Genomic DNA, 57,671 nt, shown 5'->3' with positions numbered 1-57,671 from the left:
CCAATGGCTTAGTATTACCTTACCTTGGTATGGCAATTTTTATCGGGGTGTTAGCAATAGCGGTTAAAAAGTCGCCATTGCCAGAACTGAGCAATAGCGAAGAGGTGGCAGAGGCTGCTGACAAAGGCCAAATCAAGGCGACGCTTTCCCACCCAAACCTTGCCCTTGGTGTGATTGCGCTATTCGTATATGTTGCGGTCGAGGTGATTGCCGGTGATACCATTGGCACCTTTGCGCTCTCACTTGGCGTAGAGCACTACGGGGTGATGACCTCCTATACCATGGTGTGTATGGTGCTGGGTTACACCCTAGGCATTTTGCTTATCCCGCGATTTATCTCCCAGCCTACCGCACTGATGATTTCGGCGATTCTCGGTTTGCTATTAACCTTGGGTATTCTGTTTGGAGATAACAATTCCTACGTCATTGCAAATACGCTATTAGTACCATTTGGCGGTGTTGCGCTGCCAGATACATTATTGCTGATTGCTTTCCTTGGTTTAGCCAATGCCATCGTGTGGCCAGCGGTTTGGCCTTTAGCGTTGTCAGGTTTAGGTAAGTTCACGAGTACGGGCTCTGCGCTCCTTATCATGGGGATCGCGGGCGGCGCCTTTGGACCACTGTTCTGGGGCCTGATGAGTTCAGCCACTGATATGGGTCAGCAGGGCGGCTATATGGTGATGTTACCTTGTTATTTATTTATCCTGTTCTATGCCGTTAAGGGGCATAAAATGCGCCACTGGTAATAGATGAACAGAAAATAAAAAGCCCTCGAATGAGGGCTTTTTAGTGAATGTTGAGACTGAGCCTAAACTAGCAATTAGAACGCGTAGCTAACGGTTGCAAGGATTGTATCGTCGTTGCGCCCTGCGCCCTTAGATACCTTTTGCGCGCCATCTAAATCAGAGCCTAACCAAGCCAGCGACAGGCCAAAACCAGCTAACTCAGTTGAAACGCCAATTGAATAGTCTGAATAGCTATCGAAGCCTTCGCCATCGTCTAATGCATCGCCAGCGTTGTAGCCGTAGTGAAAATCGACGCTCCAGTTCTCAACGAATTCATAGGAATAGTTAAGTTCGGTGTAGTGATAATCTAAATCAGTGCCACTGTAATCGTCTGTGAACCAGTAAGCTAAACGGAAACCGCTGTATTCAACGCCGGCAGTGACTTCGAAATAGCCAAGATCGCTGTCGCCAGAGTAGTTGTAACGGTTTAAGGTCACGTCGTAGCTGATATCTTCATTGATTTCACCGCCGTAGGCGACATAGAAATCGTATTCAATGTCTGGGCCGTTGTAGCCTGGCTCATCAAAGTCAACGTTACTGGCCCAAGCGCCCACAGAGAAACCTGACTCGAAGCTCCAATCAACCCCTGCTTGCACAGCGGGATCGCCCGCGGTTTGCGAAATGCCGCGGAAGCGATAATCATTGGTAACAGCAATTTCACCAGAGACTTCAGCCGCAGCAATGTCAGTGAATAATGTCGCGCTTAGCGCCAGCGCGACCAGTGGTACTAGCCGTTTTTTATTCAGATTGTTATACACGGTATTTCTCCCATTTTTGGTTGACACGGATGTATCACTGATTATTTTTTGTTTAAATAACAGTGTATTATATCCGTTGTTTTGCCAAACATCAGCCTAGGAAATTCCGTTGCTGCGACATCTTTGGCGAATAAGGCTAACCAAGTTAGCCAGATAATCGAGGTAAGGTGCAAAAGCGCCTTACTTTTGCTCGAAAATGACGTACACCTTGCGGCAGGGCTCGCAGACTTCCCACGTCCCCTGAAAGCCCGCGGGAATGATAAAACGATCGCCCTTGCTAAAGGACTGAGATTGCCCTTGCGTATCTGTGATAATACTGCTGCCTTCGAGGATTTCGCAATACTCGTATTCGGTATAGTTCACATTCCAAGTACCTGATTCACTTTGCCAAATTCCACTGTGAAACTGATTGCACGGGCTTGAATAGTGATTTTCCAGTGTTTGGGTTGGATTCCCAGTAACCAACTTTTCTGCCGGCAGTTGATAGGTTTCAACTGGAGAATGGGTCGCAGCGAATCTTACAATGGCGTTAACACTAACTGTCATTATTTAACCCTCGGCCGTTATTTCATGGTGGGCATAACAAATTCGGCTTGGGTGCTTTTGCCCACGGGCCAACGCGCGGTAATCGCCTTGCGCTTAGTGTAAAAACGCACGCCATCTGGGCCGTGCATATGCAGCGGACCAAATAATGAGCGCTTCCATCCGCCAAAGCTGTGGAAGGCCATTGGCACAGGAATCGGCACGTTAACGCCGACCATACCGACCTGCACATGGTGACAAAAATGTCTCGCCGCCTCACCGCTTTGGGTAAATATGGCGGTGCCGTTACCAAATTCGTGTTGATTGATAAGCTCAAGTGCCGTTGGATAATCCTTTACGCGCACAATGGCGAGCACAGGGCCAAAAATCTCTTCACGGTAAATGCTCATATCAGCAGTGACATGGTCGAAAAGGCAGGCGCCAAGGAAGTAGCCCTGCTGGTGGTCTTCAACGCTTAAGTTGCGGCCATCGACTAACAGAGTTGCACCTTCATTAAGGCCTGCTTCGACAAACTGAGTCACTTTGGCAAGATGCTGCTGTGAAATCAGCGGCCCCATTTCCATTTCAGGAGTGAGGCCGTTACCGACTTTTAGGCTTTTAATTTGTGGAAGGAGTTTCTCGACTAATTTATCGCCCACATCGCCGACCGCTAATACAACGGAGATGGCCATACAACGCTCACCGGCACTGCCGTAGGCCGCGCCCATTAAGGCGCTCACGGCTTGGTCGAGATCCGCATCTGGCATCAACAGCATATGGTTTTTGGCGCCGCCGAGGGCTTGAACGCGTTTACCGTGCTTCGATGCTGTGGAATAGATGTATTCGGCAATGGGCGTTGAACCCACAAAGCTTACCGCCTGAATATCGGGATGGCTTAGCAGGGTATCGACGGCTTCTTTATCGCCATTTACTACGTTAAAGACCCCATCGGGTAAGCCTGCTTCTTTAAGCAGTTCGGCGATACGCATGACCGAACTTGGGTCTTTTTCCGAGGGTTTCATAATAAAGGTGTTACCGCAGGCAATGGCGATTGGGAACATCCACATGGGAACCATCACGGGGAAGTTAAAGGGGGCAATCCCTGCGACAACACCTAAAGCTTGATTGACTGACCAGGCATCCACTCCGCCACCGACCTGCTGGGTATGTTCACCCTTGAGTAGATGCGGGATACCACAGGCAAATTCGACGACTTCAAGGCCGCGGATAAGCTCGCCTCTGGCATCGTCGAGTACTTTGCCATGCTCGCGGGTAATAAGCTCTGCCAGTTCATCCATATGCGCTTCAACCAGCGCTTTAAATTTAAACAGGACTCGGGCGCGATTTAAGGGGGTTACCTGTGACCAAGAATCGAAGGCCGTTTTTGCCGCTGCGATGGCCTGTGAGACTTCATCGCAACTTGCGAGGGAGACTTCGCCCCGACGCTCGCCCGTGGCGGGCTCAAAAATATCCTGGGTTCTGCTGCTAGCTGGCGTATGTTGGCCGTTAACAAAATGGGTGATCTTTAACATAGGTAACCTTTAATCCCTTATGCGGGTGAGTAAATACAAGCCGTATCATCCAACGGCGGTGATAGCATCGCTTAAGCTGTTAATCATCTGGTCTATATGGTGTTTTTCTACAATCAGTGGCGGAGACATGGCAATGATGTCACCCGTTGCCCGCACAAGTGTGCCGTGGCGAAAACAATGCTCGAACACGCTGTAGCCACGTTTACCCGCGCCTTGGCTTGATGGTGCCAGCTGGATGCCAGCGACCAATCCCGTGTTGCGGATATCAATCACGTTTGGCAAGCCCTTCAAGCTGTGAACCGCCTCTTCGAAATAACGTTCCAGCGACATGCTGCGCTCAAATAGCTGTTCATTTTCATAAATGGATAAGGTGGCGAGCGCTGCTGCAGCGGCTACTGGGTGCCCTGAATAGGTATAACCGTGGAAGAACTCGATTAATTCGGTCGGCCCCTGCATGCAGGTATCGTGGATATAGTCCTGCACAAACACCGCGCCCATGGGGATAGCGCCATTATTGATGGCCTTGGCTGTGGTGATAATGTCCGGCGTGACGCCCCAGCGCTGGCTGGCAAAGGCGGCGCCAACACGGCCAAAGCCTGTGATGACTTCATCAAAAATCAACAGGATGCCGTATTTTTGGGTAATTTCACGTAGGCGTTTTAAATAGCCCTGTGGCGGCAGAATCACACCAGCTGAACCAGACATAGGTTCTACAATCACCGCCGCGATATTTTCGGCGCCATGCAGGGTCACTAATTGTTCTAATACCTCGGCCTTCTCTGCGCCAAATTCAGGTAGACCGCGGGTGAAGGCGGCATTTTGAATATCTAAGGTGTGGGGAAGATGATCGACACCTTGGAGTAATTGTCCACTAAAGGCCTTGCGGTTATTACTCAGGCCACCCACTGAAATCCCACCAAAGCCGACACCGTGGTAACCGAGTTCTCGGCCAATAAAACGAGTACGCGATGCCTGACCATTGGCTCTGTGGTAACACAGCGCCATTTTGAGAGCGGTATCGACGGATTCTGAGCCTGAGTTGGTAAAGAAGACCTTATTCATCCCCTCTGGGCTTAATTCGGTTAAGCGCGAGGCGAGTTCGAACGCTAAGGGATGACCCATTTGGAACGACGGGGCGTAATCCATTTCACGAATTTGTTTGCTCACCGCTTCACTGATTTCTCTGCGACCATGGCCAGCGTTACAGCACCATAAACCTGCGGTGGAATCTAGGACCTGATTGCCATCAACATCGGTGTAATACATGCCTTCAGCTTTGGCGAGTAGTCGCGGACTGGCCTTAAACTGGCGATTAGCAGTGAAGGGCATCCAGTAATGTTCGAGCGTCGTTGGCTCTTTAGAAGAATAGGTTGAATCTGCCATGATGTTTACCTTGTCCTTTGCCTTGTTCAATGAGGTCAGGTCTTCGTTATGGGTGGCGAATATTTTCTATGCTATGTTAGAAATAATGAACATGGAAGAGGTGTGTGCAGTTATTTGTGGCAAAAATGCTATTTTTGTAAAAAATATTGAATATTAGTGTTCAAACAGCGTAATCTGATTGCCAATTTCAGCCTTGTGCTGGTTGTGCGTTTGAATGGTAAATCAGTTGATGCGCAAGTTAGCCTACTGCAAGGTCAGTTCCCCAATATTGTTGAAATCTTTACCCAACAAATACAAACAATTAAGAGGTCATCATGAGTACACCTAAAACGCGTAGCGACTGGGAAGCGATGCAAGCGAGCCTGTCTATCAATGGTAAGGCCTTTATTAATGGCAGCTATAAAGATGCCGAATCTGGCGCAACCTTTGACTGCGTGAGTCCGATTGATGGCCGTGTGTTAGCGCAAATTGCTAGCTGTGATGTAGCCGATGCCAACATTGCGGTGGCCAATGCCCGTGAGGTATTTGAGTCGGGTGTGTGGTCAAAGGCTGCGCCAGTTAAACGCAAACAAGTCATGATCCGTTTTGCCGAATTACTCGAAGAAAACGCCAACGAATTAGCGCTGTTAGAAACCCTCGACATGGGTAAACCGATTCGTTTTTCAAAGGCGGTGGATATTGCTGGCGCTGCCCGCGCAATTCGCTGGTCGGGTGAAGCCATCGATAAACTCTACGATGAATTAGCGCCAACCGCCCACAACGAAATTGGCATGATTACCCGCGAAGCCGTTGGTGTGGTCGCGGCAATTGTACCGTGGAATTTCCCACTGCTAATGGCCTGTTGGAAACTCGGCCCTGCGTTAGCAACGGGTAACAGCGTTGTACTCAAACCCTCCGAAAAATCGCCATTAACTGCCATTCGTATTGCCGAGCTGGCAATTGAAGCGGGCATTCCTAAGGGCGTGCTTAACGTATTACCAGGTTTTGGTCACACAGTCGGTAAAGCGTTGGCGCTGCATATGGATGTGGATACCTTGGTATTTACAGGTTCAACCAAAATCGCTAAGCAATTAATGATTTATGCTGGTGAGTCTAACATGAAGCGGGTGTGGCTAGAGGCTGGCGGTAAGAGCCCTAACATCGTCTTTAATGATGCGCCGGATCTTAAAGCGGCCGCAGTTGCTGCGGCAGAAGCCATTGCCTTTAACCAAGGCGAAGTGTGTACTGCTGGTTCGCGCCTGCTGGTGGAATCGGGCGTTAAAGATGAGCTGATTGCCTTAATCGCCGAGGAGCTTGCCTCTTGGCAGCCGGGTCATCCACTCGATCCTCAAACCGTCAGTGGCGCCGTGGTTGATAAGCAGCAGCTCGATACGATTTTAAGCTATATCAAAGCAGGCCATGATGAGGGCGCAAATCTTGTCCATGGTGGCAGTCAAGTACTTGCCGAGTCTGGCGGTGTATATGTTCAACCGACTGTTTTTAGTAATGTGCATAACAAGATGAAAATCGCCAGCGAAGAGATCTTTGGCCCAGTGCTGTCCGTGATTGAATTTGATGGCATGGATGAGGCGATAAAGATTGCTAACGACACAATTTATGGTCTTGCTGCAGGAGTGTGGACGTCTGATATCAGTAAGGCACATAAAACCGCTAAGGCGCTCAGAACGGGGATGGTGTGGATTAACCATTACGATGGCGGCGATATGACCGCGCCATTTGGTGGCTATAAGCAGTCGGGAAATGGTCGCGATAAGTCCCTGCATTCGTTTGATAAATATACCGAAGTTAAAGCGACTTGGATTGCGTTGTAACTGGCGCTTTTTAAGTATGCCGTTGTGCTCATTAGGCCGCTTTTATCCAAGATAAAAGCGGTCTTTTAATGGAAGATTCAACTTATCTATTCAAACAATTCTAACTTGATTGTTCTGCCTTAGTGATTAAGTGGCTAGTTTTATTAAAAAAATAAGCGCTAATCTATACCTTGGTTTAATGAAGCCTGAACCAAATACATAAATGCTTTGGCATACAGTTTCTGACGATGCAAGATTCAAGTAACATTCAGAAAAACATTCGACTTTCCTTTCGCTGTTAAGAATTTTACATGCTGAAATAGAGGTCATTTTCGAGCGCATAATGAAATCCGTTATTATTCATCTCGCCTTTGCCACAATGATTGGTATTTTATCGGGCTGTTCTTCTACACCTGGCGATAAATGGCAGGGATATACCGATAAAGGTCAAGCGTCCTATTACGCCAATAAGCATCAAAATCGTAAGACGGCGAGTGGTGAGCGTTATCAGCACCAATTAAAGACAGCAGCCCATCGGGAAATCCCCTTTGGCTCAGAAGTAAAAGTTACTAACCTTGAAAATGGAAAGGCTGTGGTGGTGAGGATTAACGACAGAGGGCCTTTTATACGTGGCCGTATTATTGACCTCTCTAAATCGGCGTTTAAAAGCATTGGCAAGACATCTGAAGGGTTACTCGATGTGAAAATTGAAGTCATTAAGGTGCCATTAAGAGACTAGTGGCAGTGGTTTTAGCGTCCTGTAACAGGTTCGGTTTCTGTTGTAATACTCTCATCGCGATAGGCTGATAACGTGAGGGAGTCGAAAGGGAAGGACTTGCTAAATCCATCAGCCGTTCCCATATCGATATTAAGAACAGATACTCAAGAAAGGGATTGATAAATATGGAATATCCACTGGTTAGTACCCAATGGCTCGAAGATCATTTAAACGATAGCAATTTAGTGTTACTCGATGCCAGCATGAAGACTGTGATTGGCAAGGAGCCTATTGTTTACGATGAAAGCGTGTGTATTCCTCGCTCCAGACGCTTCGACTTAGAGCAGGATTTTTGCGATCTAAGTTCCAGCCAAATTCATGCTATGCCGACGTTAGCCCAGTTTATTGCTGGGATTGCACAGCTTGGGATTACGCCTGAAAGCCTTGTCGTTATCTATGATAATCAAGGGATTTATAGCGCGCCTCGAGCTTGGTGGCTGTTTAAGGTCATGGGGTTTCACCGGGTATATGTGCTCGATGGCGGTCTGCCACTGTGGATGGAAGAGGACAGAGTGATTTCATCCCGCTATCAGGAAGAGGGTATCGACTTTGGCCTAAGTGATATTGATGCACTGGCCGAGGTGCTGAGCTATCAAGATGAGCTGGTTTGCGATGCAAAGACGGTGCTCAGTAAAATTGACGATAAAGAAACAGCCATTATCGATGCCCGTGGCAGAAGCCGCTTTTTAGGCCAGGTTGCAGAGCCCCGATCTGGCATTCGTAGCGGTCATATTCCAAACTCAGTCAATCTCCCTTTTGGTGAGGTATTAAAGGGCTATAGCATCAAATCGCCTATAGAGCTTCAGAAGATTTTTCAAGGCCTTGCTGGTGATAAAACGCAGCGAGTTTTTAGCTGCGGCTCAGGCATAACCGCCTGTATTTTGATCTTGGCTTCGGTTGCTGCGGGCCATAGCAATGCAGTGCTTTACGATGGTTCCTGGGCGGATTGGGGCAGTCGAGCAGATCTGCCGATTGAGTGTTGATTTCGCAGTTTTATTGGCTTTATAGAAATGCCCATCATAGCTAGAGTAAGTTCATCTTTATTGTATTGGTGATGGGCATTTTTGTTTTATGGTTTGCGGTTAAAACAAGTCTTTAAATCTATGGTACAGCATGCCTGCTGCCAGCATAGGTGAGCGGAAGGTGGGGCCGCCGGGGAAGGTCATATGCTTGATTTTGGCGAATACATCGAAGTGTCCTGCCTGTTTGCATATCGCTTCAGCAAGTAATTTGGCCGCCATATGGGTCGCGTTCACACCATGCCCCGCGTAGGCTTGGGCAAAAAAGATATTATCCGCATCGGGCAGGCGACCAATCTGCGGCATACGGTTAGCACCTATGCCTATCATTCCCCCCCATTGGTAATCAATTTTAATTCCCTTTAGTTGCGGGAACACCTTTTCAAGATTTGGTCTTAGCGCCGCTTCGATATCCTTTGGATCTTTACCCGAGTAGGTGCATAAACCGCCAAACAGCAATCGTCTATCGGCCGATAAGTGGAAGTAATCTAAGGCGATTCGCATATCCGCAAAGGCCATATTCTTTGGAATAATCTCGGCGCACTGCTCAGGTGTTAATGGCTCGGTTGCGAGCAGATAACTGCCTGCTGGGAGTACTTTGCCGCCAAGATAGGGATTGAGTTTATGGCCTATGTAGGCATTACCTGTAAGCACTAAATATTGGCAGCTCACTTCACCCTTTGCTGTGATGACCTTTGGTTTCGCGCCTTTAATGATTTTATCCGCACCGCTGTATTCAAAGATTTGAACCCCAAGTTCGCGGGCAACTCTAGCTTCACCAAGCACTAAATTGAGGGGATGCAAATGACCGCTCCCCATGTCCATCAGCGCGCCTTGGTAACAGTCCGATGCAATAACTTCACCTATCTTAGATTTTGCTAGCAGTTTGACGTCGTGTTTATACCCTAGTTTCTTTAGGTGTTCATATTCAACGCTGAGTTCATCCAAATGGCGTGCTTTTACTGCGAGATCGCAATAGCCCATTTGCAGATCGCAATCGATGCTATGGGTTTGGATGCGATTGCGGACAATGTCTACCGCTTCAAAGCCCATTTGCTCTATCGCGGCCACGCCTTCAGAGCCTATTTCATTGATAAACTGAGCTGGATCATGGCCAATACCGCGAATAAGTTCGCCACCATTACGTCCCGATGCCCCCCATCCAATACGTTTGCTTTCGAGCAGCACCACGCTTAAACCACGTTCTCTCAGTTCAATCGCAGTATTAATGCCACTAAAGCCACCGCCCACAATACAAACATCGACACTGACTTCCCCCTCCAATTGGGGATGGCTGTAAATTTCCTTGGCGGTATCGACGTAATAGGACTGGGGATACTGCTCACTGTGCACTGGGGCTTTAGCTGCCATGCGCTCTCCAATAATCTGTTTTTATTGTAAATTAGGTTTGTCTTAGTATACTCAACACATTTTTAACAGATTGCATTAAAGTGTTCGTTTTATTTAACACACTTTTTATGTAGAATACAACGCAGGCCTTAAAAACCACGCTTTTGCGGCAAAAATGCGTTCTGGATGGTGTTTATCCTGAACAATTTATTCATCATCTATCGGGATACCCGATCCTTTGGGGAGATGTGAAATTTGGATATTGGAGCCAGTCTCAAAACTGTTCGAAAAATGAAAGGCTTGTCTCAGCGTGAGTTAGCCAAACGTGCGGGCGTAACAAATAGCACTATTTCTATGATCGAGAAGAACAGTGTTAGTCCATCAGTCAGTTCTTTAAAGAAAGTATTGTCGGGCATCCCAATGTCTCTCGTGGAGTTTTTCTCCATTGAAGCTGAAGCTGAAGTTGAGAGTGAGCAAAAAGTGGTTTATCGCTCGGGTGAGTTACTCGATATTGGTACTGGACCATTGGAATTTAAGCTCATTGGCCGTGATTACCCGAATCGAGCCATGTCTGTGATGGATGAAGTGTATCCACCAGGTTCTGATACCGGCGAAGAGATGTTAAAGCACGAAGGCGAAGAAGCCGCCATGGTCATCGAAGGTAAAGTCGAGCTGACCGTGGGGGAAGAAGTGTATATTTTACAGGCGGGAGACAGTTATTACTTTAATAGCGAACTGCCCCATCGATTCCGCAACCCCTTCGATGAACCTTGCAGGCTTGTCAGCGCAACCACCCCTGCGGACTTCTGATTTCCTTTCTGTGTTTGCCAGCTATTTCGTACTGGGGTAGCTGGTGCTTTCTACCTATTATTAGCAAAGTGTAAATAATATTGGTCAAATATGCCGTGTTTGAATACTGGCGTTGGATCCAATTAGTTGTGTTTTCTCCCTTCATTTTGCATTTTAAAGCCGCCATTTTAAACAAAGGATGGCCTAAAAGCCCCAAATACATTGACCTTTTCGATAAAAAGCAACCATTTTATAAAATAAATTTTAACAAGCGTTTAACCTCTTGCTTAGGTTCTTAATAAGGTGTAGTGTGTGAAAAAATGAACATTAAAACTTAAAGTGTTCGTTATGCTAGTAAAATTATACTGAAGGTGAGATATGTCATTCGAGTTGCCCCTTATTGGTGTGATTGCATGTAATCAGCAATTAGGAGCCCATCCTTTTAACATTGTGGGTGAAAAATACCTTATGGGTGTTGTAAATGGTGCAAAGGGTTGGCCTTTAGTGATCCCATCTTTGGGTGCTAACCAACCGATTGAGGCCATTTTGGCAAGACTCGATGGCATAGTGTTTACCGGTTCACCTTCGAACGTCGAGCCCCATCATTATGCTGGCGCCCCGAGTGAAGTTGGTACGCACCACGATCCTAAACGTGATGCGACCACTTTACCCCTTATTCATGCAGCCATTGCTGCGGGCGTGCCAGTGCTTGGGATCTGTCGTGGTTTTCAGGAGATGAATGTGGCTTTTGGTGGCAGTCTGCACCAGAAGTTACATGAGGTGGGTAGTTTTATTGAACACAGAGAAGATAAAGAGGCCTCGTTAGAGGTGCAGTATGGGCCATCCCACAGTATCACTGTGGAGCCTGGGGGGGTCATTTACGAGGCATGGGGCCGTAACTCTGCAGAGGTGAACTCTGTTCATACCCAAGGCGTGGAGCGTCTTGGGATTGGGTTGCGGCCAGAAGCTTATGCTCCAGATGGTCTAGTGGAAGCTTTCTCCGTTAGCGGTGCGAAAGAATTTGCCCTTGGTGTGCAGTGGCATCCTGAGTGGAAGGTATCTGAAAACCCATTTTACCTTTCCATTTTCAATGCCTTCGGCGATGCCTGCAGACGTAGGGCTACAAAGCGAGTGAAATAACTATGAACAAGCTAATCGATTTTTTAAAAGAACGAAAAATAACCGAAGTCGAATGTGTTATCAGCGATATGACTGGGATTGCCCGTGGCAAGATCGCACCCGTTGATAAATTTTTAGATGAAAAGGGCATGCGTTTACCTGAAAGCGTGCTGCTGCAAACCGTAACAGGCGATTTCGTGGGGGATGATATTTATTACAGCCTGTTAAACGATGCTGATATTGATTTCGTCTGTGTGCCAGATGAAAACGCTGTATTCATGCTGCCTTGGACGGTCGAAGCGACGGCACAGGTTATCCATGATTGTTATGACCGAATGGGCAATCCTATCGAATTATCGCCCCGTAACGTCCTTAAAAAAGTGCTTTCTTTATATGAAGATAAGGGCTGGGAACCTGTTATTGCCCCTGAAATGGAGTTCTACCTTACCAGCCGTAGCGATGACCATGACTTACCGTTGAAGCCGCCTATCGGCCGTTCGGGTCGCCCAGAGGCGGGTCGCCAATCCTTCTCTATCGATGCGGCGAACGAATACGATCCCCTGTTCGAAGACATGTATGATTGGTGTGAGGCTCAAGGCTTGGATATTGATACCTTGATCCATGAAGACGGCCCTGCGCAAATGGAGATTAACTTCAGTCACGGCAATCCTTTATCTCTTGCTGATCAGGTATTTGTGTTTAAACGTACCCTGCGCGAAGCGGCTTTAAAACATAATGTGTGCGCAACCTTTATGGCTAAGCCTGTGACCGACGAACCCGGCAGCGCGATGCATATTCACCAAAGCGTGATCAATAAAGAAACCGGTAAGAATATCTTCACCAATGAAGATGGTACTCAAAGTGCGCTATTTTTGAGTTATATCGCGGGCTTACAGAAGTTTATCCCTGAGTTGTTGCCGCTGATGGCGCCTAATGCTAACTCCTTCCGCCGTTTCTTGCCGGGTACGTCTGCACCGGTAAACTTGGAGTGGGGCGTTGAGAACCGTACCTGTGGTCTGCGTATTCCTGAGTCTTCTCCGCAAAACCGTCGCATCGAAAACCGTATTCCAGGTGCTGACGCGAACTGTTACCTCGCGATTGCTGCGAGTCTGCTATGTGGTTACATCGGTATGGTCGAAGGGCTCAAACCTTCGACGCCAGTGCAAGGCAAGGCCAATGAAAGCCGCAGTAACAACCCACACTGCCTGCCGCTAACCCTAGAAGAGGCGTTAGTAGCAATGCAGGAGAGTGATGCCTGTAAGGAATATTTAGGTGAAGCATTTACTACAGGTTTTGTCGCGGTAAAACAGGCTGAGCTTGAAAATTTCCGTCGAGTGGTCAGCTCTTGGGAACGTGAATTCCTGTTATTGAGCGTGTAGTGCACCCTTTTTGCTCAAGGATGTCTGTAATTGAGTGGATAACATTCGGTTAACGACCTTTCTTGAGCAAATGGAATAATGTTTTGCACCAAAATGACGTGTTCGTTCTAATTTGGTGCAAAGCAATTTCAGATTTGGGTACTTTCTTTTACTAAAATTATCAACATTTTGCTTCTTAACTCCCCCCTAAAGGGGCAAAAATGTAGATGATTCTTGCCAAGGCCTGAGAGTGCATAAATCTGAAATAAATGCGGTTTTTATAACTAACTGTTAGTTAAGTTAAAAATTTATTTTTCTGAGATGGTTTCAGCGGTTTTTTCTAAGGACTTGAGGCATTTGTCTTAATGTTGCAAGATGTAGAGCCTTTTTCATATCTAGTCTGTTTTTTTGCGTGTTAATGCAAGGCGCAAATAGGCAAAAGTGGCATGAAATCTGATATCTATCAAATTGCAGCGACCTAGATATGAAGGCATTGAGGTGCTGTAAAGACTGCCGATGCGGTTTTAGTGGTGTAGCATTGGTCGAAAATAACAACAAGAACCGAGCGGATGGTCGGTGACACAATTTCAGAATTGTTAATAACAATTCTGCTACCCGAAAAGGAGAAAGCATGAAGCTATTTACTAAGATGACGACTTTGGCTTTAGTGACAGCGGGCGCTCTCGCAAGCTTAGCTGCTCAAGCTGAGGAAGTCGTGCGTGTTTATAACTGGTCGGATTATATCGCTGAAGATACGCTAGAAAACTTCAAAAAAGAAACCGGTATTCGTGTTGTTTACGATGTGTTTGACAGTAACGAAGTGTTAGAAGCTAAGTTATTGTCTGGTCGCAGCGGTTATGATGTTGTTGTTCCTTCAAACCATTTCCTTGCTAAACAAATTAAAGCGGGTGCGTTTAAGCCATTAGATCGCGCTAAGTTAACAAATTATAAAAACCTGAATGTGGATCTAATGAAGCAATTAGAAACCGCGGATCCAGGTAACCAATACGCTGTGCCATACCTGTGGGGTACCAACGGTATTGGTTATAACATCGATAAAGTGAAAGCTGTGTTAGGTGAAGATGCGCCGGTTAATTCTATGGAGCTGATCTTCAATCCAAAATACGCTGAAAAAATCTCTAAATGCGGTTTTTCACTGTTAGACTCAGCCGACGACATGGTGCCACAGGCGATGATCTACTTAGGATTAGATCCTAACAGCACTAAAGCAGAAGATTATGAAAAAGCAGGTGAATTACTGGAAAAAATTCGTCCATACGTGACTTATTTCCACTCATCTCGTTATATCTCTGACTTAGCGAATGGTGATATTTGTGTTGGCTTCGGATTCTCTGGAGACATTTTACAGGCACGTAGCCGCGCCGAAGAAGCGGGTAACGGTAACAAGATTGGTTACGCCATTCCTAAAGAAGGTGCAAACCTGTGGTTCGATATGTTAGCTATTCCAGCCGATGCCGCTAACGTTGATAACGCACACAAGTTTATCAATTATTTACTTCGCCCAGATGTGATTGCGAACATTTCTAACTATGTTTCCTACGCAAACCCTAACGATCCTGCACAGCCAATGGTTGATGAAGCAGTTCGTACGGATGAAGGCATTTATCCACCTAAGGAAGTGCTGGATAACCTCTACATTGGTGAAGTACGTCCACTCAAAATTCAACGCGTATTAACCCGCGTATGGACCAAAGTGAAGTCTGGCCAATAATGTGCTTAGGGGCAGGTTAAGCCTGCCCCTTTCCATCCCAGGGATGGTTGGAAAGACACTGATTTATATGGCATTCAGTCAACATATTTAACCTCTATTCATTAATTTATTGTGTAAATCCCAAGTATTGCGCGTACTGACGCATAAATGCTGGGTGGAGAAGTACTATGGCAAGCACCTCGGGCGTCACCAATAAACCCACAACAAAGACGCAAGAACAAGTCCTGCTCAAGATTGATCGGGTCAGTAAGTTGTTTGACGATGTACGTGCGGTAGACGACGTATCATTGACAATTAATAAAGGTGAGATTTTTGCATTACTTGGGGGCTCAGGTTCGGGTAAGTCGACGCTACTGCGCATGTTAGCGGGATTTGAGAAACCGACCTCTGGTCGAATCTTTCTCGATGGGGTCGATATTACTGATCTACCACCCTACGAGCGTCCGATTAATATGATGTTCCAATCCTATGCGCTGTTTCCCCATATGACTGTGGCGCAGAACATTGCCTTCGGACTTAAGCAGGACAAATTACCCAAAGCCGAGATTGAGCAGCGGGTACAAGAGATGCTCAAGTTGGTGCATATGGAACAATATGCCCGCCGTAAGCCACACCAATTATCCGGTGGTCAACGTCAACGTGTGGCACTGGCTCGTTCTCTGGCAAAACGTCCTAAATTACTGTTGCTCGATGAGCCAATGGGGGCACTCGACAAAAAACTGCGTACCCAGATGCAGTTAGAAGTGGTTGAAATTCTTGAACGTGTTGGGGTGACCTGTGTGATGGTTACCCACGATCAGGAAGAGGCAATGACCATGGCGGGCCGCATTTCGATTATGAGTGACGGTTGGATTGCCCAAACCGGTTCACCCATGGATATCTACGAAAGCCCCAATAGCCGTATGATCGCCGAATTTATCGGTTCGGTGAATCTGTTTGCTGGTGAGATTGACGTCGATGAGGCTGATCATTTGGTTATCAAGCCAAACGATTTAACTCAGCCATTCTATGTGGGTTACGGTGTAACCACTAACGTGGAAGAAAAACACGTGTGGTTAGCGGTTCGCCCCGAAAAGACCATTATCAGCCGCGAACAGCCTGAGGGCGAATATAACTGGGCTAGGGGTATTGTGCACGACATCGCTTATTTAGGTGGCATTTCTGTCTATTACATCCGCCTCGAAAACGGTCAAATCGTGCAATGCAGTATGACTAACCGCGAGCGCCGTGCCGATCATGCGACTTGGGACGATGAAGTGTTCATCAGCTGGGAGGACACCAGTGGCGTGGTGTTAAGATCATGATGAAGTTGCCTATATTCAAATGGCTTAAAGGGCGGTTCTTGACCATAGGTGTTCCCTATGCGTGGCTACTGCTGTTCTTTGCCTTACCCTTTGCAATTGTACTGAAAATCAGTTTTTCTACGGCGGCGATTGCGATTCCGCCCTATGAGGCGACTTTCCAGTACGCAGATGATGTACTAAACATCTTCTTGCACCTTGGCAACTATTTTATGTTGCTTGACGACCCTATGTATTACACCGCCTATCTTAGCTCGTTGAAGATGGCGGTGGTGTCTACCTTAGGTTGTTTAATCATCGGTTACCCCATGGCCTATGCCATTGCCAGAGCGCCTGCGCGATTGCAAACCGTACTGCTATTGCTGGTGATGTTACCTTCATGGACCTCATTTTTAATTAGGGTTTATGCTTGGATGGGTCTACTAAGTAACACGGGTATTATCAATAACACCTTGATGTGGTTGGGAGTTATTTCTGAGCCTCTCCAGATCCTTAACACCAACATTGCGGTTTATATTGGAATTATCTATGCCTATTTGCCATTTATGATCCTGCCACTGTATGCGACTTTGGTGAAGTTTGATATGAGCTTGGTAGAAGCGGCATCAGATTTAGGTTCATCCCGTTTAAATACCTTCTGGAAAATCACCTTCCCGCTATCGAAAAGTGGCGTGATCGCAGGTTCTATGTTGGTGTTTATTCCGGCGGTGGGTGAGTTTGTTATCCCAGAATTACTCGGTGGTCCAGACTCCCTCATGATCGGTAAAGTGCTATGGCAGGAGTTCTTCAACAACCGCGATTGGCCTGTGGCGTCGTCACTGGCGATTGTGATGCTGGCACTCTTGATTATTCCTATTACCTTATTCCATCGCTATCAAGCGCGTAGTTTGGAGAAAGACCTATGAAAAAGCTGAGTTTTTCTTCTTGTATGCTGTGGTTCGGCCTGATTTTTCTGTACGCACCTATGCTAATCCTTGTGATTTATTCGTTCAACGAATCGAAACTGGTTACAGTGTGGGGCGGCTTCTCGCCTAAGTGGTACGGTGAGCTATTTGCCGATCAGCAAATTCTGGATGCGGTCTGGACCAGTTTGCGGATTGCGTTTTATAGCTCAACCATGGCGGTGATTATCGGCACTATGGCGGCCTTTGTGATGACACGTTTTAAGCGTTCATGGGCAAAGCTGACGCTATCGAACATGATTACTGCACCGCTGGTGATGCCCGAAGTTATCACGGGTCTGTCACTGCTGCTGCTGTTTGTGCATATGGCGGATCTGTTAGGCTGGCCAAAAGAGCGCGGCATGTTGACCGTGTGGATTGCCCACTCGACCTTCTGTGCGGCCTATGTGGCGGTAGTGGTGTCATCAAGACTGCGTGAGTTGGATATGTCGATTGAAGAGGCGGCTTTAGACTTAGGCGCAACGCCGCTTAAAACCTTCTTCCTTATCACAGTTCCTATGATTTCTCCGGCACTGGTGGCGGGTTGGTTACTGTCCTTTAGCTTGTCACTGGATGACTTAGTTATTGCGAGTTTTGCTTCGGGCCCTGGTGCGACAACCTTGCCCATGGTGGTGTTCTCCTCGGTGCGTTTAGGTGTATCACCTAAGATCAACGCCCTCGCAACACTTATCATTCTGTGCGTATCGTTAATTGCCTTCCTGTCATGGTATATGGCAAGACGCGCCGAGAAACGTGAGCGTATGCCGTTGAACTAGTTTAGCATTCAAGCTCCATCTAAATATGGCCTTAGTGGAAATACTCTTTGTGGTATCAACCCGCTAAGGCCATATTTTTAGTAATTTTTTACTAATCAATCCCCACCTTAGTTTATCTCTGTGCTTTGCCTTTAAAACCGAATTTAACAATTACTTAAGCTTTGTTTGAAATATCAAACATTGTGTAAAATATTGTGCTTTTATGGCTAGTGTTTCGATTTATGACAGTGTAGGATGGGACAGTTGTTTAAAATAATGAACATAAGAATTCAAAGGAACATCATGTCAGCTATACCTCACACTGGATCATATTATGCTGCATCGGCCAACGATAAGGTTGAACGTCCACGTTTACAGGAATCGATAGAAACCGATGTGTGTGTTATTGGCGCGGGTTATACCGGTCTATCTGCGGCGCTGCATTTACTCGAATCGGGTTTTCGTGTGGTGGTATTAGAAGCGGCTCGCATTGGTTGGGGCGCATCAGGCCGTAACGGTGGTCAAATTGTTAATAGCTACAGCCGAGACATTGATGTTATTGAGAAAACCGTGGGTAAAGACCAAGGTAAACTCTTTGGTCAAATGGCCTTCGAAGGCGGTCAAATCATCCGCGATCGTATTGCAAAATACAATATCGATTGCGATCTCAAAGACGGCGGCGTATTTGCCGCAATGAACGAAAAACAGATGGGGCATCTGCGCCATCAAAAACAACTGTGGGAAAGCCACGGTCATGTCGGTAAGCTCGAAATGCTCGATGCTAAGGGCATTCGCTCTGTGGTAAATACTGAGCGTTACGTCGGTGGTATGTTGGATAAAAGTGGTGGCCATATTCACCCGCTCAATTTAGCGTTAGGTGAGGCTCGTGCCGTTGAATCCCTCGGCGGTAAGATTTTTGAAGACTCAGCCGTGCTGCGCGTCGATGAAGGCGAAAGCCCTGTGGTACACACCGCCCAAGGCAGCGTTAAAGCCAAGTTTGTGGTCGTTGCAGGTAATGCCTATTTAGGCAAACTGATGCCAGAGCTGCAGGCCAAATCGATGCCATGCGGCACCCAAGTTATTACCACTGAACCATTAAGTGAAGACCTCGCCGCGAGTCTATTACCACAGGATTACTGTGTCGAAGACTGCAACTATCTACTCGATTACTTCCGATTATCCGGTGACAAGCGTCTGATTTACGGTGGCGGTGTGGTCTATGGCGCCCGCGATCCAGCGGACATCGAATCGCTGATTATCCCGAACATGCTTAAGACCTTCCCGCAACTCAAAGGCGTGAAGGTGGACTATGCCTGGACGGGTAACTTCTTGCTGACGCTATCTCGTCTGCCGCAGGTTGGCCGTATTGGTAAAAATATCTATTACTCACAGGGTTGTAGTGGTCATGGCGTGACCTATACCCACCTTGCTGGCAAGTTGATTGCCGAGATGCTTAATGGTCAAGCCACACGTTTTGATGCCTTTGCATCCTTGCCGCACTATCCGTTCCCGGGTGGTCATGCGCTGCGCGTACCTTTCAGCGCCATCGGTGCTTGGTATTACAGTTTACGGGACAAACTCGGGGTCTAGTCGACTCTAGTTTATTCACGTATTAGTTGGTTAACGTTTTTGGGGCCAAAGCGCCCCTTAGATGCGAGGAATTCCTTGTGTTACTTAAAGATCCGAGTCTGTTACGTCAGCAGTGTTATATCAATGGTCAGTGGTGTGATGCCCAAAACCAAGAAACGGTAGCCATTGCCAACCCTGCGACGGGTGAAATCATTGCCAGTGTCCCTGTTATGGGCGCAGCTGAAACCCAAGCGGCCATTAAAGCGGCTGAAGCGGCATTACCCGCTTGGCGCGCACTGACCGCAAAAGAGCGTGGCGCAAAATTAAAGCGTTGGTTTGAACTGCTTAACGAGCATAGCGACGATCTCGCACTGATGATGACCACTGAGCAGGGCAAACCTTTTGCCGAGGCGAAAGGCGAAGTGACTTATGCGGCCTCCTTTATTGAATGGTTTGCCGAAGAGGCGAAACGGGTTTACGGCGACACGATTCCAGGCCATCAGGGCGATAAACGTATTGTGGTGATTAAACAGCCTGTGGGTGTGACGGCGGCAATTACGCCGTGGAACTTCCCTGCGGCGATGATCACCCGTAAGGCTGCGCCAGCACTGGCTGCTGGCTGTACTATGGTGGTAAAACCTGCGCCGCAAACGCCATTCACGGCATTAGCATTAGCGGTACTTGCCGAACGTGCGGGCATTCCAGCGGGCGTATTTAGCGTGATTACCGGCGATGCTATCGCTATCGGTAATGAAATGTGCGCAAGCCCTGTGGTGCGTAAATTATCTTTCACGGGCTCGACTCAGGTCGGCATCAAGTTGATGGAGCAATGCGCGCCAACACTGAAAAAACTGTCACTGGAATTAGGTGGTAACGCGCCCTTTATCGTCTTCGATGATGCCAATATTGATGCAGCGGTTGAAGGTGCCATGATTGCCAAATATCGCAACGCGGGCCAAACCTGTGTGTGCGCCAACCGCATCTATGTGCAAGCGGGGGTTTACGATGAGTTTGCGACTAAGCTGAGCGCCGCCGTCGCCAAACTTAAGGTTGGTAAGGGGATTGATGAGGGCGTAACGACAGGACCTCTTATCAATGCCGCGGCGGTTGCTAAGGTGCAAAGTCATTTAAGCGATGCCATCGAGAAGGGCGCGACCGTGATTGCCGGCGGTAATCCCCATGCCCTTGGCGGTAACTTCTTTGAGCCAACGGTGCTGACCAATGTGGATAGCAGCATGCGTGTTGCCCGCGAAGAAACCTTTGGTCCGCTGGCGCCACTCTTCAAATTCACCGATGTGGATGATGTGATCCGCCAAGCTAACGACACTGAATTTGGTCTGGCGGCCTATTTCTATGGCCGTGATATTTCCCTCGTGTGGAAAGTCGCCGAAGCCTTGGAATACGGTATGGTCGGCGTCAACACTGGACTTATCTCGACCGAAGTCGCGCCCTTTGGCGGCATGAAGTCCTCGGGACTTGGCCGCGAAGGCTCAAAATTTGGTATCGAAGAATACCTCGAACTCAAATATATCTGCATGTCTGTTTAATAGGCCCCAAAGGCGAAGTAAGGATGACAAAATGACAACGACTAATGATTCATTAATGGCGCGCCGCCAGGCTGCAGTGGCTAACGGTGTAGGGCAGATTCACCCTATTTTTACCGCTAAAGCTGAAAACTCGACGGTGTGGGATGTTGAAGGCCGTGAATTTATCGATTTTGCCGGCGGTATTGCGGTGCTTAACACGGGGCATCTGCACGCCAAGGTAAAGGCTGCGGTTGCGGCGCAGCTTGAGGATTTCTCCCATACCTGTTTTATGGTGTTGGGTTATGAGAGCTATATCCAAGTGTGTGAAAAGCTTAACCAACTGGTGCCCGGTGATTTCGCTAAGAAGACGGCGCTGTTTACCAGTGGTTCAGAAGCGGTTGAAAACGCAGTTAAAGTGGCGCGTGCCTATACCAAACGTGCGGGTGTTATTGCCTTTACCTCGGGTTACCATGGCCGCACGATGGCGGCACTTGCCCTGACGGGTAAAGTCGCGCCCTACAGCAAAGGCATGGGGCTGATGTCGGCAAACGTCTACCGCGCCGAGTTCCCCTGTGAAATCCACGGCGTGAGCGATGATGATGCGATGGCATCGATTGAACGTATTTTTAAGAATGATGCCGAGCCAAGCGATATCGCCGCTATCATTCTTGAACCAGTGCAGGGCGAGGGCGGTTTCTACGCGGCATCTCCTGCCTTTATGAAACGCCTGCGTGAACTTTGCGATCGTGAAGGCATTATACTTATCGCCGATGAAGTGCAAACCGGCGCTGGCCGTACCGGCACCTTCTTCGCCATGGAGCAAATGGGTGTGAGCGCGGATATCACCACTTTCGCTAAATCGATCGCCGGTGGTTTCCCGCTATCGGGTATTACGGGTAAAGCACAAGTGATGGATGCCATTGGTCCTGGCGGTTTAGGTGGCACCTACGGCGGTAATCCACTCGCCTGCGCTGCAGCACTTGCGGTACTCGAAGTGTTTGAAGAAGAACAACTGCTAAATCGCGCTAACGCCATTGGCGAGCGTATTAAGGTTGCGCTAAATACCATGCAGGTAGAGCATTCGCAAATCGCCGATGTGCGCGGTTTAGGTGCGATGATCGCTATCGAGCTGATGGAAGACGGAAAGCCAGCGCCGCAGTACTGCGCGCAGATTTTGGCTGAAGCCCGAAACCGTGGATTGATCCTGTTATCCTGCGGTACCTACGGTAACGTGCTGCGTATTCTTGTACCGTTAACTGTGCCAGATGCGCAGTTAGATGCGGGCCTTGGTATTCTAAAAGCCAGCTTCGATGCGGTATTAAAAGGCTAACGCTTGGTTAACCAAGAGCAATAATTCCTTCTCTGTCTTTCTGAAAAACATAAAATCCCGCCTTAAGTGATGCTTAGGCGGGATTTTTTATTTCTCGAATTCAGCCTTAAACGAACTGAGTCAGCCAATTCTTTGTAAGAAAGTTAGCCTTTGATATCCATTAAAATCTTAAGTGCGTGTTCACGCTTTTGTTGATCGTATAAATCGTTAGTAAAGATAAATTCATCCACGCCAAGCTCGCTGACAATCATCTCTAAGCGATGCTTAATGGTCGTTGGGCCACCCATTACAGAGAGCCCAAGGAAATCGTTCACATAGGCTTCTTCCTGCGGACTACACAGACCATCCATGGATTCGACCGGCGGCTTAAGCCATAGCGCCTGACCACGAATAAGTGCGAGCACCCGCTGCTTAGAGCTTGTGCTTAGGAACAGTGCTTCCTCATCGGTATCGGCTGCTATTAGCGGTAGACCGAGCATCACATAAGGCTTATCGAGTACCTTGGATGGCTTAAAGTTCTTGCGGTAAATCTCGATAGCTTGAAATAAAAAGCGCGGCGCAAAGTGGCCGGCGAACACATAGGGTAGGCCGCGCTCGGCGGCAAGTTGGGCGCTAAAAAGGCTTGAGCCTAACAGCCAAATCGGCACATGGGAGTTTTCGCCCGGAATGGCACGAATAGGGCGGTGGCCATCATATTCACCTAACAGCGCTTGTAACTCACTCACTTCTTCGGGGAACTGTTCGGCGCGCTGCGGATCGCGGTTCAGTGCTCGGCTGGTGATTTGGTCACTCCCCGGCGCGCGGCCAAGTCCTAAATCGATACGGCCAGGATAGAGACTCTCAAGTGTGCCAAACTGCTCGGCCACCACTAAGGGCGGATGATTGGGCAGCATAATGCCACCTGCGCCAACACGAATGTTGTTTGTGTTTTCAGCAACATAACCAATAAGTACCGAGGTCGCCGCGCTAGCAATGCCCGGCATATTGTGGTGCTCGGCAAACCAGAAACGATTAAATCCCAGTTGGTCGGCCACTTTGGCATATTGCAGACTGCTGCGCAGGGTTTCGCCGACACTGGCGCCAAGGCGCATCGGCGCAAGTTCTAATAGCGAAAAGGGAATATTGGCGAGCACGGATGGACTTGATGAATCGTGGGCGCTGGAATGGGGCATGTTGACCTCTAATACACAAATGCAGTTATAGACCTAGGATATGGCGGCAAATATCCGAGTTACAAGCTTAAGTGTTATCTATGTGGTTTTAGGGAGTGGAACTGACAATCCTGTTTTAAATCGATTCAGTTTTTCAGGGGAACAAGGACAGTTGAAACAGACAGATAAAAAATTGCCGCAGGTTTCCCCGCGGCAATCTTAGAAGGTTATAGCTATTTAACGGCCAAATGTATTAGGCGCCCGCTAATGCCTTATCATCGCTATTGTTGTGCGCGTGGTGAGTCTCGGTTAAACGGCTCATCAGCGGCAATACCGCAAGGGCAATCACAGTACAGACCACAGCCGCGATACCTAGGTTATTAAACAGCGAGGTATAAATTGGCAGGGTTTGCAGTGGGTCGACGATATCCTCTGGCACACTGGCAAAGTTTGCCACCACGCCGCCTAAATATTGGGAAATACCCGAGGCCACAAAGTACGCGCCCATCATAAAGCCGCCCATGCGCGCAGGCACGTAGCGGGCGATCATCGCAAGGCCCAAGCCACTCACTAACAGCTCCCCAAGTGAATAGGAGGCGTAACCCCAAATCATCACCCAAGAAGAGGTTTTACCTTCAACGGCAAATTGCCCTGCAAAGCCATAAATAAAGAAGCCGATGGCAACAACCGCAAAGCCTAGGGCAAATTTTGCCGCAATCGAGAAGTCCTTATTATGGCGACCCGCCCAAGCATAACTCCATGCCAGAACGGGGCTTAATACCATGATCCACAGCGGGTTAAGGGCTTGGAACTGCGCCGGAGACCAAGTCCATAAATGGGTGCCAAAGACTTGGAAATCCCAATCGACGTTACGCAGGGCAAACAGCGCCAGCGAGGTCGACATTTGTTGGTAGAAGATAAAAAAGAAAACGGTTTGTACCGTTAGCACTAATGCGGCAATTAATCCGGCACGTTCGCTGGTCTCGCTGGTGCGGATAAGGTGGGCAAAAATCCCTAGTACTGCAATACCGGCTGCGTAAACGAATACGCGGGCAACATCTTCATATTCAAGGATAATGGCGGATGCAGCAACCGAAAGTAGCGCTAAAAACAGCACAATCGCCAGATTCTTTTTATTCACTGGACGGGTATCTGGCTCTGAGCCGTATTGGCTTAGGCTTTTGCACATTAAGGCATAGTTAGCCAGACCGACGATTAGACCCACACAGCAGACCGCAAAGGCCGCGTGCCAGCCAAATTCATTGCCGTATTGCTCGTTAACATAGTCCTTAATCCAAGGGGTTAACAGCATCGAGAAGGTCGAACCGACGTTTACCGCCATGTAGTAAATGGTGAAGGCACTGTCGATTTTCGAGTCATCACCCTCGTAGATTTTACGGACTAAGTTACCTGCATTGGGTTTAAACAGGCCGTTACCGACAACAATCACCCCAAGGGCTGAGAACATAAACCAGGTGTTCTCGGTCGGCACCGTCATTAGGGCGTAGCCCACGGATAAAATGCCTGCGCCCAAAAGCATAGTGCGCTTAGTGCCGAGGATTTTATCGCCGACCCAACCGCCGATGGCTGGGGAGACATAAATAAGCGCCGAACAGGCACTCCAGACGAGGTTGGCACGGGAGTCATCAAAGCCTAAGCGCTGCACCATAAAGTAGACGATCAGCGCCTGCATGCCGTAATAACCAAAGCGTTCCCACAATTCGATAAGCGACACTGTCATAAAGGAATGTGTCTTGCTTACCTGTTTGGTAAGAGTCATAGAGCTTGCTTCCAGATTGTTATTGTAGATTTAAGGCGATGAGTATATGACGAGTAAAAAAAACAAACCAACGAGATGAAGGGTTGGAAAGGACTTTGTTACAAATTAATTGGTTGAATTAATCTCAAGTTAATCTTTATGGATTTGGTCTCTGCGGCATTCCACAGATCTCACTCGGTACCTCCTAGGAATCTTCGCCCCTTTAATGGTTTATTTGAGCAAATGTCGGGCAAAGGTTTTACTTGGTTGTAACAATTCTTTATCCTGTTTGTTAGCAAACCAAGGGCAGGATGCTACTTTATAAGTTACGGTTGTTGCTACAAAAATGAATGAGATCAAAATCATTGGACGTTTGTCCTACTTTCGGGAGCCGACTTGATGAAGCATTTGTCCATCAGTACAAAGTTGTTGTGGATTACCTCCGCCTTATTCCTTTCTATCGTTGCTATTTTGTCGGTAAGCCTTTGGTGGGCGTTGTCGGATCAAAATGTACAATTATCTTCTCAGGTTCAAGATACCTTGCAGGAAGAAACTCGCGCTAAACTCGAGGCCCGTGCGGGGGAATATGGTGAGATGGTGGCGGGCTTTATTAATGAGGCCTATCGCATCCCATACTCCTTTGCGGGCATGCTCGAAACCACCGCCGAAGAATCCCCATTAACCCGTGAGCGTGTTGAAATTGCTGTAGCAGCAGTACTAAAGAAAAACGCCCAGACCTCCTCTATGTACGCGCAATTTGAAGCAAATGGTTACGATGGTTTAGACAATGAGTTTGTTGGTCAGTCGACTACCCACAGCGTTAATAGCTCAGGCACGTTGGAAGTGTATTACACTCGTAACGATGATGGCTCTGTTGAACATCATCAAGTTGATGATTCTGCAGAAAAATATGTTGCGACCTTAAATGAATTTGGCCTCCGTGAAGCCGAGTGGTACCTCTGCGCAAAAGACACCAAAAAGCCCTGTTTGATGGAGCCTTATCTCTATGAAATCAGTCCTGGCAATACCGCGTTAATGACCTCACTGACAGTACCTGTGCTTAAAAACAAGCAGTTTGTCGGTGTGGTAGGGGTCGATGTGAATTTGCCCGTATTTCAAACCATGATTGATAAACTCTCTAAGAGCCTCTATGGCGGTCAAGCTAAGGTCACCTTGCTGAGTGCTAAGGGCTTAGTGGTTGCGGCGAGCCACTACGCGAAAAAGGCAAGACCCTTATCAGAGTCAATCGATGGCAACTTAGCAACACAGTTGATTTCATTGCATAAAAATGCCCAGTATCTTGTTAATGATAGCGAGATCATTGTGGCATACCCCATTAATATTCCCCTTGCTAATGCGCAGTGGTCCTTGGTTATCCAAGTGCCCAAGACTGAAGCTTTTAAGAGCTCAATAGAGCTTGATAATAAAATGCACCAAATGGCCAGCTCCCTTGGCAGCCTATTGCTGATTGTGGGTCTAGTGGTTGCCGTAGTGGCAGTGGTTACGATAAGCCTTGTTATTCGTAGTATTATTAAACCCTTAAGAATGATCCAAGGCAGAGTAGAGCACTTAGCCAGTGCCGAGGGCGATTTAACCCAATCCATCGAAGTGGAATCCCATGCAGAGCTAATTGCCCTAGGCCATGGCTTTAACTCTTTTATTTATAAGCTAAAGGATCTGATTTCTGAGCTTAAGTCCCTCGCTGGACGCACTCAGACTGAGAGTGTGTCTTCGGCGCACATTGCCGAGCTGACCCGTGACAGTGTGCATCGCCAATATGGTGAGATTGAAAGCGTAGTAACCGCAGTTAATCAGATGAGTGCAACAGCCCTTGAAGTGGCCAAGGCATCGGAGCAGACGGCGTCTGAAACCGAGGCAATTTCCCGAAATGTTCACTTAAGTGAAGAAAGCCTCACTAAGGCTATGGACTATGTGACTACCATGTCTGAGGAGTCTATGCAGGCAAAAGTGGCCGTGGGCAAGGTGGCGGAGAGTAGCACTAATATCAGCCGTATTTTAGAAGTTATTAGTTCTATCGCTGCGCAAACCAATCTACTGGCACTTAATGCGGCAATTGAGGCGGCTCGCGCCGGTGAGCAGGGGCGGGGTTTTGCCGTTGTGGCCGATGAGGTGAGGGCGCTTGCCTCTAAAACCCAAAGTTCGACCGACGATATTAGCGTACTCATTGATGCGTTGCAGAAGGAGGTCGATAGCGCCTCGGACATCATTGATAAAGGAGCAGAGCGGGCGCAAATGGCCGTGACGCAAACTGAACAAGCACTCACATCGTTAAATGCCATGGTGAGTCAAATTGAGGAAATATCGAGTCAAATCACCCATATTGCAGCCGCAGCCGAAGAGCAAAGTGCGGTGACCGAAGAGGTAAATCGTAACATTACCGGGATTTCTGATTCAGCTTCTGAGCTTGCTCGTCTTGCGGGAGAAGCGCAGCAAAGTAGTGAAGTATTGGCGGATTTAGTGAAGCAACAGGAAACGCAACTAAATAAACTAAAAACCTAAGTTTGACCTGTTCGTCAGGATGTTTGATGGCAGAATTTGAAAATAACGGAAGAAAATTTTACCGCCCAAATGAATCTATAAGATAGCGTGAAAATGCCACAATTATGGAGAATCTTAGTTTCTAACATCTTAAGTTAAGCTAATAAAATCTCAATAAAAAGCCCAAGTATGCCCTTGGGCTTTTTTGTTTTTAGTGGCAATTTGAAAATCGATTTCAAACAGTCTATATTCCTAAGATCCACAGCCTGACTGGCTTGGAATGGTGTGCGTCAAAAAATAGTTGGCCTAAATGTTGCTCCTAATTCTATGAAGGCAGTTGCCATCACGTTCGACGTGATAGACACCGTAGTCAGAAGGGGTAAATTATGTTTAAGACCTATGAAGTAAACACTAAACAGAATCATCCTGGATTTTATATCAATGCGTTTGGCGTCCAATTTTATTGTGACGAATGCAGCTGGAAGGGAGAAACCAGCGAATTAGCAAAAACCAAGCAATACAATCTGAGTTGTTGCCCGCTATGTGATAATCCAGATGTCCGTGTTGATGTGTGAGATTCAATTACACTATTTGGCTTAAGTGTCGTTAACGATGTTACCGAATAACCATAGGGAAAGTGGACAAGCATCAGCAATCGCAAGTGATGACTAACATCATATTGGTGATGATTGCAGTTGAGCGTGCAGCAATGTGTCGCAGAAACTGATTCACCTGTCGCTTTATGCTAGGTTCAACCCGTCCCCTGTAATGGCGACGGGTTTTTTAATGCCGACAAAGTCCTTTGCAACCTAAGGCAAAACTGGCTTCTGCTTTTAGGGTTAACTTATTCATTTGTCTTTGGAATATTTGCATCTTTCCTACAATCACCTCCCTGTATTTTTTATCGTTTTTTTGGATTACCGCTAAGCCCTATTTTGGGGGCTTTCTTTACGCGTTTCTAACGGAGATGTGCAACACATCGCTTCACTTTTGAGACACATGTTAATGAAAGATTAATTAACAATGGTTAATAAATCAGTGGGTTAACTTGTGGCTTGTAACTTGCTTTGCCTCCTTTGATATAAACGAAGGTTCAATTGCCAAGTGGTTCGGGCAGAGGAGCTTTCTTTTTTTGCTGAGATGAGGAGCATGTTATGAAACGCAATCTATTGTTTCGAACCGCTCTGCTCTTGGCCTGCGCATTATCTGTGTTTAGCGTGCAGGCTGTGACGCAAGATAAGGTCGAACTGGATGGGAATGTTGTACAGGATCAGAATCCACAACTTGATGATTGGAGCAACATTAACTTGGGTATCAGTGGGGCGAGTGTTGTCACTGGTGTATATGATGATTTACCGCCAAAAACCATCTTTTGGAAAGGGGGCTCAAAGGATACCTCGGATGTAACTGAGTGGTGGTATAGGGATGGTTCTGTACCCGATAAGGATGATATACGTAATGGGTATGCTGCGGCCTATTTTATTGAAAATGGTGATACGCCAACCAGTAAAGATTTAGTGTTTTACTTTGGTGCCGAGCGTTATGCCAATAATGGTGATGCCATTATGGGTTTCTGGTTTTTCCAAGACAAAGTGGGGACTGATGGAAATAACCGTTTTACCGGCGAGCATAAAGAGAACGACCTCTTTATCATTATGGAATACCCTCAAGACTCCAACTCGTTGCCCTTTGTGCAGGTGATGCGTTGGGTTAATTCGGGGGGCGATGTTTCTAATAATCTGGAAATACTCTACCAATCTACTGAGCTATTTGGCGCAAAATGTGGCTCTATTGGGGACTTGAATAGGATTGCCTGTGCAATCACTAATGAGGAAGAAATTCCCGCAGGCCCAGCCAATGGACTCTGGCCCTATGAGAATAAAGACGGTATTCCAAATGTGTATCCCCATGAGTCCTTTTTCGAAGGTCGACTCAATGTGTCTAAAGCCTTTGAAGATGCAGGTATTACTGAAATACCCTGTTTCAGTAGCTTTATGATTGAAACCCGCTCGTCCCGCTCAGAAACCGCGCAGCTGAAGGACTTTGTGTCTGGCGAATTCCCACTCTGTAGCATTGCCATCACGAAAACCTGTTCGGTAACCGAGCTGACAGCGCAGAACGCCTTTAAAGTCGATTACACCTTGAATTTGACCAATACCGGTGTCGGTAGCATCGATTCCTCTGAGTCAATCAGCATCAAGGATACCCCAAGTAATGCCACTGAATTTGACATTACTCAGGCGGTGAGTTCCTTTGCGAACGGTGCCGATGGTTGGGCGCCTAACGAAATGCTGACTTACTCTGGTAGCTATACATCCAGCGTGAATGGGGGGGCGAATACAGTTGAGGCCAGTGTGAGCTTTGGATCATCCAGCATCAGCGCCGATCCTTACACCATCGCCTGTGATTCATTGGCCTTGAGTCCGATGCTGAGCATTGCGAAAAACTGTAGTGTTTCCTTGGAGGAATCCGGTGGGCTCGTGGTGCTGAAAAAAGACTACGATATTACCGTGTGTAATACCGGTGAAGCCCCGCTCGATGTTAACTTGACCGACACGGCCGATACCGCATTGGCGGCATCCTTTGACTTGGATATTCCAAAACAATGTCTAACCGATGATGACTGTGGTGACGGTTATAGCTGTGACAATGTTTCTTTAATGTGTAAAAACAATGATGGGGATATTGAAGGCAAATTCGGTGGTGATGTCTGCGTAGTGACGCAAAGCAGTTTCTATCCTAGCGCATTACCTAGCGGCACTGCGGGTACCTTAACCAATACCGCAACGGCTAAGGCGACATCGCCAGTCGTCGATACGGGGGATTTGGCAACTGTGGGTAACTCCGCAACCGCCAATTGCGATCTTTGCCCTCTACCCGTTCCACCGAGTGAATAATGATGGGTAATGGTGACTCCCAGCTATCAAAAGCTGACGAGTGACAAACAAAAAAGAGCCGTTACTGAAGTTTGAGTAACGGCTCTTCTTATCTATTTATTTATCGAGTCATTTAACTATCTATTCTTGCCTTTACCACCCGTGTTAGTACTGGTGTCGGTAGAACCTGAACTACTTCCAGAACCTGCATCAGGGCTAATGGTGACAGTTGCGGTTGAAGTCATTGAACCATCGGTGATGCTGTAGCTAAAGCTATCGCTTCCCTTAAAGCGTTTTGCTGGCGTGTAGGTCAAAGTGTTATCGGCATTGACTGTAACTTTGCCATATTGGCCTTGGGTCGCTCCGCTGATCAAAAGCTGGTCACCGTCAGGGTCTGTGTCATTAGCCAGCACATTGAGCACAGTCGCTAGGCTAATGCCCGCAAAACTATCATTTATGGCAATCGGTGCAGTATTGTTGCTGGTGGATTTAAGTGCCACATTGCCCGCAACCGATAATTGCTGATTGGTGGTTGAGCGAGTGCCAACCACTTGCCAAGTGTCACTACCATTACTTGCTATCCCTTCGAGTGATAACGTCAGGTGAGTACTCGTTTGTGGTGCAAGACTCAGGCTATTTTGGCTTAAGTTGACCGATAACCCAGTACCTGATTGCGCAGTAAAATCATATACCGCATCGGCACAGCCACTGCTGTCGTTATTGGTTAGCAGTAGATCGACGTTAGATTGCTGGCCTTGCTGTAACTCAGTGATCGCCGTTTGGATGCTTAAGCTGCTGTTTGCGCTCACGCAGGTATTGCCCGTTAGGCTGACGTCCAGTGTTACAGAGCTTGCATCGGATGAAATAACTTCTAAACGTACACCCTGCTGCTCGAACACTTGACCAGGGGCTAAGCTGATATCGTCCCAATCGTAGCTTGTGCTGTTTGGCGTCGGGTCTAACAGATAGCTACTCGCAGCATTGTTAGTGGCGCCTTCACGCAGACGAACACCGCCGAGCATCGCCGTTGCTTCGGTCGCTAATGAGCTATCAAATCCAAGGGCTTGACGATATTCGATGTAATAAAACTGCGCGTTACCTTGGGCATCTTTGCCGTTAGGGATCTTTAGCAGGTGTGGAAAATTCCCCTCAGCTTCTAACGCCGACAAAACAACACGGCTATCGGTTCCTAGGGTGTTGATTTGATCGCCCGCAATCCAACCTAATTGCTCCTTATGGAAGGCATTAAAGTGCTTAGGCGTATTAGTGCCGCTCATGGCGCTAAGATAATCGCCATACTCAGAAACCACACATTGGCTAGTTTCGGCAGTTGTTACATTGCCACAGTCTTTTTTGTTCGCGTGGTATAAGCCCAAGTTATGGCCTAACTCGTGGTTGATGGTTGAGAGCTGGACTCTTTTGATCCAGCTGCGTTTACCAGCCACATTGGCTTTACCTGACCAAGTGCATTTGGGGTGTGTTGGGATGAGGTACATCAGGTGAGCGTAATTATCGAGATTAAAGCCTCGAGCGTTAAGTTCGGCATCGGCTGCGGCTGCAATAGCGTCGGTGTCACACACTGAAACATCAACATCGACTGTAATTGGGCTGGTGGTATCACCCGAGAGGGACATCGCGCCATAGGAGTTCTCTGCAAAAAATGCAGCAGATTGATTGAATAGCAGATCTTCGATGGCAGTTTCAGTCATACGGACAATTGGGTTAATGGCAAAGTTTACCTCTGCCACTAAGAGGGTACGGTTGCCGCTGATGGGAGTAATGATGCTATTTGCCGTTTGGACTGCAGTGGTTTGCCCACTGGTTTGCAGCAGGCTGATATTGCTGTCCTCAACCTGTAATTGCTTGCCATAGGCTTTGCCAAACACTCGTACGCTTTGACCTGGTTTCGCCCACGTTGGCAGACTTTTGAAACTCAGCTCATGTACCTGACCTTGGTTATCATGCAGTTTGAACTGTTCTGTGGCGTTTTGTTGAAAATCTTCGACATCCAGCCTTAATTCACCTTCAACAGTGTGAAGCTTTTCTGGGCTGGATCCAGCGGCTAGTAATGGCGTTGTGAGGAACAAACTGCTTAGCAGGACAAGGGCGGAATGTTTCATTGTCTATCTCTTCACATTGAGGCCTAACTTGCTGGTTGCTGTACCGCAAAACCACCTTAAGTGTTGGCGTTCAAAAAGCGTAAATCTGGTATGTCTGGAGTAGGTCCATTTCGCCATTTCATGACCCAGGTCACATTTAACCTTGCCTAGAGACTTTTATCTGCTTGGCGAGGGGATTCTAGGGGAGGGGGAAATGAATGTATATAGTTAAAAAGCCAGTAAATATGCGGGTTTTAGCTCATTGCGTTGAAATGAAAGACTTTATTTTGATTAAAAAATGTACTGGTTATACCAGATTGTTTTTTGACTGTTTTTCATCCATTTACCAGTTAGTCGTAGGGCTAAACTGCTTTTAAAAACAGAAACAGCCGGTTATTAACCGAAGTCAAATAAAAACAGCAATGTCGGTTTTTTGGCGGTTTTTTTTGACTGTTTCTATAAGTCGTAAATTCATTCCTTCAAGTTCACTCTTCCAACTCCTTCGACTCGATAACTCACAATTACTTTTATCTATACCTATAAAGGGTTACTAAGGTTGACAAGTGGTTCAATTTCATACTTTGAGATTGATTAGGGCACCAATGGATGGTCAACAATTGACTTGTCATTTTTAGAAACAATGTAATTACATTTTGCTGGTTTTTTTATTCGGGCGTCTATACTGATTTCTAGCAGAAAGCAGCTTTTAGGAGCGATGAAAGGCGTTTTAGGTAGCGTTTTTGATGTCTTTCAAGTTGTTCTTGGCTTGGGCGTACCCTTGGGATACTAAGATATGAAAAAGAATTATCTCGTCAATACACTCATCTCTATATTTCACCATGTTGCTGTAAATAAAGTTTTTTCTCGATTTATTACATCCTCCAAAAGCGTATCCCGAGCTTTTACTATTAGGGGCTTTCTCTCGAAAAAGGGATTAACAGCGGCAGGCTTGTTATTACTCTCCATGGGTGCCAATGCCGAAGTGACTATTCAAGATAGTCTTGCGACTACTTGTACTGTTGCTGCGGGCAGTTACACCGATGATGGTCTGAACTGTGTCATTTTATCTAGTGATATTGCTGCCGATTTGAGTAATGGTACCAGTGTCACAGTGACCAGTGTGGGCAACGGTGGGGCGGTAGTCGGTAGCATTCTACTTGATGGCAGTATTGATAAAGTTGGAGGGGGGACTGCCACTCTCACGCTAAAAGCGGCTAATCGGGTGAGAGTCAATGGCGCTATTACTTCAAATGCGGGTAATCCATTAAATATTATCCTGTGGAGTGATACTGACAATACCAATGATGGTGGGGTTTCATTAGGCGATCTCGCTCAAACGACCTTAACTACCCAAGGGGGACACCTTTGGGTTGGGGGCTCTAATTCTAATGGTGGAACGAGTACTTGGAACGGCCTAACGGTTGGTAATGGTCCATCGGTTGGGAGCCTAACGAATAACTACAACGCGATTGATTTTGTTAATACCATTATTAATACCGCCGGCGGGGATGTGCTCCTTTGGGCGGGCGTTGGCTATACCACTGGAGGTGGTATCAGTGGTATCGCGGTTTTTGCTGCCAACACCAATGAGATTAATACAGGCACCGGTGATATTACCCTTATCGCCGATAACATTACTCGCTATGACCTTGGCACCACACCACTGGTACTGACATCAACTGGGCATTTTACCCTAGTTCCGAATACACCAACAAAAGACATTGCATGGCAACATGATGAGAATGGCAGCGGTACGATTCAATTTAACAGCGCCCAATACAGCTATGTTAAATTTGCTTCAGATTTTCGAACCTTAACTGGCGTTACTCTTGGGGATTACACCGGTATGTCCGGGGTGACTCTGGGTTATCAAGGTGTAGTCACGCTGAATGACAGTATTTCAGCTAATGGCCCTATTTCGGTATATGGGGGCCGTGTCGATCAACTTTCAACGGCACCTATTACCGCCACTAATGGCGATATTATTTTGGATTCCGATACAGGTGCTGATTTGGCGATGGGTGCTGTGGTCATGACAATCAATGGCGCTATTACCACTAATACTTCGGGCAATATTACGCTTGTTTCTCGAACACCAAGCAATGTAAACCTTAATGCCATGAGCTTTGCTGGAGCCTCAGTCAATTCAGCTGGTACGCTCACGGTATCAAATGCGCGTTCAGCGACTGGGGGGAGCCGAGGTTTAAATCTTTTGACCTCTAGCTATACGGCAGTTGGTGATATTTTATTCGATGGTTCATCTGGTCTTAGTGGCGTCTTTGATATCAACCTTTCCGATAGTACGGTTACCAGTACAAACGGTAATATCACCTTTATCGCCGAAGGCGTCGAAGGGGGGGATGTTTTTGCTATTCAAGCGACAAACGTCGTTACTGCCAATAATGGCAATATTACCTTTAGGGCCGATCGTTTCAGCGTGAGTAACAATACCAGTACAGCTATCACGACCACAGGTGCCTTTATTGTTGAGCCTACTCACGACTCCTTCGATTTCTCCCCAACGAACCTGTTTACTTGGAGCGGCAGCCTAGGCACTGGTACTAGCTCGGCTGATTTCATCTTAACCGATACTTTAAACAACGTCGTCATTAAAAATATCGCCAGTCTTGGCGGCCTAGTGCTCGGTAAGAGTACCAATACCAGCGGTATCACTGTGGCGGGAGCTACAAGTCTTGCGGGCCCTGTGTCGATTTATTCGGGCGGGATTAATCTCAATGCCGCAGTAAATACCACCGCGGGGGGGATTAATGGCGATATTTTGCTGAAGTCAACCCGAGATATAAGCAATGTTAATGGCACTATTTCCACCAGTGGCGGTGACGTGGTGTTTTGGGCCGATTCAAATGGTGATGACGATGGGCTAATTAGTGTCGGGAATATCAGCACCGCTGGTGGTCATATCTGGTTGGGTGGTGGGGCTGGCTCTACCACTTGGAATGGCCTTACCGTGGGCGATGGCTACGCCGTGTCAAAAACCAATAATGCGGCGATTATTTTCGGTGGTGGCGGGGCTGTAACCCATGATACGGGGGGCGGTGATTATTATGCTGCAGGACGAAATGCCGCCACAGCAAATCACAGTTTAGACCACGGTATTTGGGTTCGTTCAGGATCTCAGATAAATACTGGAGCTGGTGATGCCATACTCATTGGTGATATTAACTCGGCCAGTAATTTAGGTTACGTTGCAGGGTTGGGGATTGACCTTGGCAGCACTATCACGACCACCAGTGGTACGATTGATATCACAGGTTCATTAACGTCAGTGGGGACTGTCACTAATAAGCAGGGGATTTGGATTGGCCTGCAGATGAACAATAGTACTAGTCCTAAGGGGCAACTGACCACCACTAGCGGTGATGTGTTGCTTACCGCGGTTAACGGTGATATTCACTTTGACCCAGCAATCGCAACGACGACAACTGGACTGTTATCTTTAGATACCAACACCGCCCTGACAATCGGCAATACCATCAATACCGCAGGAGCTTTTAGTGCAACCGGCGACACCATTAGTCAAACGGCATCAGTGACAGCAGGAGATGGTGTTACTTACAACAGCACGAATCTTACCTATGATGCCCAAGATGCCATTACCGTGTCTGCCGCTGTCGATGGCGGTAGCGGTGATATCAGCATCACCAGCCAGACGGGCGATATTGTGGTTGGCGCAAATCTCACCACAAGCTCCACTTCAGCAACGGCGATTACCTTAAATGCAGGGGATACTGCGGTCGCGGGGACTGGTACAGGTGGCGATGTGCTGCTTCAGTCGGGGGTTTACACCACAGGCAGTGGCGGCAACATTAATATTTACACCGGCACGGTTGCTGATTCTACTGGTGTAAGCGATTTAGCCAGCGGCGATAATGGTGCTTCCTATTACAACTCCGATGGCACAAATTTAACTCTGATCGCGAATATCAATGCCGTTTATCGGGATGCGACATTACCTATTACAAACGCACTCACTTTTGATGGTATCAATGATTATATTCCATTAGGTGGCACGGGTTGGAACACGACGAATGTGATTAGCAGTGCAGTCACTCTTGAGGCATGGGTTAAGTTTGACTCAAATGTAAATAGTGAAATTATCACCCGTCACAACAGTTCAACCGCTACCCGAGATGTCATGTGGGGGCTGCGTTACCGAAATAATAAAGTGGTGTTGCACGTGTCCGATGGCACCAACTCCTATCGCTGTGAGCCTGATACCGATCCTGCTGCCGATGGTCAATGGCACCATTTAGCAGGGGTCTATGAGAGAAATGTTGGGATTACCATTTACATCGACGGCGTTGCTGAGGTCATTGATACTGCGACAATGTGTTTTTCTATCGGCACAGGTCTCGCTCTCACCATAGGCAATACCGGCCCCAACATCATGATTGGGAAATATTACAACAACACGAACTACTTTAAAGGTCAGCTTGATGAAATAAGAGTGTGGAATATCGTTCGTACCGAGCAAGAAATACGTGACAATATGTTGCGTACTTTGCCAACGCCGACAGCTCAGTCAGGGTTAGTGACTTATTATCAATTTGATTCAGCCAGTGGAACAACCCTCGCGGATGTGAGTGGTAATGGTCATGATGGCACGCTCACCAATATGACAGGGACAGAATGGGTTAAATCTTCAGCCTTTAATACTTGGCTAGGTTATACCTCGGATTGGACAGACGCCAATAACTGGTCTCTTCAATCTGTACCTGTTGCCACTGATAACGTGGGGATTACCAGCAAAATGGCGGTGATGCCAGATATTGTGGGTAATCCGACGGTGAATCATTTCGGGATTAGCAGCACTTCATCTCCAACCTTGTCAACGGCGATGGGGGTGACGGGCAACTTCTTCTTAACCCCGAATCTTGACTTAAATGGTCAGACGATTGATTTAGGCTCGACGGGTTACCTCTTTGAGCAGGCAGGGATTATTTCCGACTCCCTTGGCACTGGCGAAATAACGACCACACGCTTGCTGAGTAATATCAGTGCTCAAAACGTCGCAGGTTTAGGCGCGATTTTGACCACCGCCGCCGATATGGGCTCAACCACAGTGAGCCGCAGTCATGGTGTGGGGTTTGCGGGTATAGGGATTAAGCGGGTCTACGATATTACCCCCACCAACGACACTGGCCTGAATGGTACTTTAGTGTTCCATTATGATGACAGTGAACTTAATGGGCTCACAGAAGCGGACCTATTGCTTTATAAGTCATCGGATAACGGTACGTCTTGGGCTAAGCAAAGCGCGGCCCTTAACACCAGTCTTAATACCTTAACCTTGTCAGGCATCAATAGTTTTTCAACTTGGACTGCAGCGCTTGATAGCATAGATACCGATGGCGATGGCGTGCCCGATGTTATCGACCCCGATGACGACAACGACGGCTTAAGTGATACCGACGAAGTCACCTATGGCACTAATCCACTGCTGACGGATACTGACGGCGATGGTATTTCCGATGGCGATGAAATCGCCAATGGTAGCGATCCCCTCAATGCTCCGCCAGTGATTGCGCAATCTGCGCCGCTCACCGTGACGATTGATGAGGATGAGTCGCCTATTGCTTGGGTTGCCCCGAGTGTTACCGCCGTTGATTTAAACAGTGGTGACACCCTTACTTGGAGTCTGGAAACCGATGGCCTGCATGGTACTGCTACGGTAAGTGGCACGGGATCGAGCCCAAGCGTGTTGACCTATACACCAGATGCTGACTTTTATGGTGTTGATTACTTCAAGATTAAAGTCACTGACGGCATCGAAACCGATTACCTGTTAATTAAAGTCATTGTTAATGCTCAGCCAGAAGCGGGCGATCCGAATGCCGGCGGCTCAAGTGCTATCAATAATTTTATTCCCTACACCGTGGGCGGTCAGGTGGTGTACGACCATGAAAGCTCAAGCGATCCCACCAATGGCGGCGCGGCGGTGCAGCCATCGGCTATCGATATTGCTTCTTGCTCAGCCGATGGTGCAAGCCCCGGTGCTATGCCCAGTACTTGGATTAAGTACGAGGATACCGATACCAATCTTGCTACCACCAATGATGCGTATCTCGTGCTGAGGATGCGTCTCGATGCTAACCCATCGGAGAGTGGTCGTAATGGTCCTGGCCTACAAAGTGCCCACTGGGATTTCTTGATTGATATCGATAACGACGGTACTAATGACTACATTATCGATATCGACGGCACCTATGCGTCCAGTAAGCTCGATAGGGTCTGGCTCTACCAAGACACCAACAGCAATTATCTGATTGATGATGGTGCGGCGGTGAAAGATTATATTGCCGCGGGCTCTAATGCGACTGCTGCCGATAAGGCGCTATCCGCTGTTACCGTGACCGAAGATACCTCAGTGATTTGCGGTAAGAGTCACGATTTTTACCTCGATGTACGCATCCCTGTGGATGACTTCCCAGACTCCTTCGCCAACTACGATGCCAATGTTGGCATTGGGGTGTTCTATTCCTCTTCTGCGTCTAACACAGACCCACTGCAAAAAGACTGGCAGGGTTTCCGTGATGTGCCGCCCGATACCTTTGAGGCGGTGAATGGTGGCTTTGCAGCCCCTGTAGGGTCTATCGCGGGCACCGTATTTGTCGATGATAATGGCGATGATACCTATCAAGTCGGCACTGAATCGGCTTTCAGTTCTCAATCGGTTGAGATCTTCACCGAAGCCGGTGTGCTGCTGACTTCTGGCGTGGATTACACCTTTGTTGATAACGGCGACAGTTACAGTGTGACGGGACTTGCCGCGGGGAACTATCGCATCCGCAATGCGTTGGCCTCGGGTTATACGCAAACCACTAAAAATGTCACTGTGATTGGTGCATCGACCGCTGCCATTGATATTCCAGTACGAGTGGTTTCTCACATCACCGTCTTTACCTTCGATGACCTCGACGGCGATGGGGTTTTCGATACGGGTGAACCCAGCCTTGATGGTGTGGCCATTAATCTTGATGGCGGCAGTGCGGGCACGACCAGTGGCGGTGGTTTGTTGTCCCTTGATTTCACATCGAGTAGCAGCGGTGTTTACACTATCTCTAATGTGGGTTACCCCTCGGGCTATATTCCCAGCTCAGCGGTCAATGTCACTGTCAATTACACCAGTGGCAGTAATCTCTCGGTGAGTTTTGGTTTGGTTGCCGAAGGTGAAATACGCGGAGTGGTCTACTACGACAAGGATGGTGACGGCGCTAAAGATGGCTCCGAGTCGGGTTTATCCGGTGTAACCGTGACGGTGACCGACGAGTCCAGTGCCGTGGTGGGAAGTACCACTACGGCAAGTGATGGCAGTTACAGTGTTACCGGTCTTGTCGCCAACACCCGTTACTATGTGACCGAAACCAACCCTGCGGGCTATGTCAGTAGCACCAGCGATATGTTGCCCGCCTCCTTCGCCTCAGGTGGTAGCGCGATAGTGAATTTTGGTGACCTCGGAGCAGGGAGTCTTTCAGGGTTTGTGTTCAGTGATGATAACGGCAACGGCCGCTCCGATGATGGTGAGCAAGGCCTGCAATATGTGGTTATCACCATTTACAACCAAGGCAGCAGTGCGGTATTAATCGATGGCGTAACCTACCAACCTGGGGATATCGTCACTGCTGTGCTGACCGATGCCGATGGCTATTACAATGTGACCTTGCCAGAGGGGCGTTACCGCGTCGAAGAGCAAGACCCATTAGGCTATGTCAGTGTGACCAGCAATTCTAAAAATATCACCCTGCCAAGTTCACAGACGGTGGCCAACTTTGCTGATATGAAGCGGGGCGTGGTGACGGGGCTAGTGTTTAATGACCTCAATGCCAACGGTGTCTATGACGATGGCGAGCCCGGCGTTAATGGCGTGGTGATGACCATTACCGCAGGCCCTGTAACGGACACGACTCAATCCGATGGCAGCTTCTATTTCGGTAATCTTGCCGATGCAACCTATAGCTTGAGCATCACCGTGCCAACGGGCTTTGTGGCGACCACAGCCGAAACTAAAACGGTGATTGTGAGCGACATTAACGTTAATGCCGGTCTGCAGTTTGGCATAAAAGTCTCAGGCACCATCGATGGTGAGGTGTATCACGACATTAACGGTAACCTGCGCCGGGATGCGGGTGAAAACGGCATTGGTGGGGTAACGATTAGCTTAAATGGTGGCGCAACGACCCAAACCTTAGTCAATGGCCAGTACAGCTTTACGGGCGTGACCGCCAGTCAAACCTATACGGTGGAGGAAACTGACCCAACGAACTATGTCAGTACCACAGCCAACAGTGTGTCGGTTACCCTAGACAGCAATGGTAAGGCCGATATCCCAGCGGTATTTGGTGACCAATTTTCGGGCATTGTGGCAGGGACGGTGTTTGAGGATATCGACGCTAACAGTGTGCAAGATGCGCAGGAACAGTCGCTACCTGGTCTGACCCTCAGCCTAACGGGCTTTACCGATACCGTGACATCAAGCAGTGGTACTTTTGAGTTCATGCGGGTATCGGGCAGTGGACTGTCGTTGAGCCTGACGGTGCCCCAGGGCTATGAGGTGACCACCAATAACAACCCTGAAACCATTAATATGACCTCCTATGATGGCAGCAGCAATTTCGGTCTGCAGCCCGATGCCACTGTGTTGGTGTATGTGTTCAGTGATGCGAATAACAATGGGGTGCAGGATGGTGAAGAACTGCCCTTAGCTGGGGTGACGGTCACCATGACTTCGGGTGAAACTGGGGTGAGCGATGCCAATGGCTTAGTGCGCTTAACGGGCATTACCCCTGGGGTAAATACGGCGACGGTGTCTGCGTTTGGCGGGTACACCGATACCACTCCAACGAGTGTGGTGCTGTACGCTGAAGCGGGCGAAACTGCGCCGGTGCGCTTTGGTAAGTTTATCAATGAAGCGCCCTGGGCACGCCCTGAAACCATTGAGGTTGCCGAAAACACCGCAACGCCACTCTCACTGGTGACCGTGGTCAGTGGCGATAACAATGGTGATAGCGTGACCTACAGCATCACGGCCGGAAATAGCGCGGGTAAGTTCAGCATTAATCCGACCACGGGTGAAATCACCCTGATTGGAACACTCGATTATGAGACCGTTAACAGCTATAGCCTGACAGTACAGGTCAGTGATGGCAGCTTAACGGGTTCGGCCATCGTTACCATTAATGTCACCAATGTGAATGAAGCGCCGGTGGCGAACTCGCAAAGTCTGAGTACCAATGAGGATGTGCCGTTAAGCATCACCTTAACCGGCAGCGATGTTGACGGTAACAGCTTAAGTTACACCTTACTGAGCTCGCCAACCCGTGGCAGTGTAACGGGGAATGCACCTAATCTGGTTTACACGCCGACGGCAAACTTCAACGGCACTGACAGCTTCACCTTTAGTGTTTCTGACGGTTCCTTAACCTCCAACATTGCGACGGTGAGCATCACAATAAATGACATCAATGACTTACCTATCGCCAATGCCCAAAGTCTGAGCACCAATGAGGATGTGCCACTCAATATCACCTTAACGGGCCTTGATATCGACGGCAGCATTGTCGGCTACACTTTGGTTGGCCAACCAAGCCACGGCCAGCTTTCCGGCACGGGGGCAAGTCGAGTCTACACGCCAGCGGCGAATTATTTTGGGACAGACAGCTTTACCTTCACCGTCACCGATGATGACAGCGGTGTGTCGGCGTTAGCAACCGTTGTCATTACGGTTGCGGACGTGAATGACTTGCCTGTCGCCAATGCCCAAAGTCTGACCACCAATGAGGATGTGCCACTCAATATTACCCTGACGGGCACCGATGTGGACGGCACTATCGCCAGTTACACACTTGTCAGTCAACCCAGCCATGGTCAACTGTCGGGCAGTGGCGCGAACCTCGTTTATACTCCTTCGAGCAATTACTTTGGCTCCGACAGTTTCACCTTCAGAGTCACCGATGATGACGGCGGAGTGTCTGCACCTGCCACCATAGTGATTAACGTCAGTGATGTGAATGACCTGCCTGTCGCTAACGCCCAAAGCCTGACCACCAATGAGGATGTGCCGCTGAATATCACGCTGTCGGGCACCGATGTGGATGGCACGATTGCCAGTTACACACTTGTTAGTCAACCCAGCCATGGTCAACTGTCGGGCACTGGCGCGAATAGGGTATACACACCTGCGGCCAATTACTTCGGCACTGACAGCTTTACCTTCAGGGTGACCGATGACGATGGTGGCGTTTCAACGGTGGCCACGATTGCGATTAACGTGGTAAGCGTGAATGACGTACCGGTGGCAGTTGATGATGTGTTGACCATGGAAGAGGATGGCGGCCCCGTTACTGTTAATGTACTGGGTAATGATACCGACGCCGATGGCGATACCCTGACAGTGACTTCAGCAATCGCCACCTCTGGGCAAGTGAGCATCAATCCCGATGGTAGCTTAAGCTTTACGCCCGATGCGGATTTTAATGGCACCGTCACTATCACCTATACCATCTCCGATGGTAAGGGCGGCACCGCCACCGCCACCGTGACCATCACGGTGACCTCGGTCAATGATGCACCTGTGGCCATTGACGATGTCACTTCCACCCTAGAAGAAACCCCAGTGACTATCGATGTCTTGGCCAATGACAGCGATGATGATAACCGCCTCATTCCATCGAGCGTTATCATCACTCAAATGCCGTTGCATGGTGTTGTTTCTGTGAGTCCCACCAACGGTAGGGTGACCTATACCCCAGCGCTGAACTTCAACGGTGTGGACAGTTTCAGCTATCAAGTGAGTGATAATTTGAAAGTCAGCTCCAATGTGGCGAGTGTGACGATTAACGTGATTGAGGTCAATGATGCGCCACAAGCCATCAGCGATGCGGTGAGCACCGATGAAGACCTGCCAGTTGATATTGATATTCTGCAAAACGATATCGATATCGATGGGGATGACTTGGATGTCAGCAGCATCGTGATTGTGCAGCAACCGGCACATGGTCAAGTGAGTGAGCAAAATGGCGTGCTGACATTCACTCCGGATACTGACTTTGTTGGTAATGATGCACTGCAATATAAAGTCGCCGATGAACATGGGCTAATGAGTAATGTGGCAACAGTGTACTTTACCGTGCTTGATGTGAATGATGCGCCCGTTGCCGAAGACGATACCGCGACAGTGGATGAAGATGCTTCGGTCGAGATTGATATACTGGCGAACGATACTGATATCGAGGACGGTAAACCCGATCCCGCAACGGTATTGATTATTCAATCACCACAACATGGCCGAGTGAGTGTCGACCCCATCACTGGTGTGGTCACTTACACCCCAGATAAGGATTACTTTGGCCCTGATAGCTTCGTCTATCTGGTCGATGATAGCGGTAATGCTTCACCCGAAGAGCCGCCCGTGCACTCTAACCCTGCGACGGTCACTATCACTGTGAACCCCGTAAACGATGCGCCAGTGGCTAAGGATGATGACATCATTCTGGAGGAAACCGACTTACCCGTGGTGATCAACATCCTCGGTAATGATTTGGATGTGGATGGCACAATATTGGGTTCTAGCGTGACAATCGTCGCCCAGCCACAGCTCGGCACGGTCGCCGTAAACCCCGTGACAGGCTTAGTGGAATACACCCCAAGTTTGAATTACAACGGTTACGATGAGTTCACGTACCAAGTGAAGGATGACCAAGGCGCCATCAGTAATATTGCTAAAGTGCTGTTGAGTATTGTGGCGGTGAACGATGCCCCCGTTGCCGATGAGCAATCGATTAACCTCGATGAGGACAGCAGTGCCAGTGTGATATTAACGGGTTATGACATCGAGGGCAGTGCGCTGAGCTTCACTATCATTCAGCTCCCTGCACACGGCACCCTGTCTGGGGATGCGCCTACCTTGGTTTACACCCCTAATGCGGGATTCTCTGGAGAAGATACGCTGGTATTTAAGGTATCCGATGGTGAGCTGGACTCCAATGAGGCCACCGTGACCTTCTATGTGGCAGCGGGTAATGATGCCCCGGTGGCGATGCCACTTGAACTGAGCACGGCGGCTAATCAGACCTTACCGATTGTGCTTGATGGCAGTGATGAGGATGGGGATACCCTTAGCTATGTGATAGTCACCGCGCCACTGCATGGCACGCTCACAGGGACAGGACCTAATGTGATTTACACCCCAGATGCAGATTACGTCGGGGCGGATAGCTTTACCTATCTGGTTAATGATGGTCGCCTTGATTCTGTTGCTGTAACGGTGAACATAAACGTCACTGTGGCTGCGGTGGCCTTCGATGCGGTGGATGACACCTTCGAGGTGCCAGCGAATACCAGTACCTTATTGGATGTGTTGCTCAATGATATTGGCCCCCAAGGCCTATTAGCCTTGATCTCGGCTAAGACCTCCCTTGGTTTGGTTGAGGTCGTGGATGGCAAGCTGTTATTTACGCCGCCAGAAGGGTTCAGCGGTGATGTCATTATCCATTATCTGGTGAGAAACGATGACGGCACTTTCGATACCGCAACGGCGACTATCAAGGTGATAGGCGATGCCAATGCCCCCGTCGTAACGGCACCTGCAGCGGTATTTGTAGACGCTAACGCGCTTTACACGAAGGTGGATTTAGGTGTTGCAACAGCCGTTGACCGCTTTGGTAATCCTTTGCCAGTGTCTTTAGTGTCGGGCGTGCCATTCTTTGAACCTGGGGTAAACCGCGCCCTTTGGCAAGCAACGGATGCCGATGGTAATCGCTCGACCGCCCAGCAGTTAGTCTATGTGCGGCCGCTGATTTCCCTAAGTAAGGATCAGAAAGTGATTGAAGGGCAAAACGCCACTATTGGTGTGCACTTAAACGGCGTGTCGCCCACCTATCCGTTGGCGATCCCCTATACGGTGTCAGGTACCAGCGATAGTAGCGACCATACCTTAGTATCTGGCGTGCTAACGATAACTAAGGGCACGGAAGGGGTCATCAATGTTGCTCTCCTCAAGGACAATACCGCCGAGAGCGATGAAACTCTGATTGTATCCTTGTCCGGTGATATCAATATGGGCAATAAGCGGGTGCATACCATTACCATCACCGAAGGTAATATCGCGCCTCAAGTTAGCCTGAATATGGTTCAAAATGATCATGAAAGGTTGACGATAGCGAAAGACCAAGGTCTTGCGCTAATTAGCAGTCAGATTTTCGACCCTAATGAAGGCGATAGCCATAGTTATCACTGGCAGGTTACCCGTGGCAGCTTTAGTGATGTCGATGCCGATGAGACTAGCTTTACGGTTGATCCTAGCAGTATGGCGGAAGGGCTATATGTGGTGCAGATGACGGTGACCGATGACGGCGTGCCAGCGTTATCTCAAGTGGTGGATATTTACTTTGAAGTGGTGAGTTCGCTTCCTGAACTAGGCTTGAGTGACACGGATGGTGACTTAATACCCGATGTCATTGAGGGCTTTGCCGACAGTGATCAGGATGGTATTCCTAATTATCTGGACTCCCGTGATGAGTGTAACGTGCTACCAGAGCAGGGACTTGAGCAGGATGCATTTATGGTAGAAGGGGATCCTGGGGTGTGCTTACGCATCGGTTTATACACTTACAGTGGTGAATACTCGGGTGCCCAGTTAAGTGACGCCGATATCGATAAGCCGGACGATGAACTGATCCCTGACCCCGATGCGGACCATGTTGGCGGTATCTTCGACTTTATCGCCCGCGGCTTGCCTGAGTTTGGTCAAAGCTACCAAATCACGTTGCCTCAACGTACGGTTATTCCAGATAACGCTGTATATCGTAAATTCAGTGCAGAAAAAGGCTGGTTCAACTTTGTTGAAGATGATACGAACGCGGTGCACAGTGCCCAAGGTGAGTCTGGTTTCTGTCCGCCTCCGGGTGGGGATGTATGGCAACCTGGCTTAGTACCGGGTTATTGGTGCGTCCAGTTAACGATCTCCGATGGCGGTCCGAACGATGATGATGGTTTAGCCAATGGCACCATTGTCGACCCGGGTGGGGTTGCAGTGCTTCTTAGCAATAATCAATCGCCCGTGGCAATGGATGACACCGTGAGCATGAAGCAGGACTCGCATATCGACATCAATGTGCTCGGTAATGACACAGACCCCGATGGTGATGTAGTGCGGGTACTGTCTGCCTCGGCTAATTTTGGCACTGTGGTGGTCAATGCGGATAACACCTTGACCTTCACACCGCCGGTGGGCTTTGTCGGCACGGTAATCATCACCTACAGTATTGCCGATGGTAATGGCGGCACCGCGACGGCCAGCGTGACGGTAACGGTTGAAACCAACCTCGTCATAAACGATGAGTTAGTGACTAAGGGCGGCGGGGCATTAACCCTTTACTGGTTACTGTTATTGATAATGGGATTAGGGATTACACGTAGGGGCAGACTATGAACATCAAAGATAAAATCCTCTTGTTATCGCTAATGTCGGTGATGTTTTCCGCACAGGCCAGTGAGTATTCGACTCGTGCAGACCAACAAAAACAGGGTAAACCTTGGTATGTTGGCGGTTCCATTGGCTGGGCGGATAGCTCCGCCAGTTTAGGTGACATGAATCGACGCTTTACTGCCACAGGGATGAATGCAGTCGCGACAGAAGTTGATGATAAAGATACCGCCTATGATGTAAGGATTGGCTATGCCTTTGACCGCCATTGGAGTTTGGAGGTGGGTTATAAGGATTTAGGTGAAGTGTTAGTGCGATTTACCGGAAGATATCAAGACGCAGATGCGTTTTTCGATGCAGTTGAGCATGTGCATCCCGAATCGGGAGAGGGGTATTTTATCGCGGGGAATTACCATTATTACTTCACCAATGAGATAGCCGTGTATGGGAAATTGGGGTACTTCGATTGGGAAGGTAAATACGTGACTACCGATGTGGGTGACCCCGTCGGCCATGATAAAATGAAGGGCAATACTTGGTTCTATGGCCTTGGTCTGCAATACGATTTATCCAAGGATTGGGCGGTGGATGCCAAATGGGAGCAGTTTGAATTTGATAATGACACCACAAACGTGTTGAGTGTCGGGGTAGTCTATAGGTTTAAATAGTGCTGAGTAAGAGGGATTGGATTTACCATATAGCGTAGAGAATAGGTGCAAATTTTATCAGGGGAGTGGTGTCTACAAATGTTCCTCATTTGTTCCCCGTCTCCTTAACACATGATACTGCGGGGCAAGAAAGGCTCGGATAAGGTGATACTCTAGAATGAAGGGATAATCATTAGAAGGCAATCCCCCTGCCTATCCGCAAGCTTCAGAAAGCACAAAGGCTTAGTCAATTGAATGAACTAAGCCTTTGAAGAATATGGTGGCCCCTCACGGACTTGAACCGTGGACCTAACGATTATGAGTCGTGTGCTCTAACCAACTGAGCTAAGGGGCCGACTAAAGGTAATCGTCATCACCTAAAGCGAGTGGCAGTATACTAAGCTTACTTTCGCTTGTCACCCGTGATTTGATGCGAAATTCACCGAATTGATTCAATTGGTTATCTGTTAATCAACTGCCTGTAGTTTGTAAAATTTCATAAGCTTTTAAACTGGATATTTACTTCTAACGGACGTGATAAGTTCAGACAGACTGCTAATGGCTTTAGAATTTAACATTGAGTGACTGAATTACAGGCACAAAAAAACCCGCATTGCGGGTTTTTTAAAACGTAAGAATCGACTCATTAAGTCTTAAGACTATTCATCTAGGAATGACTTGAGGATTTCTGAGCGTGAAGGGTGGCGTAGTTTACGCAGTGCCTTCGCTTCAATCTGACGGATACGCTCACGTGTCACGTCAAATTGTTTACCCACTTCTTCGAGCGTGTGGTCGGTGTTCATATCAATACCGAAACGCATGCGAAGTACTTTCGCTTCACGGGCTGTCAGACCTGCTAATACCTCATGGGTCGCGCTCTTCAGGCTCTCGCTGGTAGCGCTGTCCAGTGGTAATTCGAGGGTGGTATCCTCGATAAAGTCCCCTAAATGCGAATCTTCATCGTCACCGATTGGGGTTTCCATGGAGATTGGCTCTTTAGCGATTTTGAGTACCTTACGGATCTTATCTTCTGGCATCATCATACGCTCTGCAAGTTCTTCAGGTGAGGGCTCACGGCCCATTTCCTGCAGCATTTGGCGAGAGATACGGTTCAGCTTGTTGATGGTTTCGATCATGTGTACTGGAATACGAATTGTACGGGCTTGGTCCGCGATAGAGCGGGTGATCGCCTGACGGATCCACCAAGTCGCATAGGTCGAGAACTTGTAACCACGACGGTATTCGAACTTATCTACTGCTTTCATCAGACCGATGTTACCTTCTTGGATAAGATCTAAGAATTGCAGACCACGGTTGGTGTATTTCTTCGCGATAGAAATTACCAGACGTAAGTTTGCCTCCACCATTTCTTTCTTCGCACGGCGAGCTTTTGCTTCACCGATTGACATACGGCGGTTGATGTCTTTGATGGCGGCAATCACTAAGCCAGTTTCTTCTTCGATGGCAGCCAGCTTGCTACGGCAACGCTGTACGTCTTCCTCAACCATTCTTAGGCCTTCAGCGTAAGGTTTGTTTGAGGCTTTTTCTGCATCGAACCAATCTAAATTGGTCTCGTTACCAGTGAAGAACTTAACAAAGTTTTTCTTCGGCATTTTGGCCTGTTCAACGCAAAGCTTCATCAGCAGACGCTCTTGAATACGCACGCGATCCATCATTGAACGCATGCCTTTCACTAGGCGGTCAAATTGCTTGGGAACTAAGCGGAACTCTTTGAAAATCTCACCGATTTCAAACAGTGCTTTAACTGATTCTGGGTGCTCGCGACCTTTGATCTCAATGATTTTGAGGGCGCTTTCATAGGCGGTGCGCAGTTGGCTGAAACGCTCACGGGCTTCTTCAGGATCTGGGCCTTTATTGCCGTCGTCATCGCCGTCACCATCACCGTCACCATCTTCGTCATCATCTTCATCGTCGTCTTCATCTTCAAGATCTTCTTCCGATAATTCAGAACCGATATGGGTAGCAGTTGGACCTAAATCTTCTTCATCCGGGTTTACAAATCCAGAGATAATATCAGACAGGCGCAGTTCGTCGGCTTCGTATTGCTCGTACTGCTCAAGGATCATGGCGATCGCTTGTGGATATTCGGCAACAGAGCTTTGAACAGTGTTAATGCCTTCTTCGATGCGCTTAGCGATAACGATTTCGCCTTCGCGGGTCAGTAGCTCAACAGTACCCATTTCACGCATGTACATACGTACTGGGTCGGTTGTACGGCCAAGCTCACTTTCAACTGTCGCAAGGGCTGCCGCTGCTTCTTCCGCTGCATCTTCGTCTGTGTTGTCTTCCGACATCATCATGTCATCGGCGTCCGGCGCTTCTTCAAATACGCGGATACCCATGTCATTTATCATCTGGATAATATCTTCGATCTGGTCTGAATCGACCATGTCTGCAGGTAAGTGATCGTTCACTTCTGCATAGGTTAAGTAACCTTGCTCTTTACCTTTGGCAAGCAACAGCTTGAGTTGCGACTGCGGAGTATGATCCATAGATATCATCCAAGTTTGGGAAACTGTTACAACGACGGACAGTTAGCTGCTGCTAAGTGCCGCGCAAATCGTCAATTATAGCCTTGTGCACTTGCCTGTGCTAGTCATGGGGTGCTGAATGAGGACATTTTTGCCTCAGTTTAGTCCCTTCATGATAGAGATAAGCTTTTGAAGCTGTATTCTCTCTTCTTTAGTATGGGTCTGTTTTAGACTCAATTCCTGATATCTCTGCTCAATATATTGATTGTTCAGCCAAACCAGGGTTTGTTTAAACTTTTCGAGCAGGTTTTCATCCGCCACTTGATGTTCCCATTGGGCTAATTTGTGCAGAGTGCCGCTATGTGGACTGTCTCTGAATTGCTCAAGTAGTTGTGCGCTGTTTAACCTATGCTCTCGAGTTAAATCCAACAGCAATGGCAGCAGGTCGATGCCTGACATTTGCAGATGGTTTAATGCTGGTTGGGGAGGCAACCCCAATCCTAGCTCAGGATGCTGCACCAGTAATGCGATGGCGAGTCGCAGTGGAGTGCCGCGTCCTTTTAATCCTGTTGTTGCATTGGGTTTAGTTTGTTTGACACTAAAACCCAGTTTTTTCTTCATATCATCTGCGCTGTTCATCCCAAGCTTATGGGCGAGATTCTCTAGCAGGATATTTTGTAGCACAGTGTCCTGAATTTTTTCAATTAGGATAAGTGCTTGTTTGGCAAGGTTACCTTTATCTGTACCGTATTTCGTTGCCAAGGTGTCGAATAAAAATTCGGGCAGTGTGATAGCACTGACCATCAGTTGCTCGAACGCGTCCTTACCCACTTTGCGAACCATTGAATCAGGATCTTCAGATTGTGGTAAAAACATAAAACGTACAATGTCGCCCGGTTTTAACAGCGGCAGGGCGGTCTCTAATGCACGCCAAGCGGCCTCTGTTCCTGCGCGGTCTCCGTCATAGCAACAAATCACTTCTTTGGCACTGCGCAGCAGTAGTTGAAACTGCTCTGCCGTGGTTGAAGTCCCTAATGAAGCAACCGCGTAATCCACGCCGTATTGGGCGAGGGCAACCACATCCATATAGCCTTCGACAATCAAGACTTTATCGGGATCGCGATGACGCTGTTTTAACTCATACAGACCGTAAAGTTCATTGCCCTTATGAAATATGGGCGTTTCTGGCGAATTCAAGTACTTGGGTGTACCTTCGCCTAAAACTCTGCCGCCGAAACCAATCACACGACCACGGCGGTCCCGAATGGGGAACATTAAGCGGTCGCGGAATCTGTCGTAACGTTTACCGCTGTCATTGCTTATTAGCATGCCGGCGGTCAGTAATTTATCCTGTGCATCTTGGCTCTGGCGATAACGGCTTAATAGGCCGTCCCAGCCATCAGGAGCAAAACCAATTCCAAAATGTTCGACAATATCATCGGAAAGACCGCGATAGGCTAAGTAGTCGATAACTTTTTGTTTATCTTGGTGTTGTCTAAGTTGCGCTTGAAAAAAGCGACTCGCTTCTTCCATTAATTGGTACAGGTCACGGCTTAGGCCATCATCGTGGCGTTTACCTTTGCCCTGCTCTCGTGGAACTTCTAACCCCAGTTGTCCGGCCAGATCTTCAATTGCATCCACAAAATCCAGACGATCATATTCCATCACAAAGTCGATGGCGTTGCCGTGGGCGCCGCAGCCAAAGCAATGATAAAACTGTTTATCGCGGCTGACGGTAAACGAAGGGGACTTTTCGCTATGAAAAGGACAACAGGCCGAGTAGTTTTTACCCGCCTTTTTCAGGGGCACCTTGCGATCGATTAATTCGACTATGTCGGTGCGAGCGATTAGCTCATTGATAAAGTCACGAGGAATTGCCATTGAGTGTTTTAAATCTCGCCTTTTACGCGAATTTAAACAAACAAGCCGCGCATAGGCACGGCTTGTTCATACATTGAATCACTAATTACTGCAATTTAGCACGGATCATAGCGCCGATGGCGCCCATATCTGCACGTCCTTGCACCTTAGGCTTCAATGCTCCCATTACTTTGCCCATATCCGCCATGGAGGATGCACCCATTTCAACAATAGCTGCATCGATGAACGCTGCAATTTCCGCCTCAGTGAGGGGTGTTGGCAGGAAAGTTTCAATAACTTGAATCTCTTCTGCTTCTGCTGCGGCCAACTCGTTGCGACCCGCTGCTTCATATTGAGCAATCGAATCGCGACGTTGTTTCACCATTTTGGTTAAGACAGCTATAACCTGCTCATCATTCAGCGTTTCGCGGGTATCCACTTCAATCTGTTTGATGGCTGCAAGTGCCATACGAATGGTTCCCAATCTCACCTTCTCTTTGGCGATCATGGCCTGCTTCATATGGTCTTTCAGCTGATCAATTAGGCTCATAAGAGATTAGTATAAACGTACGCGACGTGCGTTTTCGCGAGAAAGCTTTTTAGCTAAACGTTTAACTGCAGCTGCTTTTGCGCGCTTACGTGCAGTAGTTGGCTTCTCGTAGAATTCACGAGCACGCACGTCGGCTAAAATACCAGCTTTTTCACAAGAGCGCTTGAAACGACGCAGAGCTACGTCGAATGGTTCGTTTTCACGTACTTTAATAATTGGCATACGCCATCACCCCTTAGGTGTAGGTTGTGTGGTTCAATTGCTTGAACCAAGTGTATTTAAAATGGTGCGGAATTTTATACCGAGACAAGTAGGCTTGTAAAGCCCTAATCCGTTGCGGTGATTTTAAGCGCGGGATAAAGCAGACTCTCGGCTGGAGTAATTGTCGCCTTACAGGTAGAATTAGCGACCTTTGACCATATTACTACGAGGCACCATGCGGGTTCTAGGTATTGAGACGTCGTGCGACGAGACAGGTATTGCTATCTATGACGATGAGTTGGGATTACTTTCCCATGCTTTATATAGTCAGGTGAAGTTGCACGCCGATTATGGCGGAGTCGTGCCAGAGTTGGCATCACGTGACCATGTGCGCAAAATTATCCCTCTTATCCGTCAAGCATTAAAAGACGCCAATACTGACATAGCCGACTTAGATGGCATTGCCTACACCAAAGGTCCTGGTCTTATTGGTGCATTATTAGTGGGTGCTTGTGTGGGGCGCTCACTCGCCTTTGCTTGGAATAAACCCGCAATTGGTGTGCACCATATGGAAGGGCATTTACTCGCGCCTATGCTTGAAGATGATGCCCCGGAGTTCCCCTTTGTTGCCTTGCTGGTTTCTGGTGGTCACTCCATGCTGGTAAAAGTCGATGGTATCGGCCTCTATGAAGTTTTAGGTGAATCGGTAGATGATGCTGCCGGTGAGGCCTTCGATAAAACCGCTAAATTAATGGGACTGGATTATCCTGGAGGCCCACGGCTTGCCAAGCTTGCCGCCAAAGGTGAACCTGCGGATTATAAATTCCCCCGTCCGATGACCGACAGACCGGGCCTTGATTTCAGCTTCTCTGGCCTTAAAACCTTCGCCGCGAATACTATTGCCTCACAGCCTGACGATGAGCAGACCCGTGCGAATATCGCTCGCGCCTTTGAAGAGGCGGTAGTCGATACGCTGGCAATTAAATGCCGCCGCGCACTTAAGCAAACGGGATACAACCGATTAGTGATTGCAGGTGGCGTGAGTGCCAATACCCGTTTACGTGAATCGCTGGCTGAAATGATGTCATCTATCGGTGGCAGAGTGTATTACCCAAGGGGGGAGTTTTGTACCGATAATGGTGCGATGATCGCCTTTGCAGGTTTACAGCGTTTACAGGCAGGGCAACAGGAAGATTTAGCGGTAAAAGGTCAACCACGTTGGCCACTCGATACATTGCCGCCAGTGGCATAATCCATTATCAACATAAAAACAGCGCCATGCTTGATAGAGTAAAGCATGGCGTTGTTTTTATTTGTGTTCGTAAAACCTGATAGCGCTTAGGAGCATGGTGCTTAGGCGTAGCAAATCTTAAGGTGTTTTAGGGCGTCTTTTACGCGATACCTTAGTCTCCTCGCCCTTAAGCAAGCGATGGATGTTTTCACGATGACGCACAATGATAAGGGTCGATAGCATGGCGACGGGGACGGTAAATCTGTCGTCGAGCCACCAAGTATAAAGTGGTGCAAGTAACGCTGTAAGAATGGCCGCAAGGGATGAATAACGGCTAATAAGCACTAATACAATCCAAGTACCGATTAAACATAGCGCTAAATCATCACCGATAGGTGCCATGGCACCAAAGGCAGTTGCGACGCCTTTCCCGCCCTTAAAGCCGAAGAAGATGGGATAAATGTGTCCAAGACAGGCGGCGATAGCGATAAGGCCGAGTGACACCGCATCAATCCCCATTAAATAGGCGAGATAGGCTGGCAGTGCGCCTTTAAGCATATCGAAAAATAACACCATGGCAGCCGAACTTGCCCCGCCGATGCGCAGTACGTTTGTCGCTCCCGGATTACCGGAGCCCTGTGATCTTGGATCAGGAAGTCCCCGCATCCGACAAACCAGCACAGCACTCGAGACCGAACCTGCCAAATAGGCGGCCCCAATCATCAAAAGTGTCAGTGTTAATTGACTCACATTGGTTTCCTTACACGTCTTAAGGTATTATCGCGCCACAATTTACAACGCCTAATTGGCAAGCTTAATGTCATAAGCTTTTGCGATAACGTAACCTGTGATAGTCACGTTAATTTGTACACGCACTTATTCCTGTTGGCAGATATCCTACTTCGGATTGGTTCGCGTAGAAAGTAAATTAGTCATTTAGTGGAACGTGCGGATTATACCGTGCTAATCGCGATTAGCTTATCAGACCTCATGCCAATGAGTTAGTAGGAAAACCTATGGATAAAGTGCTTATTCGACAATTACGTATAGATACTGTGATTGGTGTCTATGATTGGGAAAAGAAAATTCAGCAGAGCCTGTTTTTAGATCTTGACATGGCTTGGGATATTAAGCAAGCGGCAGCTACCGATGATTATAAGTTTGCGCTTTGCTATGAAACGGTTTCAAACCGATTGACCCAACTTGTCACTGAGCATCCTATCGAGCTGATTGAAACTGTTGCTGAGCGGGTAGCTGAATGCCTGTTAACCGAATTTAAGGTGACGTGGGTAAAAGTAGTAGTGATGAAGCCCGGTGCTGTGCCTACAGCAGCAAGTGTTGGCGTTGAGATTGAACGTTCGCGTTAAGGTTTGAGCTCCAGTGTTGTTGCTCTTGGTGTAATTGAGAGATGGTTTAGAGGTCACATGGCAGTTATCTATATTAGCTTAGGTAGCAATATTGAACCTGAGCGTTACCTTAAATCGGGTCTTACCTCCCTAAGGGAACAGTTAGGGCCCCTTACGCTTTCTTCTATGTATGAGAGTGAAGCGGTCGGCTTTGATGGCACTAATTTTCTCAATATGGTGGTGAGTGCGAAGACGCATTTAGACATTGCAGAGGTCATTGCGCTATTTAAGCAGATCGAGCAGAATCACGACCGTTTGATAGGCGCTAAAAAGTATACCCCACGCACGCTCGATATCGATTTATTGCTGTTTGATGAGGTGGTTTGTCAAACGCCTGTGGTCTTGCCCAGAGCTGAAATTACCACTAATGCCTTTGTGCTCTGGCCGCTGGCGGAAATTGCGCCTGACTTGATTCACCCAATAACATGTATGAGTTATGGGGCAATGTGGCGGGATTACGATAAAGCTTCCCAAAAGCTCTGGCCAGTGGCATTTGAATGGCCACAAGGGCTTACGATTTAATTAATTGATAGGATTGTCATGGATACGTTTCAGGTAATTATTCTCGCGTTAATTCAAGGATTGACTGAGTTTCTCCCCATTTCGAGTTCGGCCCATTTAATTCTGCCTGCGCAGCTTTTAGGTTGGGAAGATCAAGGGTTATCCTTCGATGTTGCCGTTAATACTGGCTCCCTGTTAGCGGTCGTGATTTATTTCAGACACGAGTTATGGGCAATGTTCAATGCTTGGGTGGCGAGTATTGTTAAGGGGCAACGGAGCGATGACAGTAAACTCGCTTGGTGGATTATTTTAGCGACCTTACCTGCGGTATTTTTTGGTTTTGCCGCTAAGGGTTTTATCGAGACCCACCTGCGTAGCGCAGGCGTAATTGCAGTAACCACCATCGTATTTGGCCTATTGCTCTGGTGGGCTGATAAGATGTCACGACGGGAGTTAACTGTGTACCAAACAGGCTGGCGCAAGGCGTTGCTTATTGGTTTTGCTCAAGCGCTTGCTCTTATCCCAGGCACATCTCGTTCGGGCGCGACCATGACAGCTGCCTTAATGTTAGGTTTAAGTCGTGATGCGGCTGCACGATTCTCCTTTTTAATGTCAGTTCCTGTCAGTCTTGGCGCGGCGATATTGGTGGGTAAAGATTTAGCCGAAAGTCCGTTACCGATTGATTATCATTCCCTGCTATTAGGTACTGTGATTTCCTTTGTCTCGGCTTACGCTTGTATTCATTATTTCTTAAAGATCATCAGCCGGATTGGGATGACCCCATTTGTGATTTACCGGCTTATCCTCGGTGCTGTGCTATGCGGATTTATCTTCCTATAATAGCCAAGCATCACTAATAAAAATCGGGTCTAGTACCCGATTTTTACGTTTATAGGCACCCATTTTTTATTCGGAGAAATACATGGGTCTACAATTTCAATGCCCAACCTGTGGTCTTGCACTGTTGCAGCATCAGGCATCTCTGGGTTTTTATTGCGCTAATAAGCACCATTTTGACAAGAGCGAGCAGGGATACTGGATTTTTACTAAGCCGCAACGGCAAAAGCCAACAGGGGATAGTCGTCAGCAATTACGCGCTAAGCGGTTTTTACTCGAATCTGGCATTTTTGCCCCTTTAATTGTGCAAATGGCCTCCATGCTTAGTCCTAAGATAGCCGATGAAAGTTGCTTATTGGACTACGAGTGCGCTGATGGCTTCTATTTACGTTCTCTTGCATCTTGCTTATCTAGTGCTGCAAATGGCGTTAACGTCCATTACAGTGGCGCTGCGGACGCAGAAAATGCCATCTTTGCCGCAGCTAAAGCGCAAACACCAGGCATGCTATGCCTATCCACTTCTAAAGTGCTGCCTTTTGCTGATAACAGTATCGATGTGGTAACAGTGATCGATAAACCACTAAAGGGTAAGGAATGTGTAAGGGTGCTGAAGCCGCAAGGGCTGATGTTGTTGGTGATGCCTGGGGCACGTCACTTGTGGCAACTCAAAGAAATGATTTACACCGAACTCGAAGAGAAAGAACCTAATATCAACCTTCCTTCTGAGCTAACGCTCATCGAACAGCAATCCTCGAAGTTTAGGCTAAGTGTCACTGGGGAGC

36 protein-coding genes and 1 tRNA gene (2 of these 37 only partly in view) are annotated in these 57,671 nt (G+C 48.0%); 23 read left to right on the top strand and 14 right to left on the bottom strand.

Going from position 1 to position 57,671, the window contains the following annotated elements:
- On the top strand, positions 1–746 hold the 3' portion of the coding sequence (gene nagP, locus K0H61_RS13145) for an N-acetylglucosamine MFS transporter NagP (protein WP_220052709.1). 553 nt of this gene lie to the left of the window's left edge; only the last 746 of its 1,299 coding nucleotides appear in the window; the start codon falls outside the window, past its left edge; the stop codon is at positions 744–746.
- Positions 747–820: 74 nt separating this feature from the next.
- Here the strand turns inward: nagP and K0H61_RS13140 are convergent, their stop codons facing one another.
- From K0H61_RS13140 to aptA, 4 genes are all read right to left on the bottom strand, one after another.
- Complete coding sequence (locus tag K0H61_RS13140; protein WP_220049817.1) at positions 821–1,543, bottom strand: TorF family putative porin; 723 nt, start codon at positions 1,541–1,543, stop codon at positions 821–823.
- A 180-nt stretch (positions 1,544–1,723) separates the two neighbouring features.
- Complete coding sequence (locus K0H61_RS13135) at positions 1,724–2,089, bottom strand: cupin domain-containing protein (RefSeq protein WP_220049815.1); 366 nt, start codon at positions 2,087–2,089, stop codon at positions 1,724–1,726.
- A gap of 17 nt (positions 2,090–2,106) precedes the next feature.
- A complete protein-coding gene (locus K0H61_RS13130) occupies positions 2,107–3,597 on the bottom strand; it encodes a CoA-acylating methylmalonate-semialdehyde dehydrogenase (RefSeq protein ID WP_220049814.1) in 1,491 nt (496 codons plus the stop codon).
- Positions 3,598–3,642: 45 nt separating this feature from the next.
- Complete coding sequence (gene aptA / locus K0H61_RS13125) at positions 3,643–4,980, bottom strand: omega-aminotransferase AptA (RefSeq protein WP_220049813.1); 1,338 nt, start codon at positions 4,978–4,980, stop codon at positions 3,643–3,645.
- A 314-nt stretch (positions 4,981–5,294) separates the two neighbouring features.
- On the opposite strand from aptA, the gene K0H61_RS13120 reads away from it, so the two are divergent.
- The 3 genes from K0H61_RS13120 to K0H61_RS13110 all read left to right on the top strand — a co-directional run bounded on the left by K0H61_RS13120 (position 5,295) and on the right by K0H61_RS13110 (position 8,531).
- Complete coding sequence (locus tag K0H61_RS13120; RefSeq protein WP_220049812.1) at positions 5,295–6,791, top strand: aldehyde dehydrogenase; 1,497 nt, start codon at positions 5,295–5,297, stop codon at positions 6,789–6,791.
- Positions 6,792–7,113: 322 nt separating this feature from the next.
- Positions 7,114–7,509 carry a septal ring lytic transglycosylase RlpA family protein gene (locus K0H61_RS13115; protein WP_220049811.1) on the top strand — a complete coding sequence of 132 codons (396 nt, stop codon included), beginning with the start codon at positions 7,114–7,116 and terminating at the stop codon, positions 7,507–7,509.
- Positions 7,510–7,673: 164 nt separating this feature from the next.
- Entirely contained in the window at positions 7,674–8,531 is an 858-nt protein-coding gene (locus tag K0H61_RS13110) for a sulfurtransferase (RefSeq protein ID WP_220049810.1), read from the top strand.
- A 99-nt stretch (positions 8,532–8,630) separates the two neighbouring features.
- Here the strand turns inward: K0H61_RS13110 and K0H61_RS13105 are convergent, their stop codons facing one another.
- Complete coding sequence (locus K0H61_RS13105; RefSeq protein ID WP_220049809.1) at positions 8,631–9,938, bottom strand: NAD(P)/FAD-dependent oxidoreductase; 1,308 nt, start codon at positions 9,936–9,938, stop codon at positions 8,631–8,633.
- Positions 9,939–10,172: 234 nt separating this feature from the next.
- Here K0H61_RS13105 and K0H61_RS13100 point away from each other — a divergent pair, with 234 nt between their 5' ends.
- The 10 genes from K0H61_RS13100 to gabT all read left to right on the top strand — a co-directional run bounded on the left by K0H61_RS13100 (position 10,173) and on the right by gabT (position 22,337).
- A complete protein-coding gene (locus tag K0H61_RS13100; RefSeq protein ID WP_220049808.1) occupies positions 10,173–10,727 on the top strand; it encodes a cupin domain-containing protein in 555 nt (184 codons plus the stop codon).
- A gap of 357 nt (positions 10,728–11,084) precedes the next feature.
- A complete protein-coding gene (locus K0H61_RS13095; RefSeq protein WP_220049807.1) occupies positions 11,085–11,846 on the top strand; it encodes a gamma-glutamyl-gamma-aminobutyrate hydrolase family protein in 762 nt (253 codons plus the stop codon).
- A 2-nt stretch (positions 11,847–11,848) separates the two neighbouring features.
- Positions 11,849–13,204: a glutamine synthetase family protein gene (locus K0H61_RS13090; protein ID WP_220049806.1), complete on the top strand. Its 1,356-nt coding sequence runs from the start codon at positions 11,849–11,851 to the stop codon at positions 13,202–13,204.
- Positions 13,205–13,814: 610 nt separating this feature from the next.
- Positions 13,815–14,915 carry a polyamine ABC transporter substrate-binding protein gene (locus tag K0H61_RS13085; RefSeq protein WP_220049805.1) on the top strand — a complete coding sequence of 367 codons (1,101 nt, stop codon included), beginning with the start codon at positions 13,815–13,817 and terminating at the stop codon, positions 14,913–14,915.
- Between the two features lie 167 nt (positions 14,916–15,082).
- A complete protein-coding gene (gene potA / locus K0H61_RS13080; protein WP_220049803.1) occupies positions 15,083–16,219 on the top strand; it encodes a polyamine ABC transporter ATP-binding protein in 1,137 nt (378 codons plus the stop codon).
- Positions 16,219–17,121 carry an ABC transporter permease subunit gene (locus K0H61_RS13075; protein ID WP_220052707.1) on the top strand — a complete coding sequence of 301 codons (903 nt, stop codon included), beginning with the start codon at positions 16,219–16,221 and terminating at the stop codon, positions 17,119–17,121. Before potA ends, K0H61_RS13075 begins: the two co-directional genes overlap by 1 nt.
- A complete protein-coding gene (locus K0H61_RS13070; RefSeq protein WP_220049802.1) occupies positions 17,118–17,933 on the top strand; it encodes an ABC transporter permease subunit in 816 nt (271 codons plus the stop codon). The genes K0H61_RS13075 and K0H61_RS13070 overlap by 4 nt, the downstream gene beginning before the upstream one ends.
- A 282-nt stretch (positions 17,934–18,215) precedes the next feature.
- Positions 18,216–19,502: an NAD(P)/FAD-dependent oxidoreductase gene (locus K0H61_RS13065; protein ID WP_220049800.1), complete on the top strand. Its 1,287-nt coding sequence runs from the start codon at positions 18,216–18,218 to the stop codon at positions 19,500–19,502.
- Positions 19,503–19,579: 77 nt separating this feature from the next.
- On the top strand, positions 19,580–21,028 hold the full coding sequence (gene gabD / locus K0H61_RS13060) for an NADP-dependent succinate-semialdehyde dehydrogenase (RefSeq protein ID WP_220049798.1): 1,449 nt from the start codon (positions 19,580–19,582) through the stop codon (positions 21,026–21,028).
- 31 nt (positions 21,029–21,059) lie between these two features.
- Positions 21,060–22,337 (top strand): 4-aminobutyrate--2-oxoglutarate transaminase, encoded by a 1,278-nt coding sequence (gabT, locus tag K0H61_RS13055; protein ID WP_220049797.1) that lies wholly within the window; start codon positions 21,060–21,062, stop codon positions 22,335–22,337.
- Positions 22,338–22,480: 143 nt separating this feature from the next.
- Here the strand turns inward: gabT and K0H61_RS13050 are convergent, their stop codons facing one another.
- Entirely contained in the window at positions 22,481–23,509 is a 1,029-nt protein-coding gene (locus K0H61_RS13050; RefSeq protein ID WP_220049795.1) for an LLM class flavin-dependent oxidoreductase, read from the bottom strand.
- Positions 23,510–23,741: 232 nt separating this feature from the next.
- On the bottom strand, positions 23,742–25,268 hold the full coding sequence (locus K0H61_RS13045; protein ID WP_220049793.1) for a peptide MFS transporter: 1,527 nt from the start codon (positions 25,266–25,268) through the stop codon (positions 23,742–23,744).
- 378 nt (positions 25,269–25,646) lie between these two features.
- Between K0H61_RS13045 and K0H61_RS13040 the strand changes: the two genes are divergently transcribed.
- Positions 25,647–27,767, top strand: a complete 2,121-nt coding sequence (locus tag K0H61_RS13040) for a methyl-accepting chemotaxis protein (protein ID WP_220049792.1) — start codon at positions 25,647–25,649, stop codon at positions 27,765–27,767.
- Positions 27,768–28,900: 1,133 nt separating this feature from the next.
- Entirely contained in the window at positions 28,901–30,643 is a 1,743-nt protein-coding gene (locus K0H61_RS13035; protein WP_220049791.1) for a hypothetical protein, read from the top strand.
- 116 nt (positions 30,644–30,759) lie between these two features.
- Here K0H61_RS13035 and K0H61_RS13030 read toward each other — a convergent pair whose 3' ends face one another.
- Positions 30,760–32,742, bottom strand: a complete 1,983-nt coding sequence (locus K0H61_RS13030) for an Ig-like domain-containing protein (RefSeq protein WP_220049790.1) — start codon at positions 32,740–32,742, stop codon at positions 30,760–30,762.
- 928 nt (positions 32,743–33,670) lie between these two features.
- Here K0H61_RS13030 and K0H61_RS13025 point away from each other — a divergent pair.
- Together K0H61_RS13025 and K0H61_RS13020 are read left to right on the top strand one after the other, a co-directional pair.
- Entirely contained in the window at positions 33,671–47,170 is a 13,500-nt protein-coding gene (locus K0H61_RS13025; RefSeq protein ID WP_220049789.1) for a tandem-95 repeat protein, read from the top strand.
- Positions 47,167–47,832 carry a porin family protein gene (locus K0H61_RS13020; protein ID WP_220049788.1) on the top strand — a complete coding sequence of 222 codons (666 nt, stop codon included), beginning with the start codon at positions 47,167–47,169 and terminating at the stop codon, positions 47,830–47,832. The genes K0H61_RS13025 and K0H61_RS13020 overlap by 4 nt, the downstream gene beginning before the upstream one ends.
- 257 nt (positions 47,833–48,089) lie before the next feature.
- On the opposite strand, the gene K0H61_RS13015 is transcribed toward K0H61_RS13020, so the two are convergent.
- From K0H61_RS13015 to rpsU, 5 genes are all read right to left on the bottom strand, one after another.
- Positions 48,090–48,166: transfer RNA gene (locus tag K0H61_RS13015), tRNA-Ile, on the bottom strand.
- A gap of 304 nt (positions 48,167–48,470) precedes the next feature.
- A complete protein-coding gene (gene rpoD / locus K0H61_RS13010) occupies positions 48,471–50,324 on the bottom strand; it encodes an RNA polymerase sigma factor RpoD (protein ID WP_220049787.1) in 1,854 nt (617 codons plus the stop codon).
- 135 nt (positions 50,325–50,459) lie between these two features.
- Entirely contained in the window at positions 50,460–52,184 is a 1,725-nt protein-coding gene (gene dnaG, locus K0H61_RS13005) for a DNA primase (protein ID WP_220049786.1), read from the bottom strand.
- 85 nt (positions 52,185–52,269) lie between these two features.
- The gene (locus K0H61_RS13000; RefSeq protein ID WP_220049785.1) at positions 52,270–52,713 is read right to left on the bottom strand and encodes a GatB/YqeY domain-containing protein; all 444 of its coding nucleotides are present in this window, start codon (positions 52,711–52,713) and stop codon (positions 52,270–52,272) included.
- Positions 52,714–52,719: 6 nt separating this feature from the next.
- On the bottom strand, positions 52,720–52,935 hold the full coding sequence (gene rpsU / locus K0H61_RS12995; protein ID WP_006080725.1) for a 30S ribosomal protein S21: 216 nt from the start codon (positions 52,933–52,935) through the stop codon (positions 52,720–52,722).
- Positions 52,936–53,149: 214 nt separating this feature from the next.
- Here rpsU and tsaD point away from each other — a divergent pair, with 214 nt between their 5' ends.
- Positions 53,150–54,166, top strand: a complete 1,017-nt coding sequence (gene tsaD / locus K0H61_RS12990; protein WP_220049784.1) for a tRNA (adenosine(37)-N6)-threonylcarbamoyltransferase complex transferase subunit TsaD — start codon at positions 53,150–53,152, stop codon at positions 54,164–54,166.
- A 117-nt stretch (positions 54,167–54,283) separates the two neighbouring features.
- Here tsaD and plsY read toward each other — a convergent pair whose 3' ends face one another.
- Positions 54,284–54,895, bottom strand: a complete 612-nt coding sequence (plsY, locus tag K0H61_RS12985; RefSeq protein WP_220049783.1) for a glycerol-3-phosphate 1-O-acyltransferase PlsY — start codon at positions 54,893–54,895, stop codon at positions 54,284–54,286.
- A 266-nt stretch (positions 54,896–55,161) separates the two neighbouring features.
- On the opposite strand from plsY, the gene folB reads away from it, so the two are divergent.
- From folB to K0H61_RS12965, 4 genes are all read left to right on the top strand, one after another.
- Positions 55,162–55,512: a dihydroneopterin aldolase gene (gene folB / locus K0H61_RS12980; protein ID WP_220049782.1), complete on the top strand. Its 351-nt coding sequence runs from the start codon at positions 55,162–55,164 to the stop codon at positions 55,510–55,512.
- Between the two features lie 57 nt (positions 55,513–55,569).
- Complete coding sequence (gene folK / locus K0H61_RS12975) at positions 55,570–56,073, top strand: 2-amino-4-hydroxy-6-hydroxymethyldihydropteridine diphosphokinase (RefSeq protein WP_220049781.1); 504 nt, start codon at positions 55,570–55,572, stop codon at positions 56,071–56,073.
- 18 nt (positions 56,074–56,091) lie between these two features.
- Positions 56,092–56,892 (top strand): undecaprenyl-diphosphate phosphatase, encoded by an 801-nt coding sequence (locus K0H61_RS12970; protein ID WP_220049780.1) that lies wholly within the window; start codon positions 56,092–56,094, stop codon positions 56,890–56,892.
- A gap of 82 nt (positions 56,893–56,974) precedes the next feature.
- A protein-coding gene (locus K0H61_RS12965; protein ID WP_220049778.1) for a putative RNA methyltransferase crosses the window boundary here: on the top strand, positions 56,975–57,671 show its 5' portion. Its footprint extends 128 nt past the window's final position; only the first 697 of its 825 coding nucleotides appear in the window; the start codon lies at positions 56,975–56,977; the stop codon falls past the right edge of the window.

It is taken from the genome of Shewanella acanthi (assembly GCF_019457475.1).
GTDB classification, from domain to species: Bacteria; Pseudomonadota; Gammaproteobacteria; order Enterobacterales; family Shewanellaceae; genus Shewanella; species Shewanella acanthi.
This window is presented reverse-complemented; position numbering and strand designations above follow the sequence as displayed.

Bases quoted from the DNA above. Each gene is read 5' to 3' on its own strand.
- K0H61_RS13135 (WP_220049815.1), bottom strand. From the start codon at position 2,089: ATGACAGTTAGTGTTAACGCCATTGTAAGATTCGCTGCGACCCATTCT.
- K0H61_RS13130 (WP_220049814.1), bottom strand. From the start codon at position 3,597: ATGTTAAAGATCACCCATTTTGTTAACGGCCAACATACGCCAGCTAGC.
- aptA (WP_220049813.1), bottom strand. From the start codon at position 4,980: ATGGCAGATTCAACCTATTCTTCTAAAGAGCCAACGACGCTCGAACAT.
- K0H61_RS13120 (WP_220049812.1), top strand. From the start codon at position 5,295: ATGAGTACACCTAAAACGCGTAGCGACTGGGAAGCGATGCAAGCGAGC.
- K0H61_RS13115 (WP_220049811.1), top strand. From the start codon at position 7,114: ATGAAATCCGTTATTATTCATCTCGCCTTTGCCACAATGATTGGTATT.
- K0H61_RS13110 (WP_220049810.1), top strand. From the start codon at position 7,674: ATGGAATATCCACTGGTTAGTACCCAATGGCTCGAAGATCATTTAAAC.
- K0H61_RS13105 (WP_220049809.1), bottom strand. From the start codon at position 9,938: ATGGCAGCTAAAGCCCCAGTGCACAGTGAGCAGTATCCCCAGTCCTAT.
- K0H61_RS13095 (WP_220049807.1), top strand. From the start codon at position 11,085: ATGTCATTCGAGTTGCCCCTTATTGGTGTGATTGCATGTAATCAGCAA.
- K0H61_RS13090 (WP_220049806.1), top strand. From the start codon at position 11,849: ATGAACAAGCTAATCGATTTTTTAAAAGAACGAAAAATAACCGAAGTC.
- K0H61_RS13085 (WP_220049805.1), top strand. From the start codon at position 13,815: ATGAAGCTATTTACTAAGATGACGACTTTGGCTTTAGTGACAGCGGGC.
- potA (WP_220049803.1), top strand. From the start codon at position 15,083: ATGGCAAGCACCTCGGGCGTCACCAATAAACCCACAACAAAGACGCAA.
- K0H61_RS13075 (WP_220052707.1), top strand. From the start codon at position 16,219: ATGAAGTTGCCTATATTCAAATGGCTTAAAGGGCGGTTCTTGACCATA.
- K0H61_RS13070 (WP_220049802.1), top strand. From the start codon at position 17,118: ATGAAAAAGCTGAGTTTTTCTTCTTGTATGCTGTGGTTCGGCCTGATT.
- K0H61_RS13065 (WP_220049800.1), top strand. From the start codon at position 18,216: ATGTCAGCTATACCTCACACTGGATCATATTATGCTGCATCGGCCAAC.
- gabT (WP_220049797.1), top strand. From the start codon at position 21,060: ATGACAACGACTAATGATTCATTAATGGCGCGCCGCCAGGCTGCAGTG.
- K0H61_RS13050 (WP_220049795.1), bottom strand. From the start codon at position 23,509: ATGCCCCATTCCAGCGCCCACGATTCATCAAGTCCATCCGTGCTCGCC.
- K0H61_RS13045 (WP_220049793.1), bottom strand. From the start codon at position 25,268: ATGACTCTTACCAAACAGGTAAGCAAGACACATTCCTTTATGACAGTG.
- K0H61_RS13040 (WP_220049792.1), top strand. From the start codon at position 25,647: ATGAAGCATTTGTCCATCAGTACAAAGTTGTTGTGGATTACCTCCGCC.
- K0H61_RS13035 (WP_220049791.1), top strand. From the start codon at position 28,901: ATGAAACGCAATCTATTGTTTCGAACCGCTCTGCTCTTGGCCTGCGCA.
- K0H61_RS13030 (WP_220049790.1), bottom strand. From the start codon at position 32,742: ATGAAACATTCCGCCCTTGTCCTGCTAAGCAGTTTGTTCCTCACAACG.
- K0H61_RS13020 (WP_220049788.1), top strand. From the start codon at position 47,167: ATGAACATCAAAGATAAAATCCTCTTGTTATCGCTAATGTCGGTGATG.
- rpoD (WP_220049787.1), bottom strand. From the start codon at position 50,324: ATGGATCATACTCCGCAGTCGCAACTCAAGCTGTTGCTTGCCAAAGGT.
- dnaG (WP_220049786.1), bottom strand. From the start codon at position 52,184: ATGGCAATTCCTCGTGACTTTATCAATGAGCTAATCGCTCGCACCGAC.
- K0H61_RS13000 (WP_220049785.1), bottom strand. From the start codon at position 52,713: ATGAGCCTAATTGATCAGCTGAAAGACCATATGAAGCAGGCCATGATC.
- rpsU (WP_006080725.1), bottom strand. From the start codon at position 52,935: ATGCCAATTATTAAAGTACGTGAAAACGAACCATTCGACGTAGCTCTG.
- tsaD (WP_220049784.1), top strand. From the start codon at position 53,150: ATGCGGGTTCTAGGTATTGAGACGTCGTGCGACGAGACAGGTATTGCT.
- folB (WP_220049782.1), top strand. From the start codon at position 55,162: ATGGATAAAGTGCTTATTCGACAATTACGTATAGATACTGTGATTGGT.
- folK (WP_220049781.1), top strand. From the start codon at position 55,570: ATGGCAGTTATCTATATTAGCTTAGGTAGCAATATTGAACCTGAGCGT.
- K0H61_RS12970 (WP_220049780.1), top strand. From the start codon at position 56,092: ATGGATACGTTTCAGGTAATTATTCTCGCGTTAATTCAAGGATTGACT.